49 protein-coding genes are annotated in these 57,671 nt (G+C 37.9%); 24 read left to right on the top strand and 25 right to left on the bottom strand.

Annotated elements, in window-relative coordinates:
- The first annotated feature begins 63 nt into the window (after positions 1-63).
- Positions 64-642 (top strand): gliding motility lipoprotein GldD, encoded by a 579-nt coding sequence (gene gldD / locus IEV57_RS00240; protein ID WP_188438408.1) that lies wholly within the window; start codon positions 64-66, stop codon positions 640-642.
- A gap of 771 nt (positions 643-1,413) precedes the next feature.
- Here the strand turns inward: gldD and IEV57_RS00235 are convergent.
- On the bottom strand, positions 1,414-3,189 hold the full coding sequence (locus IEV57_RS00235; protein ID WP_188438406.1) for a sodium:solute symporter family protein: 1,776 nt from the start codon (positions 3,187-3,189) through the stop codon (positions 1,414-1,416).
- A gap of 446 nt (positions 3,190-3,635) precedes the next feature.
- Between IEV57_RS00235 and IEV57_RS00230 the strand changes: the two genes are divergently transcribed.
- On the top strand, positions 3,636-4,670 hold the full coding sequence (locus IEV57_RS00230; protein ID WP_188438404.1) for a phosphotransferase enzyme family protein: 1,035 nt from the start codon (positions 3,636-3,638) through the stop codon (positions 4,668-4,670).
- 62 nt (positions 4,671-4,732) lie between these two features.
- Here the strand turns inward: IEV57_RS00230 and IEV57_RS00225 are convergent, their stop codons facing one another.
- Positions 4,733-6,409 carry an amidase gene (locus tag IEV57_RS00225; protein WP_188438402.1) on the bottom strand — a complete coding sequence of 559 codons (1,677 nt, stop codon included), beginning with the start codon at positions 6,407-6,409 and terminating at the stop codon, positions 4,733-4,735.
- Positions 6,410-6,481: 72 nt separating this feature from the next.
- Between IEV57_RS00225 and IEV57_RS00220 the strand changes: the two genes are divergently transcribed.
- Together IEV57_RS00220 and IEV57_RS00215 are read left to right on the top strand one after the other, a co-directional pair.
- Positions 6,482-6,922 (top strand): hypothetical protein, encoded by a 441-nt coding sequence (locus IEV57_RS00220; protein WP_188438401.1) that lies wholly within the window; start codon positions 6,482-6,484, stop codon positions 6,920-6,922.
- Between the two features lie 24 nt (positions 6,923-6,946).
- Positions 6,947-8,164 carry an exo-alpha-sialidase gene (locus IEV57_RS00215; RefSeq protein WP_188438400.1) on the top strand — a complete coding sequence of 406 codons (1,218 nt, stop codon included), beginning with the start codon at positions 6,947-6,949 and terminating at the stop codon, positions 8,162-8,164.
- An 83-nt stretch (positions 8,165-8,247) separates the two neighbouring features.
- Here IEV57_RS00215 and IEV57_RS00210 read toward each other — a convergent pair whose 3' ends face one another.
- Positions 8,248-8,424: a hypothetical protein gene (locus tag IEV57_RS00210; RefSeq protein ID WP_188438399.1), complete on the bottom strand. Its 177-nt coding sequence runs from the start codon at positions 8,422-8,424 to the stop codon at positions 8,248-8,250.
- A 228-nt stretch (positions 8,425-8,652) separates the two neighbouring features.
- On the opposite strand from IEV57_RS00210, the gene IEV57_RS19450 reads away from it, so the two are divergent.
- The 3 genes from IEV57_RS19450 to alr all read left to right on the top strand — a co-directional run bounded on the left by IEV57_RS19450 (position 8,653) and on the right by alr (position 11,234).
- A complete protein-coding gene (locus IEV57_RS19450) occupies positions 8,653-8,778 on the top strand; it encodes a hypothetical protein (RefSeq protein WP_262891024.1) in 126 nt (41 codons plus the stop codon).
- Between the two features lie 77 nt (positions 8,779-8,855).
- Positions 8,856-9,989 (top strand): amidohydrolase, encoded by a 1,134-nt coding sequence (locus tag IEV57_RS00205; protein ID WP_188438398.1) that lies wholly within the window; start codon positions 8,856-8,858, stop codon positions 9,987-9,989.
- A 90-nt stretch (positions 9,990-10,079) separates the two neighbouring features.
- Entirely contained in the window at positions 10,080-11,234 is a 1,155-nt protein-coding gene (gene alr, locus IEV57_RS00200) for an alanine racemase (RefSeq protein ID WP_188438396.1), read from the top strand.
- On the opposite strand, the gene IEV57_RS00195 is transcribed toward alr, so the two are convergent.
- From IEV57_RS00195 to IEV57_RS00180, 4 genes are all read right to left on the bottom strand, one after another.
- The gene (locus IEV57_RS00195; protein ID WP_188438394.1) at positions 11,231-12,310 is read right to left on the bottom strand and encodes a fatty acid desaturase family protein; all 1,080 of its coding nucleotides are present in this window, start codon (positions 12,308-12,310) and stop codon (positions 11,231-11,233) included. The two genes, alr and IEV57_RS00195, sit on opposite strands and share 4 nt — an antisense overlap.
- A gap of 178 nt (positions 12,311-12,488) precedes the next feature.
- Entirely contained in the window at positions 12,489-12,953 is a 465-nt protein-coding gene (locus IEV57_RS00190; RefSeq protein WP_188438392.1) for a pyrophosphohydrolase domain-containing protein, read from the bottom strand.
- Between the two features lie 94 nt (positions 12,954-13,047).
- A complete protein-coding gene (locus IEV57_RS00185) occupies positions 13,048-13,593 on the bottom strand; it encodes a hypothetical protein (protein WP_229744182.1) in 546 nt (181 codons plus the stop codon).
- Between the two features lie 512 nt (positions 13,594-14,105).
- A complete protein-coding gene (locus IEV57_RS00180) occupies positions 14,106-14,873 on the bottom strand; it encodes a superoxide dismutase (protein ID WP_308419860.1) in 768 nt (255 codons plus the stop codon).
- A 207-nt stretch (positions 14,874-15,080) separates the two neighbouring features.
- On the opposite strand from IEV57_RS00180, the gene dapF reads away from it, so the two are divergent.
- From dapF to IEV57_RS00155, 5 genes are all read left to right on the top strand, one after another.
- A complete protein-coding gene (dapF, locus tag IEV57_RS00175; RefSeq protein WP_188438390.1) occupies positions 15,081-15,854 on the top strand; it encodes a diaminopimelate epimerase in 774 nt (257 codons plus the stop codon).
- A 148-nt stretch (positions 15,855-16,002) separates the two neighbouring features.
- On the top strand, positions 16,003-19,380 hold the full coding sequence (gene secA / locus IEV57_RS00170; protein WP_188438388.1) for a preprotein translocase subunit SecA: 3,378 nt from the start codon (positions 16,003-16,005) through the stop codon (positions 19,378-19,380).
- 9 nt (positions 19,381-19,389) lie between these two features.
- On the top strand, positions 19,390-19,938 hold the full coding sequence (locus IEV57_RS00165) for a hypothetical protein (protein ID WP_188438386.1): 549 nt from the start codon (positions 19,390-19,392) through the stop codon (positions 19,936-19,938).
- Positions 19,919-21,106, top strand: a complete 1,188-nt coding sequence (locus IEV57_RS00160) for a M20 metallopeptidase family protein (protein ID WP_188438384.1) — start codon at positions 19,919-19,921, stop codon at positions 21,104-21,106. Before IEV57_RS00165 ends, IEV57_RS00160 begins: the two co-directional genes overlap by 20 nt.
- Before the next feature lie 205 nt (positions 21,107-21,311).
- Positions 21,312-22,088 (top strand): S1/P1 nuclease, encoded by a 777-nt coding sequence (locus IEV57_RS00155; protein WP_188438382.1) that lies wholly within the window; start codon positions 21,312-21,314, stop codon positions 22,086-22,088.
- A gap of 61 nt (positions 22,089-22,149) precedes the next feature.
- Here the strand turns inward: IEV57_RS00155 and IEV57_RS00150 are convergent, their stop codons facing one another.
- Genes IEV57_RS00150 through IEV57_RS00135 form a run of 4 tightly spaced genes read right to left on the bottom strand, consistent with a single transcriptional unit; the run spans position 22,150 to position 28,375 of the window.
- Complete coding sequence (locus IEV57_RS00150; RefSeq protein ID WP_188438380.1) at positions 22,150-23,742, bottom strand: hypothetical protein; 1,593 nt, start codon at positions 23,740-23,742, stop codon at positions 22,150-22,152.
- A gap of 12 nt (positions 23,743-23,754) precedes the next feature.
- Positions 23,755-24,918 carry a DUF4249 domain-containing protein gene (locus IEV57_RS00145; RefSeq protein WP_188438378.1) on the bottom strand — a complete coding sequence of 388 codons (1,164 nt, stop codon included), beginning with the start codon at positions 24,916-24,918 and terminating at the stop codon, positions 23,755-23,757.
- Complete coding sequence (locus IEV57_RS00140; protein WP_188438375.1) at positions 24,918-27,659, bottom strand: TonB-dependent receptor; 2,742 nt, start codon at positions 27,657-27,659, stop codon at positions 24,918-24,920. Before IEV57_RS00140 ends, IEV57_RS00145 begins: the two co-directional genes overlap by 1 nt.
- Positions 27,656-28,375, bottom strand: a complete 720-nt coding sequence (locus IEV57_RS00135; RefSeq protein WP_188438373.1) for a hypothetical protein — start codon at positions 28,373-28,375, stop codon at positions 27,656-27,658. The genes IEV57_RS00140 and IEV57_RS00135 overlap by 4 nt, the downstream gene beginning before the upstream one ends.
- Before the next feature lie 236 nt (positions 28,376-28,611).
- Here IEV57_RS00135 and recG point away from each other — a divergent pair, with 236 nt between their 5' ends.
- Complete coding sequence (recG, locus tag IEV57_RS00130; protein WP_188438371.1) at positions 28,612-30,705, top strand: ATP-dependent DNA helicase RecG; 2,094 nt, start codon at positions 28,612-28,614, stop codon at positions 30,703-30,705.
- Between the two features lie 96 nt (positions 30,706-30,801).
- Here recG and IEV57_RS00125 read toward each other — a convergent pair whose 3' ends face one another.
- From IEV57_RS00125 to IEV57_RS00115, 3 genes are all read right to left on the bottom strand, one after another.
- The gene (locus IEV57_RS00125; protein WP_188438369.1) at positions 30,802-31,779 is read right to left on the bottom strand and encodes a BF3164 family lipoprotein; all 978 of its coding nucleotides are present in this window, start codon (positions 31,777-31,779) and stop codon (positions 30,802-30,804) included.
- 81 nt (positions 31,780-31,860) lie between these two features.
- Positions 31,861-32,943 carry a BF3164 family lipoprotein gene (locus IEV57_RS00120; RefSeq protein ID WP_188438367.1) on the bottom strand — a complete coding sequence of 361 codons (1,083 nt, stop codon included), beginning with the start codon at positions 32,941-32,943 and terminating at the stop codon, positions 31,861-31,863.
- Positions 32,944-33,008: 65 nt separating this feature from the next.
- Positions 33,009-33,242 carry a hypothetical protein gene (locus tag IEV57_RS00115; RefSeq protein ID WP_188438365.1) on the bottom strand — a complete coding sequence of 78 codons (234 nt, stop codon included), beginning with the start codon at positions 33,240-33,242 and terminating at the stop codon, positions 33,009-33,011.
- Between the two features lie 540 nt (positions 33,243-33,782).
- Between IEV57_RS00115 and IEV57_RS00110 the strand changes: the two genes are divergently transcribed.
- The 8 genes from IEV57_RS00110 (at position 33,783) to IEV57_RS00075 (ending at position 44,708) form a co-directional block, all read left to right on the top strand.
- Positions 33,783-34,571 carry a hypothetical protein gene (locus tag IEV57_RS00110; RefSeq protein WP_188438363.1) on the top strand — a complete coding sequence of 263 codons (789 nt, stop codon included), beginning with the start codon at positions 33,783-33,785 and terminating at the stop codon, positions 34,569-34,571.
- A gap of 115 nt (positions 34,572-34,686) precedes the next feature.
- Positions 34,687-35,274, top strand: a complete 588-nt coding sequence (locus tag IEV57_RS00105; protein ID WP_188438361.1) for a pseudouridine synthase — start codon at positions 34,687-34,689, stop codon at positions 35,272-35,274.
- 290 nt (positions 35,275-35,564) lie between these two features.
- Positions 35,565-36,536 (top strand): AAA family ATPase, encoded by a 972-nt coding sequence (locus IEV57_RS00100; protein ID WP_188438358.1) that lies wholly within the window; start codon positions 35,565-35,567, stop codon positions 36,534-36,536.
- A 187-nt stretch (positions 36,537-36,723) separates the two neighbouring features.
- Positions 36,724-38,229, top strand: coding sequence for a beta-helix domain-containing protein (locus IEV57_RS00095; protein ID WP_188438356.1), 1,506 nt, complete (start codon positions 36,724-36,726; stop codon positions 38,227-38,229).
- Positions 38,230-38,339: 110 nt separating this feature from the next.
- On the top strand, positions 38,340-41,222 hold the full coding sequence (locus tag IEV57_RS00090) for a TonB-dependent receptor (protein ID WP_188438354.1): 2,883 nt from the start codon (positions 38,340-38,342) through the stop codon (positions 41,220-41,222).
- A gap of 105 nt (positions 41,223-41,327) precedes the next feature.
- Positions 41,328-42,089 (top strand): hypothetical protein, encoded by a 762-nt coding sequence (locus tag IEV57_RS00085; RefSeq protein ID WP_188438346.1) that lies wholly within the window; start codon positions 41,328-41,330, stop codon positions 42,087-42,089.
- Between the two features lie 33 nt (positions 42,090-42,122).
- Complete coding sequence (locus tag IEV57_RS00080) at positions 42,123-42,428, top strand: hypothetical protein (protein ID WP_188438344.1); 306 nt, start codon at positions 42,123-42,125, stop codon at positions 42,426-42,428.
- Positions 42,429-42,527: 99 nt separating this feature from the next.
- A complete protein-coding gene (locus IEV57_RS00075; protein WP_188438342.1) occupies positions 42,528-44,708 on the top strand; it encodes a TonB-dependent receptor in 2,181 nt (726 codons plus the stop codon).
- A 270-nt stretch (positions 44,709-44,978) separates the two neighbouring features.
- On the opposite strand, the gene IEV57_RS00070 is transcribed toward IEV57_RS00075, so the two are convergent.
- The 4 genes from IEV57_RS00070 to IEV57_RS00055 all read right to left on the bottom strand — a co-directional run bounded on the left by IEV57_RS00070 (position 44,979) and on the right by IEV57_RS00055 (position 49,842).
- Positions 44,979-45,731: a LytR/AlgR family response regulator transcription factor gene (locus IEV57_RS00070; RefSeq protein ID WP_188438340.1), complete on the bottom strand. Its 753-nt coding sequence runs from the start codon at positions 45,729-45,731 to the stop codon at positions 44,979-44,981.
- Complete coding sequence (locus tag IEV57_RS00065) at positions 45,731-46,792, bottom strand: sensor histidine kinase (protein ID WP_188438338.1); 1,062 nt, start codon at positions 46,790-46,792, stop codon at positions 45,731-45,733. Before IEV57_RS00065 ends, IEV57_RS00070 begins: the two co-directional genes overlap by 1 nt.
- A 237-nt stretch (positions 46,793-47,029) precedes the next feature.
- Positions 47,030-47,680, bottom strand: coding sequence for a hypothetical protein (locus IEV57_RS00060; RefSeq protein ID WP_188438336.1), 651 nt, complete (start codon positions 47,678-47,680; stop codon positions 47,030-47,032).
- A gap of 11 nt (positions 47,681-47,691) precedes the next feature.
- On the bottom strand, positions 47,692-49,842 hold the full coding sequence (locus tag IEV57_RS00055; protein WP_188438334.1) for a TonB-dependent receptor: 2,151 nt from the start codon (positions 49,840-49,842) through the stop codon (positions 47,692-47,694).
- Positions 49,843-50,007: 165 nt separating this feature from the next.
- Between IEV57_RS00055 and IEV57_RS00050 the strand changes: the two genes are divergently transcribed.
- Positions 50,008-50,346, top strand: coding sequence for a DUF4249 family protein (locus tag IEV57_RS00050; RefSeq protein ID WP_229744181.1), 339 nt, complete (start codon positions 50,008-50,010; stop codon positions 50,344-50,346).
- 155 nt (positions 50,347-50,501) lie between these two features.
- Here IEV57_RS00050 and IEV57_RS00045 read toward each other — a convergent pair whose 3' ends face one another.
- The 7 genes from IEV57_RS00045 to IEV57_RS00015 all read right to left on the bottom strand — a co-directional run bounded on the left by IEV57_RS00045 (position 50,502) and on the right by IEV57_RS00015 (position 56,189).
- Positions 50,502-51,083, bottom strand: a complete 582-nt coding sequence (locus IEV57_RS00045) for a hypothetical protein (RefSeq protein ID WP_188438330.1) — start codon at positions 51,081-51,083, stop codon at positions 50,502-50,504.
- Between the two features lie 229 nt (positions 51,084-51,312).
- A complete protein-coding gene (locus IEV57_RS00040) occupies positions 51,313-51,708 on the bottom strand; it encodes a DUF2846 domain-containing protein (RefSeq protein WP_188438328.1) in 396 nt (131 codons plus the stop codon).
- Between the two features lie 469 nt (positions 51,709-52,177).
- Positions 52,178-53,206, bottom strand: coding sequence for an ACR3 family arsenite efflux transporter (gene arsB / locus IEV57_RS00035; RefSeq protein ID WP_188438326.1), 1,029 nt, complete (start codon positions 53,204-53,206; stop codon positions 52,178-52,180).
- Positions 53,207-53,379: 173 nt separating this feature from the next.
- Positions 53,380-53,991, bottom strand: coding sequence for a low molecular weight phosphatase family protein (locus tag IEV57_RS00030; RefSeq protein ID WP_188438324.1), 612 nt, complete (start codon positions 53,989-53,991; stop codon positions 53,380-53,382).
- A gap of 89 nt (positions 53,992-54,080) precedes the next feature.
- Positions 54,081-54,623 (bottom strand): DUF6428 family protein, encoded by a 543-nt coding sequence (locus IEV57_RS00025; protein ID WP_188438322.1) that lies wholly within the window; start codon positions 54,621-54,623, stop codon positions 54,081-54,083.
- A gap of 88 nt (positions 54,624-54,711) precedes the next feature.
- Positions 54,712-55,041, bottom strand: coding sequence for an ArsR/SmtB family transcription factor (locus IEV57_RS00020; RefSeq protein WP_188438320.1), 330 nt, complete (start codon positions 55,039-55,041; stop codon positions 54,712-54,714).
- Positions 55,042-55,421: 380 nt separating this feature from the next.
- On the bottom strand, positions 55,422-56,189 hold the full coding sequence (locus IEV57_RS00015; RefSeq protein WP_188438318.1) for a hypothetical protein: 768 nt from the start codon (positions 56,187-56,189) through the stop codon (positions 55,422-55,424).
- Between the two features lie 119 nt (positions 56,190-56,308).
- Between IEV57_RS00015 and IEV57_RS00010 the strand changes: the two genes are divergently transcribed.
- Together IEV57_RS00010 and IEV57_RS00005 are read left to right on the top strand one after the other, a co-directional pair.
- Entirely contained in the window at positions 56,309-56,746 is a 438-nt protein-coding gene (locus tag IEV57_RS00010; protein ID WP_188438315.1) for a DinB family protein, read from the top strand.
- Positions 56,747-56,838: 92 nt separating this feature from the next.
- Positions 56,839-57,528: a carbonic anhydrase gene (locus IEV57_RS00005; RefSeq protein ID WP_188438313.1), complete on the top strand. Its 690-nt coding sequence runs from the start codon at positions 56,839-56,841 to the stop codon at positions 57,526-57,528.
- The last annotated feature ends 143 nt before the right edge of the window (positions 57,529-57,671 follow it).

Here is a 57,671-nt window from a genome sequence, read left to right as displayed (position 1 = left end):
CAATTTTCTTATAAATATCGACATTACAAAGTTGAAATCAATCCAAATTGATAACTTTGAGGCATGTCAAATAAGAATTTCATCTGGCTTTTTATTTTAGCGTTTTTGAGTAGCTGCGGAGGAGATTATCTGCCAAGACCTTTGGGCTATAATCGTATTGATCTTCCTGAAAGAGCTTTTGAGACATTAAGTGGGAGTTATCCTTATCTTTTTGAAGTGTCGCAAGCTGCGTCGGTAGAGCAAGATTCTTTTAATATCGATCAAGCAGCCTGGATCAACCTCAATTATAGAGAATTGGGAGCCAAGGTCCATTTGACCTATTTGCCATTGGGCACAAAAGGGGGTGATGTAAAAATGGTACTCAATGACGCCATCAACCTCACTGCTAAGCACCAAATCAAAGCTTACGGAATCGAAGAATCCATTCTCCTCACCCCAAAAGGCTATACCGCTGTAGTGGCAGAGTTGAGTGGTGAAGTGCCAACACAATTTCAATTTTTCATAACGGACTCCACAAATCATTTTCTTAGAGGGGCTTTATATTTCAATACAGCCATGAAAAACGATTCACTCGCACCTGTAATTGAACATATCAAAATTGACATGACCCATTTGATTAATACTTTGCAGTTTAAGAAGTAGGGTTTTCGTAAGATATAAGATTCAAGACGCAAGATGTAAGACTTGAGCAACGCTTGTCCCGTTATCAGTAAAATCAGGTATTTGCACACTTAGAAAAAGAATTACTGTCCCTGATCTGATCCCGAAGGGATCACATGTTTATAGAAAATGAAGAAATTCCCATCTTACCGACGCAGAATGGGTCGTGTTTTTTAGCAGAATCACAGCAGTACCCTTTATTCTAAACCCATCAATTCATAAAAATTATTTTTCTTAGGTGCCTTTATCAAATTCAACTCCTTAGGAGTTGTTGGTGGTTAGGTTGTTTGTTTTTTCATACCTCCGGATTTCATCACGGGGTTAATCAAATTTGTTCCCGTTCGGGAACGCCAGGTAGGTATAGAGGTATTTTGAGTTAGTAATAAATGTTCTAATGTATTTTAGGGATGAGAGAATCATCTTAGGAAATGATTTGCTGTCCGTGATCGCTAAGTGATTATATATTTTCAGGAAGAGGAACTGTTTTTCCTCGATCCCGAAGGGATCACATGGTTATAGGAAAATGAAGAAAATTCCATCTTCCCGACCCAGAATGGGTCGGATATGGGAGTAGTATCAAAGTGTTATCTTTTAATTTGAACCTATCAATTGGTATAAGTCTCTAAAAAAAATAAACACAACTTCACAAATTTAGCTAAAATACTGAAGTAGCCCTTGCTCGCCAAGAGCTTTTAACCTTCCTAAATCATAAATAAAAATGTGTTCACCTGTGTTCACCAGTGGTAAAATTCCTTACCTCATCCCTTTCCAACTCTTGAAAATAATTAAAGCCCCGATGATCGCGGTGATTGTGGATAAGGTAGCTGCCATGATATTTCCATATATCCAGAAACCTACCGCGAAAAGTACGGCATATACCATCACTGACCCAACCAACATCAGTCCAATTTCTTTCGGAAGCTGTCCTTGCTCTTGTTCTTCTTGTGGATAGCGATCCAAGACCTTTTTCCAGCCAAAAGCAGCAGGTTTTACTTTACGATAAAAAGAAAGCAAGACCTGATCTTTTTCAGGTTTCGTAAAAAATGTTACTGTTAACCAACCTATGGTAGTGATGCCAACACCATACAGCAATTTCAAATATTCCTGACCCTCTGGGATAGAAATTAAATCAATCTTTGGATTAATGACTTCAAAGAAAATGGCCACGACAAAAGAAATAATCATAGCAGCAATTTCTGTCATGGCATTGATGCGCCACCAAAACCAGCGTAGAATAAATATGGCACCTGTTCCAGCCCCAATTTGCAATAAGATATTAAAAGCCTCTAAGGCATTGGACAAGGCCAAAGCTAAAATCGCAGCAAGCAGCATCAGCACCACTGTGGATAACCTTCCTACCAACACCAATTCTTTGTCAGATGCTTCTGGCTTAAGAAAGCGCAGGTAAAAGTCATTCACTACGTAGGAAGACCCCCAGTTGAGGTGTGTGGATAAAGTGGACATCACCGCCGCTATAAGCGAAGCGAGCACCAATCCAATCAATCCTGCGGGTAGGAAAGTAAGCATAGCAGAGTAGGCAAGGTCATGCCCCATCTTGTCAACAGGAATATGTGGGAAAGCCTCCTGCATGTCCGATACATTTGGGAAAATAATCAAGGAAGCCAAAGCAATTATGATCCAAGGCCAAGGGCGCATGCCATAATGTGCAATATTGAAAAACAAGGTGGCGCCAATGGCATTTTTTTCATCTTTTGCCGAAAGCATTCTTTGGGCAATATAGCCACCACCTCCAGGCTCAGCACCAGGATACCAAGTGGCCCACCACTGTATCGCTAAGGGCATAATTAGTAGCGGGATCACCATATTCCAATCATTGAAGTCAGGAAGAAAATCTAACTTATCCACAACATTCGGATGCGTGAGGAGACCGTCTAGCGAACCGATTTCTGGCATATCCAAAACATAAACTGCCGCCCCAATAGCACCTGCCATCGCAATGAAAAACTGGAAAAAATCTGTTAACAACACTCCTCTCAATCCACCAAGGGAACTATAAATCACTGTTACAATCGATGCTATTAGCAAAGTTTCAATTGGGCTTAATCCCAACATGACCCCTCCGATTTTGATTGCTGCTAGGGAGACTGTCGCCATGATGACGACATTGAAGAAGACGCCGAGGTAAATCGCTCGAAATGCTCTGAGGAATGCTGCCGACTTTCCTCCATATCTCAACTCATAGAACTCCAAATCTGTGGTCACTTCAGACCTTCTCCACAATTTCGCATAGACAAAGACAGTCAGCATGCCTGTCAACAAGAAAGCCCACCAAACCCAGTTTCCCGATACGCCATTGGTTCTTACGATGTCTGTAACAAGGTTTGGCGTATCTGCCGAAAAAGTCGTCGCCACCATCGAAACGCCCAACAACCACCAAGGCATATTTCTGCCTGACAGGAAAAACTCCTTTGCGGAAGCTCCGGCTTTTTTCGAAGTATAAACTCCAATCAGCATAGAAATCACAAAAAATGCTGCGATAATGCTCCAATCGAGGATAGAAATGGTCATTAGGAAGAATTTGGATGGTGGATGAAAGTTTTATGTTTGATTATCCGCAATTTCGTTAGCATGTATATTTATCAATTATAATCATGCGGATAATTGTCAATTGTCGACAGTCAACAGCAGCTCCAAATATAGTATTTACACTATTTAAGTGGCTATTGTAAAGGAGCTGTACATACAATTTTCATGAAAGTAAGGATTTATTTTGGAAGCATGCAATACCTTTTGGAGGAATGACATAAGTAAGTGAATTCGTGAAAAAGCATCTTATTATGGAGATTATTTTTTACCAAGTAGCTACTTAAAATAATCTCAATATGATATTTGAGGTGCTGAGGACCGTTGATGGTTGTCTGTTGGCGATTTATCCGCATAATTTTAAGTATAATAACAGGATTTATGTCTCATTACTGATAATCATCCATATTTTTGATCCAAACTTAAGCCCCATGCCTCACTACTCTTTTTTATCCACAATCAACCAAGCTTATGGAAAGCATTGGACTGAAGATCAAATTCATGTTTTTGGAAATGGTCATATCCATCAGACTTTTTTGATAACAGAGGATCAAGAAAAATACGTCTTGCAAGCATTCAACAAAAATGTCTTCAAGAATCCAGAAACGATTGTGGATAACCATCAAATTCTCCTAGATCATTTCCCTTTCGAGTCACTCCGCTATCAATTGCCTTTGCCTTTGAAGAACCTTTCAGGGGGCTTGATGACCGTATTCGGTGAACAAGTTTTTAGAATTCAGCCATACGTCAATGGGATTTGCTTGGAAGATATAAATAACCCCGAACAAGCATTTCTTGCTGCTGAAGCTTTCGCACAATTCTCCCTTGCGGCCAAAAATCTAGAATTATCCGATTTCAAAGTTGTTATTCCAAGATTTCTAGATTTGGAATGGAGATATCAACAATTTACAGAAGCCCTCGACCAAAAAGAGGGAAAGCTCGGCGACGATTTAAAAGAGCTCGTTGATTTTTATATCAAGCGCAAGGATCTCGTGGAGGAATATCGCTTTTGGGTAGAAAAACTCCCCATCCGGGTAACTCACAATGACTGTAAGATCAACAACCTGATTTTTTCAGAAGATCAAAAAAAGGTAGTAGCTGTGATCGACTTGGATACCATTATGCCGGGATATGTATTTTATGATTTTGGTGATTTGGTGCGAACAGTAGCTTGCACGGAGGGAGAAAATTCAACCCAGTGGAGCCAAATTAATGTGGATAAGTCAAAATACGAGGCGCTTTACCAAGGGTACACTTCAGCAGGAGAAGGTTTCCTCAAACAGGAAGAGCTCAATTCCCTACACTACGGAGGAAAGATGATGACCTATATCTCAGGACTGAGATTTTTAACTGACTACCTTAAAGGCAATGTGTACTTCCATGTGCAATACCCAGAGCAAAACCTTGACAGAGCAAGAAATCAGATGATGCTTTTGAAAGCTTTGAATACAATTTATGCGCAATAAAAAAAGCAACCTGAATTTCAGATTGCTTTTTGATAATTTTTACCTTTAAACTTATCCACACCCTATTGATTAAACAGTGGAGGTCTTTTCTTTTGCCAATCGGTATTATCTTGATAGGCTCTGCCGAGCATGATTAACTTTTCTTCATCAAATAAATTGGCTAAGAAAGTGATGGAAACAGGACTTCCGTTTTGTAAAAATCCGTTTGGCATACAGAGGGCTGGATGACCGGTGAGGTTGGTGATTTGGAGTTGACTTCCTCCATAAGATGGAGTCACGATCACATCATATTCTTGAAATAAGGCATGCATTTCTTCGATTAAAATGGCACGTAATCTACTTGCTTGAATGTATTCCACCGCAGGGATAAATCTCGCAGAACGGAATAGATTTGGCCAAGCATTTCTTCTTTGCCCGACTAGCAAATCATCTTGATCTAATCTTGTCATATCATCGAATGCCGCAGCGCCCTCAGCGTAGAGCATGATCAGGATACTGCTTACATCCACACTTGTTTCTAGCTTGACAGGATGAAGGGTAAGGCCTAGTCCTCTCAGGTTCTCTAAAACCTGTCTGTCCATTTCATTAGTTGCACGAGTGCCCTCAAAGAAATCTTCGAAATAACCGATCTTGAGATCCTTGATGGATTTGGTGGCATTGTAGTTTAAGGCTGCAGGAATCGTGCTTTTGTCTAACTTATCCACACCATTGATGACAGATAACACAATACCATTGTCCAGTGCAGATCTTGAGATCGGGCCGATTTTATCCATACTCCAGCTCAAAGCCATGGCGCGGTGCTTACTGACTCTGCCGTAAGTGGGACGCAATCCAGTCACGCCATTTCTAGTAGAAGGAGAGACAATGCTTCCCAAAGTCTCTGTTCCCAGAGCGTAAGGAACCAAACCTGCACTGACAGAAGATGCCGAACCTGCGGAAGAACCACTTGCACCTTGATTCAGATTCCAAGGGTTTTTGGTCACGCCACCATACCATACATCTCCCATCGCCAATGCACCGAGGGTGAATTTGGCCAGAAGAACTCCGCCAGCATCATTCAGTTTGTGGACAACTGTTGCAGTTTCATCGATGACTTGATCTTTGTAAGGCATCGCACCCCAAGTGGTTTTGGTGCCTTTCACTGCAAAAAGATCTTTGATGCCATAAGGAATCCCATGAAGAGGACCTCTGTATTTTCCAGCTTGGATTTCTGCATCCATTGCTTTCGCTTGGGCTAAAGCTTCAGTTTCCAGCACTGTAATTACTGATTCTAGCGTATCTCCATAGGTTTTGATTCTGTTGAGGTAGATGTTTGTCAATCTTTCTGAGGTGATCTTCCTTGTTCTGATCAGTGTGGATAACTCCGCTACTGATAAAAAGGCGATATCGTGATCATTGTCAGGCAATGCAACATTGCTCGGAAGTCCCCAGTTATTTTCTTGTTGATTTTGATTTGGGAAAAAACCATGTGGCAAGGGATTGAAGGGCAGTGATGGGCTGACGGAATTGTCAATTTTCGTTTTCCGCATGTTTTCATAGCCATTGCGGTAATTGACGAGATTGCCCACCATGCTGTCTTTTTCAGCAGGAGTAAAGTTTATTCCGATCAGGCTTTCGGCTCCTTCGATGGCTTGTGGATTGATTTCTCCGATTTTCTTGCCAGCAATAAAGCCGACTAACAATAATGCAGGAACGAGAATAATAATCCCCAATCTTCGCGTGTTTGTAAAATCCTTCATGTAGTTTTGTATAGGGTGATCAGCTCCAAAGAGTTGTGACGTTAAATTTTCGGAATATAATTAAATAAACCTATGGATAAAAATAGTCTTACACCGATGTTTCCTATGCCAATGCGAGGATTGCTTTTGCTTACAGGAATGTACACTTTCGCTTGGTCGGCATTTTTCAGATACTTCGGAGCAGATTTGTTGAGGTGGTTGGCGATGAATCCTGCAGAGCCCACTACATTGAGTGCCACAGCCTTAGGGAGTTTTGGGATGCTTGTAGGATTTCTCGTGTTTTTGAGTGCTTTTTATCCGATTTCATGGCATTATTTGATTGTTGTTGGAATTGTAGGAAAAATTGTCCTTGCCACTTGGTTTACCTTAGGCTTCATACCCGAGTTGGGGTGGAATAAAAGATCCATATTTCACTTGGTATTTACTGAATTGTTTTGGTTGGTTCCATTGATCACTATTTATTTGCGTGCAATCAAAGTAAAGGCTTATATTAAGACCTTGCCAGAAGAATAAATAAATTCTCCCAAAAAATTTTCTATGAAGCATTTGATATTCCTTTTCCTTTTTGCATTCGTTCTTTGTTGTACCACGAAGCCTAAAGAGCAAATTGAAGCATTTAGCATTGAAGAGATTTATACATTTGCAGAGCCGGGTGTCAAATTTGGTGAGCCCTATCTCTTTACTTCTCCACAGGGGGAAGTGTATCTTTCATGGATTGAGCAGCAGGAGGGCATTAATAATTTCAAATATTCCCAACTCCTAGATGGACAGTGGTCCCCGCCTATTTTGATTGCATCCGGTTCAGATTGGTTTGTCAATTGGGCAGATTATCCACAGTTGGCAGCTTTCGAAGATGGGTCATTGATGGCCTTTTTTCTGCAAAAGAGCGGAGCGGGTACTTTTTCTTATGACATCAAAACTACCTTTTCAAAAAATGGTATTGACTGGTCAGCTCCAAAGACGCTTCATGATGATGGAACACAAACGGAACACGGCTTTGGTTCGATGATTCCATGTGAAAACAATATGTTGATAACTTGGCTAGATGGAAGAAATACCCAAGGAGGCAGCCACGATCATGCAAACCACGATGGACATGGAGGTCAGATGAATCTTCGTGGGGCAGTGTTGACAAGTGATGGAGAGAAGTTGGAGGATTGGTTGCTCGATGATCGCGTATGTGATTGTTGTCAAACTTCGGCAACACTTTTTGAAAATGCTCCGATGGTTTTCTTTAGAGATCGCTCCCAGGAGGAATTTAGAGATATGGGAATGGTTCGATTTGTGGATAACTCGTGGCAAGAGACCCAGCCCGTTTACAATGATTTTTGGCAAGTTCAAGGCTGTCCGGTCAATGGGCCAAGGGCAGCGAGTTTTGGAAATACATCAGCAATTGCTTGGTACACGGGAGCGAATGCTAGACCAGAGGTGAAAGTTTCGTTTATTCAGACTGGCGCTTCTACTTTTGAGCAACCGATCAAAATTGATTTGGGAAGCACCATTGGTAGAGTTGACTTGGCTCTTTTGGATGAGGAGACGGCGGTGGTGTCTTGGATGGAAGATGCCAATATCTATGTAAGGGCAATCAACAAAGATGGACAATTAGAAAATCCTATTCTTGTGGCTTCCTCTTCTGCAAAAAGATCAAGTGGTTTTCCACAGTTGACTACCCAAGGGGAAAATATCATTTTGGCTTGGTCTGATGATAGTGTTGATGATCCCGTTATCAAAACAGTTCAGATAAAGTTGAGGTAGTCGAATTTTAATATTTCAAATGAAAAACCCTTAAAGAAGTATATCCTTAAGGGTTCAATATTTTTTGTAAATGATAAAAGAACTTAGCTTCCGCAACCTATACAATCGATATGACTGTCCATAGGTTTGACTCCTTTGATTTGCATTTCTAAGTTGTGAATCTGATCTCTGATGTCCATATCTTGGAACATGTCACCAGTCAGGCTAGACTTTAAGTCTTCAATTCTTTGTTCGAGTGATGCTGTCTGTTCTGTAGTCATGATTTATTTGGTTTAAGTGGTTAGCAACTTCTAATATAAAAAAGTTCTCCAAAATTTTTAGCCTTCTAAGGCTGAGAGTTTTATTTTTTATTTACATCTGCTTTCATTCCCGTTGGGAATGTGACAGGTCTAGAAGATCAATAGCTGATTATCAAAATATATTAGTTATAAAATGAAACGTTCCCGAAGGGTAACAAATTTGAGTAACCCCGGATGAAATCCGGTGGGATGGATGAAACAAATAAACCAAATACTACCAACTCCAAAGGAGTTGAATTTGCGAAAGCACTTTTAAGAGATGGTTTAACTCATTCTGTGGGGATATATTATCCACATATTGATCAAATCCACTAATTGAGGAACAATCCCAGCATTAATTTTGTCAGTCTAAGAGGAATCTTATTTGATTTAAAAACTAGAATACCCTATACATGAATAAAGCGACTTTTGACAAGCTGAAAGATTTTCGAAGAATACTCCATCAATATCCAGAATTGTCAGGCGAAGAAAATGAAACCGCAGCCCGCGTACTTGAATTTTTTGAAGAAACCCATGCGGATCAAGTTTTAGAGAATCTTGGAGGAAATGGATTGGCATTTGTCTTTGAGGGTCAAGAAAAGGGACCTACTTCATTGTACCGATGTGAACTCGATGGATTGCCGATAAGGGAAGACAATACCATCAAATATAAAAGCAAGATTGCTGGAAAAGCACATTTGTGTGGGCATGATGGTCACATGGCCATCATTGCAGGGTTGGGGCTCTATCTGAAAGACAATCGACCAAAAAAAGGGCGTGTGATTTTACTTTTTCAACCTGCAGAAGAAACGGGTCAGGGAGCAGCGCTTGTAGTGAAGGATAAAAACTTCCAAAAAATGATCCCTGATTTTGCTTTTGCGCTTCACAACCTGCCGGGATATCAAAAAAATCAAATTATCATCAAAAAAGGGGCTTTTGCGGCTGCCTCAACCGGAATGATTATCAAGATCAAGGGCAAGAACTCGCATGCATCACATCCTGAAGATGGAAATAGTCCCGCGGAGGCCATGTCTAAGATGATCGTGGCACTTCAAAAACTTCCGGAGGCTATGAAGAAATTCACCTTGATCACAGTGATTCATGCCAAGCTCGGCGAGGTAGCCTTTGGAACGACTCCAGGAGATGCGACTGTGATGGCCACGGTCAGGGCTTATGAAAATGAAACAAGAGAGCTTCTTCTCCATTATTCTGAAAAACTTTGTGAGCGGATCGCTAAAGACTATGGATTGGAAGTTTCCTTTGAATATGTCGAAGCATTTGCAGCAACGCACAATGACGAGGCCGCTTGGGAGTATGGCAATCAAGCGGCAAAAAACCTTGATTTGAAGGTCAAGCATATCCGAATTCCCTTTCGATGGTCTGAGGATTTCGGACATTTTTCTATCCACACCAAAACTCTCCTCTTTGGATTAGGGGCAGGGAAATCTCAACCTCAACTGCATGAAAACAACTATGATTTCCCCGATGAGATTATCCCAACAGGTGTTGGTATGTTTCAGCAAATTATAGAACAACTTCATCATTAAAATTCCCTAAACTTTTCTTGAAGACATTCAGGAAATTCAAACAAGTTCAATTCATTCTCCTTTTATTAAGTACTACCGACCGAAAATTCCATGAATCATACTTCCTATATTGAAATCAGTAAATCTGCCTATAAGAAAAATATCCAATTTATAAGGTCAGAAGTGGGGGAGAAAACGACGATCTCGGCAGTTATCAAAGGCAATGCCTATGGTCATGGAATTGAAAATATCGTCTCGATAGCCGAAGGGGCAGGCATTCGTCATTTTAGTGCTTTCAGTGCAGACGAAGCGATCAGGGTGTATCGTGCAAGTAAGAGAAATTCCCAAATCATGATTATGGGAATGCTTGAAAATGAAGACTTAGAAGAGTTGATCAAAAAAGGGATTAGTTTTTTTGTTTTTGAATTTGACCGATTGGAAGAGACGATTAAAGCTGCTCAAAAGCTTCAAATTAAAGCCAAAATTCATGTTGAAGTAGAAACTGGATTTCACCGTACAGGATTTGAATGGGAAGACCGGGAAGCACTACTGAAAATGTTAGAGGATCATCAAGATGTGTTGGTTTTGGCAGGTCTTTGTACACATTATGCTGGAGCAGAGAGTATTACCAATTATGTAAGGGTAAGGGGGCAGATCGAGAAATATCACGCATACAAAGATTGGCTGATAGAAAAAGGGTTGAGTTTCGAAAGATTTCACACCGCTTGTTCCGCTGCGACTTTCAGCTATCCAGAGACGATCATGGACATGGTTAGGATTGGCATTGCCTCTTATGGTTTTTGGCCGACGCAGGAAACTTATATGTACAAATTCAAGTCCTTACCTGAAAACAATAAAAATCCACTTAAGCGTTTGATCAGTTGGAAGAGTAGCATCATGAGTTTGAAAAAGGTGAAAATGGGAGATTTTATAGGCTATGGTTCAAGCTATATGGCTCCAAGGGATATGCTTATTGCATTGGTTCCTATTGGCTATTCCCATGGATTTAGCAGACTTCTTAGCAATCAGGGAAAAGTGTTGATCTCAGGAAAAATTGTATCTGTAGTCGGAACGGTTACGATGAACAGCATCGCTGTGGACATCACGGATCTAAAAGGAGTGGAAAAAGGAGATGAAGTAGTCTTAATCGGCAAGCAGAAGAAAAATGAGATTACTGTGGCTTCCTTTGGAGAGTCCATTCAGCAGGTGAATTACGAATTACTCACCCGCTTACCTTTGGACATCCCAAGAAAGATTATTGTTTAAGCAGCTTGAGCCGCTTTTTTCAAGAATTGATAATGAGACTTCAATGCTGAATAGAAGGTTTCATTGTCATGATAAGGTAAATCAAACTCGTGTGCAGTTTCTTTCACAATCTCAGAAATAGCTGGATAATGAATGTGACAGATTCTTGGGAAAAGATGATGCTCCACTTGGAAATTCAATCCACCACAAACGAAAGCTGCCAACTTACTTTTCCTCGCAAAATTTGCAGTAGTTCTCATTTGATGTGCAGCCCAAGACTCTTCGATGTTTTCATCTTCTTTTGGATGCGGAATGTGTGTTTCTTCCACCAAATGCGCCAATTGGAATACCAAACCAAGTACTAGACCCATAGTAAAGTTCATCGACAAATACCCAATTAGGAACTGCCACCAAGTTATGTCCATCACCACCAAAGGGATGATAATATACATGCTATAATATACTAGTTTGTAGAAAAAGAGATTGAAATATTCAATTTTTGGGTGATTATTGACATGAGCACCAATTCTTTTTTGGAAGAACTTGACATAATCTTTTCTAAAAAACCAAGATATAGAGGCTAGAGAATACAGGAAGAAAGCATAAATATGTTGAAATTTGTGAATGGACTTTTTCTCTTCGTCTTTTGAAACTCTGATCAAACCAGGCGCTACGTCCAAGTCACCATCATGACCCATGATATTGGTGTAAGTGTGATGAACTTTGTTGTGGGTGATTTTCCAGATATAGACATTTGCCCCGATCAAATTAAAAATATAACCCAAGGAATCATTTACCCATTGTTTTTTGGAATATGATCCATGCAGCGCATCGTGGCAGATGTTGAAACCAATAAAAGACATCGTTGCTCCTAACCCAATAGCGAGCAAGAGACTTCCCCAAGGAGAAAAGACCTCAAATAGAATAAGGAAATAGAATGACACAAAAAGTGTCATATACAGAACGGTTTTAAAAACCATCAGCCCATTGGCCGTTTTGGAAATGTTGTTGCTTTGGAAATAATGATCAACTCGCGATTTGATGGTTGCAAAAAACTGAGAATTGTTCGTATCCACGAACTTAATAGATTGATTCATACTTGTAATTTGAATAATTTAATTTATGATGGCTGGGTGTAGGCCTTTTCGTAAGTCTTGCTTCTTTATATTCATTCATCTGCAGGATTACTTCACAGAATTAAGATATTCTTGGCCTGAACTAGGCTTTTGTTTAAATAGTAATGTGAACTGATTGAAAGTTAAGGATAAATTTTTCTTAACCCAAAATTCTTTTTAAATCTGCTGGCTGATAATTGATTGACTTTAGAGTTTTTCTATCTCCCTCTCTGTAAACTAAATATAATTCCCCTTTTTGCTCATAAAAACAAGAGACACCTTGCTGCTGATAGTGTGCAACAGTGGCTTCAGCTTCTTGCATGTCTTTACAAGCCTTACTCATGTTTGAACGCTGTACTTCTTCGAATAATTCCTTGAATTTGTCCGCCATCCCAAACTCGAGGATTGCCCCTGACAAAACGTATTGAATATCACAAAGCGCATCGGCTATTTCTACCAGGTTATTATCGGCAATTGCTTCTTCAAGTTCCTTGACTTCCTCGGTCAATAAAGAGACACGCAGCGCACAACGCTTAGCATCAGGAATTTGAGGTTCGGGAAGTATAGGGTGTTTGAAAGTGCTATGAAACTCAGCTACTGAGGTGAGGGATTTAGGATCTTGCATGCTACTTGGTTTTATGAAATTTCTTAACCTCAAATAAACAAAAAAAGACCGGAATTTTCCGGCCTCTTTTTAAGAAATCGATATTATATCAATATTATTTTTTCTTTAAAACAACTGCTGATTCTAAGTTGCTTTCTATTTGGGCTAAGATTGCAGCATTTCCATCAGCACTATTAGGGCCGATATCAATTTTGCCATCCGCATTTGCATCAACAGCAGTGCTGAAATTTACATTTGCAAATAGTTTATCCATGTCAAAAGCCAAAACCATATCCGTTTGACCATCTACTTCAATTCCGGCGGCATTTTGAGATCTAGCTTTCAAGACTTTTTCAGTCGTCAACCAAATCGTAGAGATTTTTCCATCAATTTCACCTGCTATCCACAATGATTTTTCGAACATTGGGTCATTGCTGTTTCCATCCGTTTTCCTGAATAATTTGAAATCAACTTCAGTATAATTTCCATCCGGGCTTCTTCCTTCAGCTAAAGCAGCAACTTGAACAGTGCCATTGTTAACAAGAATTACGTTTTTAGACTTTGAAGATTCAGTATGTAAAGCAGTGTTCACATTTGATTTCAATGTGATGTTTCCAATACTTATTCCAGCCAAAAGGTCTGCTTTGGCAGCATATTTCATTTCAATGTCTTTCGTACCAACAGCAAATTGACTTGTGGCAAACCCATTGACAATAACCCTGTCATTGATTCGTCCATTGGCTGAAGTACTCTCCGCTGTAGCGCTTAATGCTACATTACTTTAAGGCTCGTTCATGTTGGCATCGCCATCATCTGTACAAGAGAATGTCAATGCGCCAATAGCTAATACAAAAGCTAATTTCCCGAAATTCTTAATTGTTTTTTTCATCTTCATAAATAGTTGGTTTTGGAGACTACTTAGGCAATCGCTATGCCAACAGTCCTAGTAAAAAATGACAAAAAATTGAGGTTTTTAACCATTTTCTATGTTCTTTTCCCCTTTAGGTAAGTTTCATTTGTTATACTTATAAGGCAGTTTGTTTACAATATTGAGTTTTACATTTAATTAATCGTTTTTGGATCACTTGATGATTCAGGATTTTCAAAACCAAAAAAATGGGGTTGAGCAAATGAATGCTCAACCCCAATATTGAAGATTATTATTTTTCGAAATTAGGTCAATGCAGCAAATCTTTCTGATACCGCATTCCAGTTGATGACATTCCACCAATTGCCAATATATCCACCACGATCATTCATGTACTTGAGATAGTAAGCGTGTTCCCATACATCAATTCCCATCAAAGGAACACCTTGGAAATCGGAAACATCCATCAAAGGGTTGTCTTGATTTGGTGTGGATCCTACTGCTAGCTTTTGATTTTTATCTAATACTAACCAAGCCCAACCTGAGCCAAATCTTGTTTTTCCAGCGTTTTCAAATTCTGTAACAAAGTCCTCAAAACTTCCGAAGGAAGCATTGATGGCTTCTGCTAATTCACCTTCAGGTTTTCCGCCACCGTCAGGAGACATGGTTTTCCAAAACAACTCGTGATTGTAATGTCCACCAGCATTGTTTCTCATTTTGGTAGAATACTTGGAGATATTCATCAATACATCTTCTAATGGCTTGCTGACATCCACTCCTTCTTCGCCAGCAGCTTCTGCAAGATTCTTAGCGTATCCCGCAGCGTGCTTGGTATGGTGAATTTCCATTGTCATCGCATCGATATGCGGCTCCAAAGCTGTATAATCATAGCCCAATGGATTTTGATTAAATCCTGTACTGAGCATCACTTTCTCTTCTTCTCCACTTCCGCCACCACAAGCAGCAAGGAATGCAGACCCAAATACACTTGATCCTATTCCTAATGCTAAAGTAGCTTTTGAACTTTGACTGAGAAATGTCCTTCTCGAAAGATTTAAGGTTGGTTTTTTCATTTTATATTGGTTTTTCAATGAAATGATTGCAATGTTTTAAAGAATATAGTTTTATCAATTTTGCCTAAGTTAAATATTTCAACCTTAATATAAAACCATATTTCGGACAATAAGTCTGATTTTATGACAAGATGCTTATGTTTGCAGAACCAAAAACCCTTGGTTTGGTTTTTGAAATAGCTGTATATCTGAATAGAAAATTTAAGCATGAATTTATCTTTTTATAAATACCAAGGTACAGGGAATGATTTTGTCATGATCGATGATAGAAGTGAGGTTTTCCCTGATACAAATTTAAATCTCGTTCAGCAGCTATGCGACCGCAAGTTTGGAATCGGTGCTGATGGATTAATCTTAATTAGAAACAAGGAAGATTTTGACTTTGAGATGATCTATTTCAATGCAGATGGTTCACAAAGCATGTGTGGAAATGGTGCAAGATGTGCTGTAGCTTTCTCAAAATTTCTAGGGATAATCGAAGAAAAGACTTCTTTTTTGGCTATTGATGGCCCGCACACTGCTGAAATTTCCGACGGCTTGGTTTCATTAGGAATGGGCAATGTCAGTAGTATTGACAATGCTGGTCAAGATTTCTTTGTAAATACAGGCTCTCCGCATCATGTGAGATTTGTGGAAAATGTCGATGAATATCCTGTGGTGACCACGGGTGCAGATATCAGGTACAGCAAAACTTACGAGCCAAAAGGTACAAATGTGAATTTTGTGACTCCAATCGCTGCAGATCAAATTCATGTAAGAACGTATGAGAGAGGTGTGGAAAACGAAACGCTCTCTTGTGGCACAGGAGTCACAGCCTGCGCTTTGGTCTATGGCGATCAAAACAACCAAAATGAAGTAAAAATCAAGACCCCTGGAGGAAATCTGAAGGTTCAATTTGAGTCAGAAGTAGATGGATCTTTCAAAAACATTATCCTAATTGGACCTGCGGAACAGGTTTTTCAGGGAATCTGGAAAAATTAAATAGTGTTTTCCCTGTTTAAGAAGATATAAACTAGAATTAAAAAGGAAATACCAAGAATAGCGTTTTTATCTACACGCAAAGCCCTTTCTTATTTCCGATTGTAATAAAAACGAAGTAATTTTAAGCCCCAATTATATAAAGTATCATATGTTAGAATTTATAGCAAAAGGTCTGGCGAAAGTTTTTGGAACTAAGTCAGATAGAGATATAAAAGAGTTAAGTCCTAAAGTAGCATTAATCAATCAAGAGTTTGAAAAGCTTAAAAACTTGTCTGATGATCAGCTGAGAGGTAAAACTGCGGAGATCAAATCAACTATCAATGAAGATTTGAAGTCATTTGATGAGAAGATCAAAGGGTTCAGAGATCAGATCGAGGCTATGGCACCTGATAAGGTTCATGAAAAAGACGCGCTCTATAACGAGATTGACAAGACTGAGAAAGAAAGAGATGAAGCCTTAGAGGTAATTTTGGAAAAAGTTATGCCATTGGCTTTTGCCGTGGTCAAAGAAACTGCCAGAAGGTTCAAGGAAGTTGGAAGCTTGAAAGTTACTGCGAATGCTTATGATAAAGAATTAGCAACAAAGAAATCCAACGTAGAGATCGTAGGTGAAGAAGCCATTTGGCACAACAAATGGATGGCCGCAGGTACTGAAGTTGTGTGGGACATGGTTCACTACGATGTTCAGCTGATTGGTGGTATGGTTTTGCACAAGGGGAATATCGCCGAAATGGCAACAGGGGAAGGTAAAACGTTGGTTTCTACGCTTCCATCCTATCTCAATGCTTTGGCAGGTAGAGGTGTTCACTTGGTGACAGTCAACGATTATTTGGCCAAACGAGATTCCGAATGGAATGCGCCACTTTTTGAATTCCATGGACTTTCTGTGGATTGTATTGATAAATATCAACCAAATTCTGAAGGCAGAAAGAAAGCTTATAAAGCAGACATCGTCTATGGTACAAACAATGAATTTGGTTTTGATTACCTAAGAGATAACATGGCTCGTGATGCAGGGGATTTGGTGCAAGGAAAGCATCATTTTGCTATGATTGATGAGGTCGATTCCGTATTGATTGATGATGCAAGGACGCCTTTGATCATTTCTGGACCAGTGCCGAGAGGTGATGAACATGAGTTTATGGATATGAAGCCGAGGGTTTCTACCTTGGTAGATGAGCAGCGTAAACTGGTTCAAGGATACTTAACTGATGCAAAAAAGCTTATCGCTGAGAAAAATGAAAAAGATGGTGGATTAGCTTTATTCAGAGCATACAGAGGAATGCCAAAGTATAAGCCATTGATCAAGTACCTTTCTGAACCAGGTATCAGGGTTATTCTTCAAAAAACGGAGAACTACTATCTTCAAGACAACAAGCGTAATATGCCTGAGGCAGATGAGCCGCTTTTGTTTACGATAGAAGAAAAAACCAATGGTGTCGAGTTGACTGATAATGGGATTGAGGTCATCACCAAGAAGAACGAAAATCCAGAATTTTTCATTCTTCCAGATATCGGTGTAGAAATAGCCGAAATGGAGAAGAATCCTGATTTGGACGATAAAGAGAAATTAATCCGAAAAGAAGAAATCATCAAAGACTATGGTGTCAAAGCTCAGCGTATCCACACGGTGAACCAGCTTTTGAAGGCATATTGTATGTTTGAAAAAGATACGGAATATATCTTGGTGGATGGCAAAGTGAAAATTGTCGATGAGCAGACAGGTCGTGTGATGGAGGGAAGAAGATATTCTGATGGCCTTCACCAAGCGATAGAGGCGAAGGAAAATGTGAAAGTGGAGGATGCAACACAAACTTACGCAACCATTACTTTGCAGAATTATTTCAGAATGTACCACAAGCTTTCTGGTATGACCGGTACTGCAGAGACAGAAGCAGGTGAATTCTGGGAAATCTACAAATTGGATGTCGTGGTAATTCCTACCAATCGACCAATCGTAAGACAAGATAGAGACGATAAAGTATATAAGACTGTCCGTGAGAAGTTTAATGCTGTAGCAGATGAAATCGTAGAGTTAACGAATGCGGGCAGACCAGTTTTGGTGGGTACGACTTCGGTGGAGATTTCTGAATTACTCAGCAGGATGTTGACGATCAAAAAGATTCAACATCAGGTATTGAATGCCAAGCAGCACGCTAGAGAAGCAGATGTGGTAGCTGAAGCTGGAAAACCAGGAACAGTCACCATCGCAACCAACATGGCGGGTAGAGGTACAGATATCAAATTGACTGCAGAATCTAGAGCTGCGGGAGGTTTGGCGATTATTGGTACAGAAAGACACGAATCTAGAAGAGTCGATAGACAGCTTAGAGGTCGTTCCGGCCGTCAAGGAGATGTGGGTTCATCCCAATTCTTCGTGTCACTGGAAGATAACCTAATGCGACTTTTTGGTTCTGAAAGAATCGCCAAATTGATGGATAGAATGGGTCTAGAAGAAGGAGAAGTGATCCAACATTCTATGATTTCAAAATCCATCGAAAGAGCTCAGAAAAAAGTCGAGGAAAATAACTTCGGTACGAGAAAGAGACTTCTTGAGTATGATGATGTCATGAATTCTCAAAGGGAGGTAGTCTATAAAAGAAGACGCAATGCCTTGATGGGTGAGCGATTGGAGCTCGATATTTTGAATATCATGTTTGATGTATGTTCAGATATCATTCAGATGGCGAAGTCTACTGAAGATTTGGATAATTTGAGAATGAATATTTATAGTTCGCTGGGAATTGATCATCAATTTACCGCGGAGGATATTCAAAACAAAGATGCTTACAGATTGACGAAGGAGCTCTTCGATGCATCATATAAAGCTTATATTTCCAAGAATGACAGAATTCTTGAAAAGGCATTGCCAATTTTGAAAGATGTCTATGCACAGCGTGGAGCTACAGTAAAGGAAATTATGGTTCCTATCACTGATGGCTTGAAGCAAATTGGCGTAGTTGTTGGTTTGGAATCAACGGTGAATCATGAAGGTAGAGATCTGATCAGAGCCATTGAAAAAAATGTGACTTTGGCCATCATCGATCAAAACTGGAAAGAGCATCTGAGAGATATGGATGACCTGAAACAGTCAGTTCAAAATGCAGTTTATGAACAAAAAGATCCGCTATTGATTTATAAGTTTGAGGCATTTGAGATGTTCAAGCGTTTTGTGGGTAGGTTGAATGAAGATGTGATTTCTTTCTTGGCCAAAGCAGAACTGCCTACGCAAGATCCAAGTCAAGTGAAAGCTGCTCAAGCTCCAAGTAGACAAGAAAATGTGCAAGCGTCCAAAGCGGAAGTAGGCAGTAGTTTGAATCCAGGATCTAATAGGCAAGCTGCCGCAGCAGTAGCTAATAGAAGTGCAGAACAGCAAGTGGTAGCACCGAGAAAATCGGAAAAAGTCTATGGTAGAAATGATAGAGTAACTGCTCAATATGCAGATGGTTCTGTCAAGAAAGATGTCAAATATAAGAGTGTAGAACTCGATGTGGCAGCTGGAAAGTGTGTGATTATTGAAGGTTAAAAAAGCATCATGTTGAAGTCATTATTGAGTGGATTAGTCTTATTGATTCTGTTGGGTTCTTGTAAAACCATCAAGAAATCAGGCAGTGATGCTGATAGCTATGCATCTTACCAAGAAGACTTATCAGAATCCAGAATTAGTTTTCCTGCATTGGACGACCAAGTTGAGGAAGAAAGTTCTCAGGCTATTTTCACGGGTAGCTTGGCTATAAATGACGACTTGGATTTTGCGATGAAGAGATTTGTTGAAAAAAATCGTTCAGAGCGATACTATTCAGGTTACACAGTCTTAGTATATAGTGGAGTTGATAGAGATGCGGCATTCAAAACCAGAAATGATCTTTACAGAGATTTTCCAGATATCAAATCAGAAATGCAGTATCAAGAGCCAAGGTATTTGGTCAAGGTAGGAAAATATATTAATAGGATAGAAGCTCAAGCTAATTATAATAAATTGAAGGATTCTTTTCCGATGACTCGTATCATTCAAGATAGATTTGTGAGAGAAGGATATGAGAATCCAAATGAAAAAGTAGACAATGATCAAAGACAGAATTAAATCATTAGCAAGTAATTATAAATCTGAAATCATTGCAAATAGGAGACATCTGCATGCAAATCCAGAGCTTTCTTTTCACGAATATGAAACCCTCTCTTTTGTCAAAGCTCAGCTAACCCAGATGGGTGTTACAGATTTTGAAGTCAAAGCAAATACAGGACTTGTTGCATTGATCAAAGGGAAAAATCCAGATTCAAAAATAATCGCACTTCGAGGTGATATGGATGCTTTGCCTATCATTGAACAAAATGAAGTTTCCTATAAATCCACCAAACCTGGAGTGATGCATGCTTGTGGACATGATGTGCATACAGCTTCCTTGCTTGGTGCTGCAAAAATTTTGAACGAAGTCAAAGATGATTTTGATGGAACAATCAAGTTGGTCTTTCAACCAGGAGAGGAGTTGATTCCCGGTGGTGCCTCTTTGATGATCAAGGATAAAGCACTCGAAAACCCAAGACCTTCTGGGATTATTGGTCAACATGTGATGCCTTTGATCCCTGTGGGAAAAGTAGGTTTCAGAAAGGGAATGTATATGGCAAGTGCGGATGAGCTTTATATCACCGTCAAGGGGAAAGGTGGTCATGGGGCTATGCCTGAGACCTTGGTAGATCCAGTGTTGATTGCTTCACACATGATTGTTGCCCTGCAACAGGTTATTAGTAGAAATGCTTCTCCAAAAATTCCTTCCGTTCTTTCTTTTGGAAGAGTAGAGGCACTTGGTGCGACGAATATCATCCCAAATGAAGTAAAGATCCAAGGAACATTCCGAACATTGAATGAAGAATGGAGATCGAAGGCACATGGCCATATGATCAGCATTGCGAAAGGAATCGTAGAAGGAATGGGTGGAGAAGTGGATTTCGAAGTGCGAAGAGGCTATCCATTCTTGAAAAATGCCGAAGAGCTTACTGATCGCGCTCAAAATGCCGCAGTAGAGTATTTAGGTCAAGAAAATGTAATTGATTTGGACATTTGGATGGCAGCAGAAGACTTTTCTTACTACACCCAAGAAATTGATGGCTGTTTTTATCGTCTTGGAACAAGAAACGAAGCCAAGGGTATCACCTCAGGTGTTCATACTCCAACATTTGACATAGACGAAGATGCGCTAGAGATTGGCGCAGGGTTGATGGCTTATTTGGCAGTGAAAGAATTGGAAGCTTAAATTTACCCATAGAAATAACATTGAAATTAGCCTTGTGAAATAGGTAGAAATATTGAGTTTCTGATCACCATTTGAACCGGTTCTAATTATTTTACCAAAGGCGTATTTCCATTTCTTTCTACCTTATTTCAAATAAATTAGGGCCAAATTATAATTTCCAAAGGCTCTATTTCTAACTAATTTCTACTTTATTTCAATTTGAATTATGAAACAAATTAAATCAATTGCACTAGCACTCGTTTTAGTGTTGGGCATGCAAACTCAGTCTTTCGCTTGGGGCGGAATTGGTCATTATGTGATCGGAAAGCTTGCAGAATGGCAGATGAAATCAGCTACAGTCGAGCGGGTTGAAACTATATTAAAGCAAGAGTCTATCTCTGGCGTGGGCGTTTGGATGGACAATATCCGTTCGGACAAAAATTATAACTACACGAATACTTGGCATTGGGTCACCACGGTAGACGGAGAATACGATCCGACAATTCAAGAAGAAGCGGGAGATGCTTATGAAGCATTTTTGAGGCTGAAAGAAAACTTGAAAAGTGGAAAATTAACTCCAGAAGAGGAAAGAGATCAATTAAGAATGTTGATCCACATTGTTGGAGATTTGCATCAACCCTTTCACGTGGGCAAGCCAGGTGATCGTGGAGGAAACGATGTGAAAGTGAGTTTTTTCAACAAAGAAACAAACATCCATGCCATCTGGGATACTGATTTGATTGCTGGTAAAAATATGAGCTATACTGAAATCGCCACTGAATTACAGAAAAGAATCAATCCGAGTTTGATTGATCGCTACACGCAAACCACTCCTGCTGATTGGTTGAGAGAGGCTGCTGCCATCAGACCGGATATGTATGATATTCCAGAAAATGGCAGAATCGGTTACGAATATATCTACAAGCATTACCACCATACAGAAGAACGACTCATTGCTGCGGGCATCCGACTAGCCCAAGCATTGGAAGAGATTTATGGGTAAAAACAAAAAGGCAGATTTATCAAAGTCTGCCTTTTTGTTTTTAATGATTATTAGGTGGTTTTTAATTTACAACTTCAACTTTATCTACTTGAGTTTTCCAATTTTTCCCATCATAGAAGCTATGCTTGATAATATAGGTTCCTGAAAGCTCAGAAGGAAAAATCACATCTTTGCCACTTTCTGCTTGATCATTCCAATATAGGAGGTTACGGAAGTCAGGGAATCTCTCCTCTTCTCTATTTGGATTGATATGAAAGTCTTTCAAAATTTGATTTGGAGCAAATTTGTAGTAGTCTAGATAAAGGGCATCTTTGGGAAGTTCGAACCCGCCAAAATCCCCTAGTTTCGAGGTAAGACTGATTACTCCTTCAAAAATCTGATTGTTGTAATAAAAAGTTCTTGAAATCAGATCAATTTTTTCTATCCCCTTTGGATCAAAAGCTGCAAATGCATCTGCATCTAAAATCGGCATATTGTCAATAAGTAAAAGTGGATTCTGCTGGAAGACGACTCCTGTTTGGGAATTCATTACTTTGAAAAGCGTACTTTTATTGTTTTTTCTGACATATACTTCAGGAACATATTCTTTGAGCGTTGTTTCTATACTTTCAAAACGATTGTAGTCATCAAGTGAATAAGTTTTATCCGGACTTATTTCTGTATTGACCAATTCTCTTTCCAGAAGTTCAGCTTTGTAATAGTATTCCTCTACTTGTCCTGCTAGAATCAAATTCGTCAAAAATGTTTTATCCTCTTCTCGGAGTTTGAGTTCGGGGATTTGAAAACCTTCTATAAATTCTAAGGGATGAAATGGTGATATCAATTCAAAATCCATTGCTGATCCCTCGTTTTCTTTTTGTGCCAATAGGTAATTGAATTCCTGAAAAGCAGCTAACTCAAAATATATATCTCCGTCTGAATTGGGAGCTGCGATGTTGAAATAATTTTGTCTCCCATGGGCAGAGAGATAGTAGGACTGGTTGCTGTTTACATTTTTTACTTTTGCGTGTACAACATGACCATAAGGTTCAGGAATAATATTATTCACCTTCAATGCTTGATAGATATTATTTTTTAGTTTTCCTTGGTAGCTTTGTTCTAAGAAAGGATTGTCAAGAGAAACGGAAATAATTCCATCTTGAGGAATATTTAGAGTGAGTTGATCCTTTTTCGAGATGTTCTTTTTATCTGTCAAAGAGGCTGTCATATTCTCTTGATAGGTAAATGTCTTTAAATCAACCAAAGATGTTGTTTTGGGGGCGGGTTTTTCAGGGTTGATGATTGTTATGAACTGACTGTATATCCCATCTTTTCCAGTGTATGCACTGCTTCTAGTATAGCTTCTTAGAAGATAATTATCCGAATTAATATTGGTAGGGAGTTTTAAGTTGGCGCTTCCCTGACCGTCTTTCAGTGGTACTAGAAGTTGCGAAACTGATTGCCCATATCTATTGATCACTTCCACATATGCAATACTGGGCAAAAATGTTTTTTCAGAAGATTTTACATGAATGGATATCCAAACTGGCTCACCAGCTAAAGCAATGTTTTTAGAAAGATGCACATGTATAGATTCTTCCCAAGCAGTCTGCTGTCCGAAAAGAAGCAGTGGAAGTATTAGAGAAAAGGCAAGGCTCAAAATAATCTTATTCATAATTTGGCTGATTTAATTTTCCCAAAAACTAGGCTCCGCTTTCGTTCCTCTCAATGTGCAATCCACACAAAACGCAGGAGCTGATCTGAAAGCTACAGGAAGTATGTTGACATCATTGAAGATTGGGTTCACTGGCATCAAGTTACCTTGGCCAAATACTTCCGCATATCTGTTAGGTCTAATAGTATCAAGTCTAGCAGTACATCCCTCATATTCAGGAATGAAAACTTGCCACGGAGAAACATCTTGATTATTGATGTACATTCTGCTTTCAGAGATTACTCCCATGCTCACGTAACCAATGGCTTTTTCATTTTCAGAGCCTACTTTTGAGATGTTTCCTCCGATCAAAGAAGGTAAGGGACTGAATATACCGCCAATATCTTCAGAATTTTTTCTCATTATTTCCCAAAAGTCAAAGGCTTCTCTACCAATAGCCACTTGTTTTACAAGAATGCTATATCGAACAGCGAGCTTTTCTGAGAGGTTTGGAATGAGGGTAATCTCTTTATCGGAAATATTGAAATTATTGAATCTACCAGAGTTTTCAATAGAAATTCGCTGAACTTTATTGTTAGCAAAACATCTTGATATGGTTGTTTCAGGAGTTGTTTCTTCAATTTCTCCAGTCGCTCGGTTGTAAATATAATTTGTTCCAATCGCGGATCGAAATATCCAATCCTCTTCATACTGCCATAAAAAAAAGGTTGCCTCCTCGTTCCCTTGAAGATCCACCTGGACACTGACTCCCGAATCATTCTTAACATATTTGAGTTTACTGATTTCTGGACTAACAATTGGCTGCATCAAATCAGAAATATAGCCCTCGTTATTTCTGAGTTGTATAGAGAGTCTGTAAGCCTGATTCATGGGTAAATCGGCTGTTAAGGTATACTGCCCAGGGATTTCCTCTATAAAATTCCATGTACCTGAATTTTCTCCATTCAAAATAACAATTGCACCTGTTTCCACTGGGAGAAAAGACTCAACAAGAGAACTTGTTCTACTCAAATTGATGGTTGATTTTTGGCTATTTGTAGAAATGTAGCCTTCGACCACCAAAAGGTTTGTGTCTGTGGGGGCGATATTTGGATTGAACTCTTCGCGACAGCCTACTAGAAGTGTTAGCGCAACTATCAGACTAAAGAATTTATATTTTTCTAATTTTCGTATCATCAGATTTTGAAATTATAGGTAATAAATGGAATCGGTCTAGCAAATATTGAAAGCTGATATCCCTGTAATGTCCCATTTACTGGGGTGAAGAAAACAGAGTATGGGTTTTGCCTACCTAATAAATTGTATACGCCAAGTGACCAAGATGAATGAGCTAGTTTTTTCACTTTATGATTTCCTTCTATATTGAAGGAAATATCCATTCTGAAATAATCAGGGATTCTGTAAGCATTCCTATCAGAGAAGAAAATCCTTTCTGAACCACTGTATTCAAATTTTGCGACTGGAAGTGTTATTGGTCTTCCTGTGCTATAGTTGAAGTTCACCGAGGTGCTTAGTCTCTTTGTGATTTCGTAATTCCCGATAAGGGTAGCATTGTGAGGTTGATCAAAATTGTTTCTGTACCAATTTCCACCATTTATTTTCTCTGCAGTTTCATTTTCTGAAGTTCTTAGTAAGGATCTAGCATAGAAATAACTAATCCACCCATTGAGTCTACCTGTATTTTTTTTCATCATCAACTCTATCCCATAAGACCTTCCATCGGAATTAAGAATGTCCTGTTCTACCTCTGAGTTGAGAATAAGTGTAGCACCCGATCTGTAATCCAATAGATTTCTCATAGTTCTATGATAGACTTCGGCAGAGAACTCGTAAGTATCAGCTTTCAGATTCTTGTAGAAGCCTAATGAAAGCTGATCTCCCCACTGTGGTTTGATGTTATTATCACTGAGTTTCCAAGTATCTGTAGGAGCTATAGCAGCATTGTTTGTTAGCAAATGGATAAACTGTCTATTTGTGTTATAACCTACTTTGATGGAAGATGTATTGTTGAGTAGATATCTTGCGCCAACTCTGAATTCTGCTCCATGATGCGTTTGGATCACTTCTCCTTCAGAGAAAGTTTCTTCTCTTAGCAGGGTGTTTTCTGATGGTGAAACTCCTTCCTGGTAATATCGAGCTGTATTTGAACCAAGATAATTGTAAAGCACATACCGTCCACCTAAGTTAAAAGTGAATTTATCATTCAATTCGATCTCGTCCGAAAAGTAAATTGCAGACTCCAAAGCCGTTTCTGGATTAACTGATTCTGGAATTACCATTGATTCATTCCCACTCGGATCCAATTTGCCTGCTTGAAGATTATATTTCATACTACTTAGTCCAAATGACAAGCTTTGCTTTTCATCTAAAGCATATTTGAAGTCAAGTTTTACAAATTGCTGCTTAATACGATACCCTAAATCATAAGCATTTGATGGATTGTCTCGTCCTTCGATCCCGAAAGTATATTGATCTTGACCTACAATCAGATCTGCTTCGAATTTGTCTGAAAAATAACGTGTCCATGAAGCATTGTAATTGAGGTTTTCATAGTTGAATAAGGTGTCTTGGTCAAACCTGAAACTGTCATTACTTAAATAGGTATTGAATTTAAAAGTGTTTTTCTCGTTGAGTTTGTGAGCGATGTTGAAATTGAAGTCATAGAAGTTTGCACGTCCATCGCTGAATTCTGTATTATCCTCCAAAAAATTTAATAGCCAATCCGAATAAGTTGATCTTAGGCCCGTAGCAAAAGTGGTTTTTTCGCCAATCGGTCCATCGACACTGATTCTTCCCGTAAGCAAGCCTATTCCTCCGTTGACTTTTATTTTGTCTGTATTGCCATAAGATCCGTTTACATTTAAAACTGAAGAGAGTCTGCCTCCATATTGGGCAGGAACACCAGCTTTATATAAATCTACAGAACTAATCAAATCTGGATTGAATGCTGAAAATAATCCGAATAAATGTGATGGATTGTAAATAGTGGAGTTATTGTATAAAATTAAATTTTGATCTGCAGCACCACCTCTTACATTGAATCCAACACTCGCTTCCCCTACAGTCTGAACCCCCGGTAATGAAAGCACGCCACGAATTACATCTACTTCACCCAGAATGGCAGGGATCTTTTTGATGGTAGAAATATCTAGCTTTTGAAGTCCCATTTCTGGTCTGGAAATGTTCAGATTTCGTTCAGAATTCAACACGAATTCATCCAAGCTGATGATATTTTCTTCGATAAATAAATCTAAACTTCCCGAGCCATTCAATTGAATTTGTCTTTGTTCGACAAAACCACCCAAATTTTGAATAAAAATAGTATATCGGCCTTTAGGAAGTGTAATATTATATTCTCCCGACACATTGGTCACCGCACTGACTATCTTATTTTGTTCGTAGATCACAGCTCCAGGAACTGGATTTCCTGTATCATATCCCACTACCTTGCCCGATAGCGTCGCTGTATTTCCTTGTTCCTCAGGATTGCCGATGACGTAGAGTTTATTCCTAGAGAAAGTTCTATCTCCATCGGAAAGGGAAAGTCCCTGCTCCTCCGAATTCTGACTTGACTCAAGGAAGTATGTAGGACTAAGTCTTAAATTTAGTGCTTTACCAACTGTAATGAAGACCCTATTTTGATCATCAATGGTAAACTTTAATTCAGTCCCTTCAAATAGAGTGTAGAGGACCTCCCGTAAAGCACTTTTATCTAATGAAAGATTGACTTTAATTTGATTGAGTTCATCAGTAGAAAAATAAAATTTATAGGGAGTATCACGTTCCACAATTTCCGCAAATTCATCAAAGCTTTTCCCAATGAAGTTACCAGAAATTAGATTTTCTTGACTAGTACCCTGAGCGAAACTGAGCTGGATAAGAAAAAAACTGTAAATTATGAGTAGCGTTTTTTTCATAGTTGAGTATTGTTAAAAGTTAGCACCACATCCGAAAAATAAATTTTAGGATCAACTTTATATTTAACCCCTTTTAGTTTCAAACTTTCTTTAGCCCGCTTTTTATCAATTGGCAAAATTTTAAAAATACTGTTTTTCCCTTTTAAAGGGAAAAGTTCATTGTTGTGCTTAATCAGGTAGTTTTCTGATTTTTCGAAAGTCATTGTTCTATCGAGGTCTTCCACCCGTTTTTTTATTCTTTTTTCATGTAGACAGTACAGACTCACATCTCCATCGATTATCTCTTCTAAAAATTTTTCGCTGTATGCAGCATCTTTCGAGATCAAATCACCTCTTACGAAACTGAAATTTCCTAAATCTGAATAAAAAGTAAATTGGCTGACACGATTCGTTTGTATAGAAACTTTGGCCGCATGAATAGGGTTAAAAGTAACCAATTTATGACTTACAAGGTCATAGAGCAGTGGGATTTCTGAGTAAATAAGCCCATTATAAACTATATCAGCATACAGGAAAGCCTTAGTCTGAAAGAAAGAATGCCCTTCAAAGTAACTTGGGAATTCTATGTATTCCCCTCCATTGAATACTTCAAGGGAATTTTGGATGTTTTCGGCGTAGAGTTCTTTTGGTTTTTTACCTTCCGTTTGAGAATTGCTCACTAAAGGGGTCATTCCAAGCCAAATGATAAGGCTCAAAATAAAAATAATTTTCTTCATCTTAATGGACATTAATAATTCCTTAAAAACTGTCTTAAGGTAATTTCGAGGCAAGCTACAAAAGAATTTTTTTTCTTTTTTATGAATAATCAATAATAAACTTGGAATTTTACTATTGGTTGAAATTGATTATAATATCATATTTTTAGTCAATTAATCGGTTGTATTTGATGGCGATTTAGCTTTTTAAAATCATATGATTTAATTTGTAACTTTTAACCAAAAGCTATTTACCATTGTCTGGATTCTTTGATACCAAAATTGAATTTCTGAAGGGAATGGGGCCGCAGAAAGCTGCCCTTTTCAATAAGGAATTGAATATTTTCACTTTTGGTGAGCTGATACAGCATTACCCTTTTCGCTATGAAGACCGGACTAAATTTTTCAAAATCAAAGACCTCCATGAAGATCTTGATCATGTCCAAGTTATCGCGAGAATTCGTAGCGTAGAGACTATTGGTGATGGTAGGAAAAAAAGACTGGTAGCCCATATTTTTGATGAGACGGGTGAGATGGAACTCACTTGGTTCAAAGGGATTCAGTGGGTAGTCAAAAAGCTAGTTATTGGTGCTGTCTTTGTGTTTTTCGGCAAACCAGCAAAATATGGCCGAAAATTCAGCATTGCTCATCCCGAAATGGATGTGCTCACCACGGCTCAGGAAGAGCGCAATTTCTTTCAGCCTGTCTATCCAACTACCGAAAAGCTCCGTGCTAGATTTCTTGATTCCAAAGGTATCTCTAGAATCATGGAAGGACTTGTTGCCACTGCCTATCCACAGATTCAGGAAACGATGCCCGAGAATGTTTTGCAGCGTTTCAATCTGATTCCTAAAAAGGAAGCGCTTAAGCAAATCCATTTTCCGGAAAACCCTGAAATTCTCAAAAGAGCCAGATATAGATTGAAATTCGAAGAGTTTTTCTTTGTGCAGTTGAGGTTGCTCAAATTGAAGCTCACTCGTACCGAAAAATCTCAAGGACAAATCCTCAATCAAACAGAGTTGCTCACCAAATTTTACAAAGAGCACCTGCCTTTTGAGCTCACTGAGGCGCAAAAGCGGGTAGTGAGGGAATCCTTTGCAGATATGAAATCTGGTAAGCAAATGAACCGACTTATTCAAGGAGATGTAGGAAGTGGCAAGACCATGGTGGCTTTTATCTGTATATTAATTGCAATCAGTTCGGGCGCGCAAGCTTGCTTGATGGCACCGACGGAGATTTTGGCCAATCAGCATTATGAAGGGCTGAAAGAATATGCCGATTTGATGGGCTTGAATATTGCCTTGCTGACGGGATCTGTTAAGAAATCTGCCCGAAAAGTAATCCACGAAACGTTGCTTTCAGGAGACCTACATATCCTCATCGGAACCCATGCCTTATTAGAAGATATCGTCCAATTCAAAAACCTAGGATTGGCCATAGTTGATGAGCAGCATCGCTTTGGAGTTGCGCAGCGGGCGAAACTTTGGGCTAAGAATGAAAGGTTTCTGCCCCATGTTTTGGTAATGACAGCTACGCCGATTCCGCGGACTTTAGCGATGACTTTATATGGAGACTTGGATATCTCAGTGATCGATGAAATGCCCTTGGGGAGAAAGCCAATCCAAACAGTGCACAGGTATGACAAGGATAGGCTGAAAGTTTTTGGTTTTATGCGAAAGCAGATCGAATTGGGAAGACAGGTTTATCTGGTCTATCCTTTGATTGAGGAATCTGAAACATTGGATCTAAAGAATCTGATGGATGGCTATGAAAGTATCTGTCGGGCATTTCCTGAGTATCCGATCAGCATCGTGCATGGTAATATGAAAGCCGCTGACAAAGACTTCGAAATGCAGCGCTTTGTCAAAGGAGAAACCAAAATCATGGTTGCCACCACTGTGATCGAAGTAGGTGTGAATGTGCCCAATGCTTCCGTGATGGTCGTAGAAAATGCGGAACGATTCGGGCTTTCGCAGCTGCATCAGTTGAGAGGTAGAGTTGGTAGAGGTGCAGATCAGTCTTATTGTATTCTGATGAGTAAATACGAACTCTCCAAAGATAGCCGAGTTCGCCTTGATACAATGGTCAGGACAAACAATGGCTTCGAGATCGCCGATGTGGACTTAAAGCTTAGAGGCCCGGGTGATTTGATGGGCACACAGCAAAGTGGTGTCGCTGATTTATTGATCGCTGACTTGAGTAAGGATGCACCGATATTGACCTTGGCCAGAGATGCCGCCCAAGAACTCCTCCAATCCGACCCTGATCTTTCCCAACCTGAAAATGCGTTAGTCCTAAGACAAATCCGTGCTCAAAAGAAGCACGAGATCAATTGGAGTAGGATCAGTTAGGGTTGGATTTTACCACAGATGGACGCAGATGGACACAGATTTAGACCACTCTCGATTCAATAAATTTTGAGATTGGTAAAAAAAGATAAACTTTTTTTATTCCAATTTCAGCTTGTAGATCGGGTTATCTTCATTCATAGGATTAAGCCCATAAAGAATCTTATTTTTCTGATCCACAGTGATGAAATTCAAGGGATGATCTAATGCTATGTTTTCTTTTAACTTTCCCTTCCAATCAAAAACCAACAAGTTACATTGACTAGGATTTTCTAATTCCGTGACATTTTTCCCATAATAAATGGCATAGATGTTTTGATTAGTACTGGCAATTGCCGTAAAAGCTATATTAGTCTGGTTGGAATCATATAACAAATTGCCAAAAAGCGTTTCATGATATTTGATTTCTTTTCCATCTGTTATGAGCAATTCATCATAATAGTTAAAGGCCGAGGCATACAACTCTTCATTTGGCTTCTTTGTCAAATAATTTGAGGAGAAAGTTAGTTTTTTAGTATTGTCTTGACTTTGGAAGTGTGAATTTTTGATCGATAGGGGAAAAGATACTTTTGAACCACTAGTTTCTCTTGATATTTTAGTAAATAGGTTTTGAGGATCTCCAAGCTGGAATACATAATCTGTATTTGATATGGAAATTATCTCTTCGACAATATCTCTTTCAGGGACTAGAAATTTCTCTTGAATTAAGGCTCCAGAATTTATATCTAAACTGTATAGTTTGTTTTTGAAGCCGTCAAATACATAGACTTGCCCATCATCGCTGGTTGACAAAGAGGGATAGTTTGAGAATTCATCAGGACCTTCCCCAAGTTTACCCACGCTATGAAGCACTTTCCAGTCCTGATCCAAGACTTTGATAAACCCATTGATCCCAAATTCATCTATAATTATAATTTTGCCATCACTTGAAGCTTTCATTTGGCTCGGGTTTCTAAGGAAGTCCTCAGTAAAAATATTTTCTAAGCTTAGTTCAACGTTATTGATTTCTTTCTTAGACTCACCACATCCCAGGATTATTAATATTAAAGCAATTATAAATAAATTAATTTGACGCATAGGATGATAGTTTAAAGTGGAACGTCGAGTAACCATCTTATTTTTAAGATAACTATGGATTCAACAAAGTCTGTTTAAACATTAATATACCTCTTTTGGAATGTCAAAAATTGCAATTCCAGGGTTTAAGTCTGTTGTAATTCCATAGATTTTTTTCTGAATATTATCAATTGCTATACCTTTAATAGAACGATCTAGTTTTAAGATAAACTCAGGATTTCCTTGTAAATCAAACACATAAATTTTTCTTGCAAGTTCTCCAGATTCGCGATACTGTGATTCAGAAATACCTCCATATAGGGCAAATATTTTTTTGTCGATAATGGCAACGTCTCTGTACCGATATGGGTTAGAAATTGGAACATCTAAACTTCGGTTTCCAACAGGACCTCTAACTTGAAAAGGTGGTAATTCTAAATCTGGACCTAAAACACTAATAAAGCTTTGATCATTGTAATTAAATATTTCAAGCTTATCTCTTTTGATTGAAGCTTTGACAAAAACATCCTTTGAATCATTAGTTTTAAACCATCCTGAATTTAATTCAAAGAGATTAAAATTACTTAACTCTGAGTGTCCTGTAACAGGCTCCCAATTTCCGTATCCTGATATACGTTCTCCGGATGTATTGAATTCTATTAATTTATTTTCATCATTTACAGATATTCCAATAAACCTATCCTCTGCTAATAGATAAAGATTTACAACTGAGAAAAAATTATCTGGTTGTTTGATTTGACGAATAGCTAGAAGACTTGTATCATTTAACGAGAATTCTGACAAAGCTTTATCCCTGCTGCTATATGTAAAAAAAGTAGAATCACTAAATCCTGGTTCAAAAAAAGATGCTGAACTAATTTCCATCGGCCCAAATCCAACCTTTCCTTTACTTTTGAAATAGGACCAATTTCTTGTTTCAATGATATGTATAAAAGGTGCCTCAACATTAGTTCTTATATTTTCTAAAATAAAAAGCTTAGAACCTTTTAAAGCTATTTTTTCAGGATTTATAATTTTTTCAAATTCAATTTTTTTTGAATTCAAATTTATACTTTGAACTTGATTTTCTTTAAATATTATTTGTGTTTTAAGGCTTTTCTCCTGATTATTGGAATAAGATGAACAGCCCATTATGAACAAAATAAGAACAATATATATTCGCATAACTTTTATTTTTTTAAAAATATAAAAGCTAGATTCAATATTGAATCTAGCTTTTTTTACTTTATTTATCCTACTGAAACTTCATCACCGTCACAATTACAAATTGTGCATGTTTTAGTATAAGATCTGTAATCAGATTCCCAATGATTTCCCATTATATCATAACAACCATCACTTTGAGCTTGACAACAAACCCACTCTCCGTCTCCATTTTGTGCAACAGAAAACTGAGGATTAAACATTCCAATGGAGCCGATAATAAAAAGACCACATATCGCAACTTTCTTTAATCTTAACATAACTTAATAATTTTGTTTTTGAAATAATTTAACTTTTGGCTAAAGGGCAGTGACAAAATCTTAAAAATTCCTGCGCAATTATTTTTAGTTTTTGACTCCTTAATTTTAAGCATAAAACATAAAACATAAAACATAAATTATTTTTATAGTGAATTTTTAATTAATTGATTATCAAGGAGAAAAAATATTATAGATACCGTTTTGGTAACAGTATATTTAGTTTAACCTATCGATTTCTTATAAGACTAATATCAAAATTCTTTAAAGTTCCGTTTGTGAGCAATTGCCTTTTGTGTTTTGCTTTTCACAAATGGGAATTCAATTAGGGTCTTACTAATTTTTCTAAAAATTTAAACCCATGCAACGATTAACCTATCTAATCACCGCATTTTTTGCGTCGATTATCAACAGCATTTGAATAAAATTTTGAAAGTATTTCTTGAGCAAATGATATAGGGTTCGAAAAGAGTGATTTATGACAGTGACAATTAGTTATGAAAGATATATTGTTTATTTTTAAGTGTAAATGATATTAAAAATATGAAACACCTACTTTTAATTGCTTTTGTCTTTTTCTCTTACGGAGTTTTTGGCTGTGACTGTAACTTTCCAAATCTAACAGAAAAGTATACTTCATCAGAATTTGTTGCAGCAATTACAATAACCAATATATATTTAAATGAAAAGGATGAACATTGGTATAAGGCTGACATTGAAGTCAATGAATTATTCAAAGGTGAAAAACTTGAATCTATATTAGTTTATGGCAGAAGTGACGGAGGCTTTGGATCATCTTGTGATATATTCATCCCTTCTGGAGCGAAATTAATAGCCTACTCCAAGAAAAATCAAAACGGTGAAGTCTATATTGATATGTGTTCAGGATTTCTGTACCTCGATTATAATTTCCATTTGCGAAACCCTACAAAAAAATCTAAAAAGCAAATTGAGAAACAAGAAATTGAAGTTGAAATTCTTCAATTATTGAGGAAAAAAAATATCTCTTATACATCTGATATACTTTATCAACCAGATATTCATTTTAGTAAAAGGCTAGAGCAGTTTAAAGGTGTTCCACTCGATAAAAGATATGCATTATTCGAAATTATTTTTGCACAAGACTTAAGCGTAAAAGAAATTATTGAGATTAGTGGGTTCGATCATCCAATTGACGAAGAGCTTAAGGAAATATTTAAGAATACAATGTGGACAAAAAGAAGGATTGATGAAGATAAAACCTTACAAAATGGGAGTAGGTTTTTGATAGGCATATATTACTATAAGCAGGAAAAAGATGAATCTAGTTTTTTAAGCCATTTTTATTTTTGATGTAATCATTATCTATGAAGAAATTCAATTCAGATAATTTATCATAGTGATTCATTTACAAAAATGAGATAAAGAAATTTATCCTAACTTTACTTTGTAAGCTAATCATCAATCCATGCCACAAAACAGATACTTTATCATCTACAAACCCTTTGGGATTTTGAGCCAATTCAGTGGGGAAGCGAATACTTTGAAGGAAGTAGGAGATTTTCCATCGGATGTTTATCCGGTCGGGCGCTTAGACAAGGATAGTGAGGGTTTGCTATTGATTACCAATGACAAAGCACTGAATCATCAACTGCTTAATCCAAGTTTTGCACATCAGCGCACTTACTTGGCACAGGTGGAAGGGATACCCACTGTAGAGGCGATTGGCCAACTTGAAAAAGGTGTAGATATCAATGTGGATGGCAAAATGTACCATACCAAAAAAGCAAAAGCACAACTATTAGCAATAGAGCCAACACTCCCAGAAAGAAATCCGCCGATACGCTACCGCAAAAGTGTTCCAGATTCTTGGATTGAATTAAACTTAATCGAAGGTAAAAATCGTCAAGTAAGGAAAATGACAGCTGCAGTAGGATTTCCTACATTGAGGTTAGTCCGGTATGCGATGGAAAATCTAAGTATCGAAGGTTTTGAAGTTGGGGAGGTCAGAGAAATGGATAGAACAACCCTCCTCAGTTTGTTAAAAATTGTTTAAAATCGCCAACCAACAAATTCATTTTGGCTTAAAACATAATTTGTTCTAATTTAGCCTACGTTTGATAAAAGGATCAAGAAAAAACCTCACCAAGATAAGATTGAAGAAGCTTTCTCGTTTTGGTAGGTGAAGTGAGTTTTGGAAATCTGTCTTTTTAATGCCTGTTCTTATTTGCCAGAGGCTTTGCTGTTGACCGTCGAAGGTTGACAGCTGACTAATTACAGGGATTGGAATCTGCCAACAAAAACAATTTATAATAAGCACATCAAGTATATATAATTTAACATCTCATGCATCAGGAGAAGATTCAGCAAGTCATAGAAGAAGTAAAGAAAATTGTAGTAGGTCAAGACCGCATGGTCAATAGACTATTGATTGGCTTGTTTACCAATGGACATATTTTACTGGAAGGTGTTCCAGGATTGGCCAAAACACTAACCGTAAATACCCTCGCGAGAGTACTTCATTTAGATTTTAAGAGAATTCAGTTTACCCCAGATTTGTTGCCTTCTGATTTGGTAGGTACTATGATATACAATCAGCAGGAGTCCAATTTTGAAGTAAAGAAAGGGCCGATTTTTTCTAATATCGTCCTTGCTGATGAAGTGAACCGATCTCCAGCCAAGGTGCAGTCCGCACTTTTGGAAGCCATGCAGGAAAAGCAGGTGACGATTGGTGAGACGACTTATCAGTTGGATAGACCATTCCTAGTATTGGCTACACAAAACCCCGTTGATCAGGAAGGAACTTATCCGCTTCCAGAAGCGCAGGTGGATAGATTTATGATGAAAGTGCATATCGACTATCCATCCAAAAGCGATGAACTTGAAGTTATGCGTAGAATGGCCAATATGTCTTTCAACTCAGAGGTAAATGCGATTCTTTCCAAAGAAGATATTTTTGAGATAAGGAATAAAATCAATGAAGTGAAAATCGCAGAGCCTTTAGAGCATTATATCATTGAGTTGGTGTTCGCGACTAGGTTCCCAGAAAAGTATGGCTTGAAAGAGGAGGCGAAATACATTCAGTTTGGTGTATCTCCTCGTGCGAGTATCAATTTGAACTTGGCGGCGAGGGCTGTGGCATTTATGGATGGCAGAGATTATGTTTTGCCCGAGGATATCAAAGAGATCGCCGAAGATGTCTTAAATCATAGGATCATTGTAAATTATGAGGCGGAAGCAGACAATATTAACACGCGTGATTTGATCAGAATTATCCTTGATAAAATTCCCATTAACAAAAGCGTAACATTGAAATAAGGCCTATTTGCTGAAAAACAGAATCCTCCGCCAAAACGGAGGATTTTTTTGCTGCCGAGTTTAATAGAATATTAAATTCTGTCTGGTTTTTTAAAAAAAGCATAATTCCAATTTTTCTTTCCTCTCACATTTTTGAGTCAGTTTTGTAGCGGTTAAAATAAAAACACCAATACTAAACTTTCAAAAAATGAAAAAAATTACTTCAACTCTCTTTTTGTTCGTCGCTGCCTTCTTGGTATTGACAAGCTGTAAAGAAGAAGAAACTCCAGATTCTCCAGTGAGTATTTCTGGAATCCCTGCTACTGCAACAATTGATGCTGGAGCGACTTTAGGTCCAGTAACTGCTCAAATTACTGCTCCAGATGGTTTAAGAACTTTGACAGTTAGAAAAGATGGTGCTACACTCGCAACTGAGACATTCACAGGTGCAACTACAGCCTCATATGATTTCTCTTACACAGCAGTTCCAGCAGATGCAGGAAATAACATTGTGTTCGAATTTGAAGCTGTAGATACAGATGGTTCTAGAGCTACTGCAACTCACGTGTTGACTGTAAGAGAAGCAGTTACTACTGTAAGAGTTACTTCTAACATTTCTGGTGAAGTAACTTGGACTGCTGATAAGACATATATCCTAGGCGGAAGAATTTTTGTTGTTGATGGTGGTAAATTAACCATAGAAGCAGGTACGATCATCAAAGGTGAGGCTGGTTCTGGACCGAATGCAACTGCTTTGGTAGTAGCTAGAGGAGGTCAAATCTTCGCAAATGGTACAGCACAAGCACCTATTATCTTTACTTCAGTAGCAGACGAAATCAAAGCTGGTGAGATTGCTAGTCCAAATCTTGATCCAGATATCGATGGGTTATGGGGTGGTTTGATTGTTTTAGGAAGAGCTACTAGTTCTTTTGCAGGTGATGTTTCAGAAATTCAAATAGAAGGTATACCAGCTTCTGATACCAATGGTTTATATGGTGGAAGTATCGCCAATGACAACTCAGGTGTCATTAGATACATCTCTATCAGACATGGTGGTGCTAATATTGGTGAAGGAAACGAAATCAATGGTTTGACACTTGGTGGCGTAGGTTCTGGAACAATAATCGAAAATGTAGAAGTTGTTGCAAACCAAGATGATGGAATTGAATGGTTCGGTGGTACTGTCAATGTAACAAATGCGGTTGTTTGGAATTCAGGTGATGATGCCTTAGACACTGACCAAGCATGGTCTGGAACAATGGACAACTTCATCATTGTATGTGGAGCAACTACTGACCACGCTTTAGAAATTGATGGCCCTGAGGGTTCTTTCAATGCAGCTCATACTTTAAGAAATGGTTCGATCATTGGCCATCCTGCTGCTGAGATGGGTGATTTCAGAGATGGAGCAAGAGGTACTTTTGAAAATCTATATTTCATTGGTTTCCCAGATCCAGCAACAACTAGTGGAAGAGGTGATCTATCTATCAGTGGTGATAAGAGTTTAGCTAACCTAGCTAGTGGTGTTCTTGTTTTCAATAACATTGAAGCTACACTTGCCACAGGCGTTCCTTTGAATGTAGCATTCAGAAATGGTGTTGATTCAAAAGCAAGTATTGTAGCAGCTAATCAAAACACTGTAGGTGCAAACAAAGCAGTATTTGCTGGTTGGTCTTGGACTGCTGAAGCAGGAAAGCTTAGTGATTTGAAATAATATCCTATTAAATACCAAAAGAAGAGATTGTATGCACAATCTCTTCTTTTCACTTTTTTATTCTCAATACTTATTCGTTTAAAAAGCTGTAAAAAAATCAAAATTGAAATATGAAAAAGTCATTATTTCTATCCTTAATTGCCATAATATTTACAATCTCTCCGATCTATTCATTTGCTCAAAAAGGCACGATTAGGGGGACTATTTATGATGAATCTACTGGAGAGCCTCTATATGGCGTATCAGTACTCGTAGTCGGAACTCAAATTGGTGCAGTAACTGACTTTGATGGAGATTTCGAAATCCAAATTGAAGCAGGAGTTCACACTTTAAAGCTTTCTTACATTTCTTACAATACCATAGATATCCCAGGTGTTGCGGTAGAAGCAGGGAAAGTATTCCTTCTTGATAATTTGAAAATGTCAGAATTTACCTCAGACCTTGAAACGGTGACGATTTCTGCTGAGGCGATCAGAACTACAGAAGCAGCACTAATGTCTGTCAAAAGAAATGCATCTAATCTTATGGATGGGATCTCGAGCTCTACTTTTAGACAAGTTGGTGATGGAGATGCTGCATCAGCAATCAAAAGAGTAACGGGTGTGTCTGTAGAAGGGGGTAAATATGTTTACATTCGTGGATTGGGAGATAGATATACCAAAACTGTTTTGAATGGCGTTGACGTTCCTGGCCTAGATCCAGATAGAAATACAATCCAAATGGATATTTTTCCAACCAATGTTATTGATAATATTGTAGTTTCCAAATCCTTTACTGCGGAGCTTCCTGCAGATTTTACTGGTGGAGTTGTAAACATTGAAACCAAAGATTTTCCTGAAGAAAAAACTATGGCTTTGAATATCTCAGGAGGATACAATCCAAATATGCACTTTAATCCTAATGCTCTAGGAGTACAAGGGGGAAAAACTGATTGGTTGGGTTATGATGATGGGAGTAGAGCTATTCCAACTGCGGGAGTGTCCGAGGTTCCACAGTTTGCGGAAGTGATAGGAAGTCCAAATTCTGAAAAAGGGCAGCTCTTTCAGTCTATTTTAGGAAAATTTAATCCAACCTTAGGTGGTTCAAGACAAACTAGCCCAATGGATTTTGGTATCGGCTATTCTATTGGGGATCAGTTGAACGTAAAAAACAAAAAAATAGGTTACAACTTCGCCTTAACTTACAGAAACGAGTCAGAGTACTACAATGATGCTGAGTTTAACCTTTTTGGAAAGCCAAGAAATTCCAACGAATTTACTTTGGAGCCTTTAGAAAGATCAAGGGGTGACTATTCTACAAACAACGTATTGCTTGGAGGAATCGCTGGATTGGCTTATAAATCTGATTTCACAAAGATCAAATTGAATTTGCTGAGACTTCAGAGCGGTGAGTCTAAGGTTGCTCAATTTAATTTTATTAACACCAACCTAGGTGCAGAATTTGAAGCTGATCAATACAATGTTGAATACAGCGAGCGTACATTAACTAACCTTTTACTTAGTGCAAGTCATTACTTGAACAATGGGAAATGGCAATTGAATTGGAAAGTCTCTCCAACTTTGAGTACAATCAATGATCCTGATGTTAGAATTACTAGGTTTAGAGTTCCAACAAATACAATAGGTACAGAAGTAGGATTGCCTACTAGGATTTGGAGAAGTTTGGATGAACAAAGTTTATTTGGAAATGTAGACTTGACAGATAACTACATGTTCAAAGGAAATGCGGCGAAGTTGAAGTTTGGGGGTGCTTATGTATATAAAAACAGAGATTTCTTAATCGAGAGTTTCCAGTTCAACACAGGCAACACACAATTTGATGGAGATCCGAATCGTGTTTTGTTACCAGAAAATCTTTTCTCAGCTGACAATAGAAATGGAATCAGATACGATCCTACATTTATTCCAATCAACCCAAATCAATACAATTCAAACTTGGCCAATGTGGGTGCCTATGTATCCAATGAGTTCAACCCTTTACCAAATTTGAAAGCTATAGTTGGCTTGAGAGTAGAGCAGTATACACAATTTTATACAGGTACGAATCAGACTAATACCATTATTTTTGATAATGAAAAAGTTCTTGATGACTTGGATTTCTTCCCTACTTTAAATTTGGTTCAGTCGATTGGAAAAGATCAAAATATCAGATTAGCAGCAACGAGAACAATAGCAAGACCATCATTCAAAGAATTGTCTTTTGCAGAAATTCTAGACCCGATAACAGGTAGATCATTTATTGGAGCCTTATTCCCAGAAACTTCTGAAGGCGGAACAGAAGTACTTTGGGATGGAAATCTTCAAGCTACGAGAATCAACAACTTTGACGTGCGTTGGGAAAAATTCACAGGAAGAAATGAAATCATTTCTGCTAGTGTTTTCTACAAAATGTTTGATAGACCTATAGAAATGGTTCAATTCCTTTCAGATCCTGGAGCATTTCAACCAAGAAACGTTGGTAATGGTACTGTTTTAGGTTTGGAAGTGGAATTGAGAAAATCTCTTGGTTTCATCACTCCAAAAATGGAAAACTTCTTCTTCAATGCGAATTTGACTTTTGTAGAATCTCAAATTGATATGTCTGAATCAGAATTTAGATCAAGACAGTTGACATCAAGAGAAGGTGAAACTGTAGCAAGAACGAGACAAATGGCTGGTCAAGCTCCCTATATTATCAATACGGGTATTTCATACAACAACATGATCTCTGGAATTGAAGCAGGATTGTTTTACAATGTGCAGGGATCAACATTGAATTTTGTAGGTTTTGGAAACAGAACAGATACTTATACGGTACCTTTCCATGCACTCAACTTTAACATCAATAAAACTTGGGGCAAAGAAGATAGATTACAAACTTCAATGAACGTTGTCAATCTTTTGGATGATAGAAAAGAAGAAGTATTCAGAATGTTTAATGCAAATGATCAAATTTTCTCAAGCCTAAGACCGGGCAGAAGAGTTTCACTTAGTGTGAGATACGCTATTTGGTAATATTTTAAACTTATTTTATAAGCCCTTGCCAAACATGGCGAGGGCTTTTTTGTTTTAATGTTAATATATTGTTAAATTCACTTAACAATTCCATAACATTAGAACATGAAACGCTTATTATTCTTCATTTTGGCTATTTTTATTTCCTTTCAGGGAATTGCTATGCCTCCAAATGAAGGAAAAGAAGCAGATTTTTCTCTAGAAAACTTCATCAAGCACTGGGAGTCACAAAATTCAAATTTCCAAAAGCTCAATAGCAAATTGAAAACTGATTTTTCAAAATATGGGAAAAGTCAAAAATTCCTCAAAATGCTATTTTATAGAAGCCAAAAATATCTTTTAGGTACTTATAGTCAGTTTTCTGGAATTGATGATTTGATGCAAGAAGGAAGGTTTGATTGTGTCAGTGGATCATTGCTGCTTTCAGTATTCTTAGAAAGTTATGGGTTTGAATTTGATGTCATTGAGACTTCCTATCATGTTTTTGTCAGGGTTGTTTTAGATGGTGACTATGTGATCTTAGAATCAACGGATAATTATGAAGGATTTATCTACAAACCGGCAGATGTGGCAGCTTATCTTGCTGAATTTGAAGAGGTAAAGCCTTCGAGAGATACTTTTTACCTTGAGCCTACTCATCAGTTGGTTTCAGAAATATTAAACCCTGTTGTATTTAAAGTCATTGAAGTTCGTGAGCTAAAAGGGCTCGAGTATTTTAATAAGGCTATTTTTCACAACAATAAAGGAGAAATAGACTTGGCTTATAATTATATCAATCAAGCGGAATCTTATTATGGGTCAAAAAGAATCAAAACCATGAAAAATCTGATTCAATCTCAGCTTGTTCTTGCTCAAGCTGGGCAATAGAATATTTTTGATTTTTTTTCCTATTTTTATATTATGAAAAAAGCGTTTTCATTTGCTTTGCTCTTTTATCTGATCATGATGATGCTGTCTCCTCTTCATGCTCAAGATCAATGCGATCATGGGCCTGATCACACTGAGCAACATGAATCTGATCATGCTAATAATCAATGCTGTCCTCCTTTTTCAATTTGTAAGTTGTGTTCTCTTTTTGTCTATGAAATGGTATGGCAATTTGAAGGCCTCGAATTTGAGCCTTTGCAAATCACAAATGCTATTTTGATCCAATCAGAATATCCTACATCAAGTATACAAATATGGCAGCCCCCAAGGCTATCTTAAATTTTTATGAGTAGCCATTATTTTGGCATTTCCTTTTTAGTCTTTATAGACTACAAAGGGTTTATATTTTAATTTTTCCCAACATCACATTATAATTTTATGAAAAATTTATATGTATTTGGCCTTCTATGGCTAAGTATAGCGTCTTCTTTATGGGCACAGGATCTTCAGGTAATTGTCAAGGATGAACATGAAAACACTCCTTTGATGGGAGTTGCCATGCTTATTTTAGAAAATAAACAAGGGGCTGTCTCTGATGAAAATGGCTTGATTATTTTCTCAAATCCTCCAATAGGAAAAATCACCTTGCGATTTCAATTGGTTGGATTTGAAAGCAAACAAATGACCATCAATTGGCCTGATGATGCTCAAAATATGCCTTTGGAAATTCTCTTGCATGAGTCACATGATGAGATGGAAACGGTGACCATTTCATCAACAAGGAGTTCCCGCTCTATTGAAGATATTCCTACTCGGGTGGAGTTCATTGCCGGAGAGGAATTGGACGAAAAAGTCAACATGAAGCCAGGAGATATCCGAGTGCTCTTGAGTGAAAGTACAGGGATCCAAGTGCAGGTTACTTCTCCGACATCAGCCAATGCAGGTATCAGAATCCAAGGTTTGGATGGGCGCTACACGCAGATTTTGAAAGATGGCCTTCCACTTTATTCTGGCGCAGCAAGTGGTCTTGGTTTATTACAGATTCCGCCTTTGGACCTGCAGCAAGTGGAGCTAATCAAAGGTTCTGCTTCTACGCTCTATGGTGGAGGAGCTATCGCAGGTTTGGTCAATTTGATTTCAAAAAGACCTACTGAGGAAGGCGAGTTGAGTTTTGTTCTGAATGGTACAAATGCTGGAGGTTTGGATGCGTCAGGGTTTTATGGAAAGCGAAATGATAAGATCGGTACCACAATCTTTGCTGCTTACAACACAAATGCTCCATTTGATCCTGCCGACATCGGCTTGAGTGCTATCCCTAAGTTCGATCGCTTTACTTTCAACCCAAAAGTATTTCTCTACCCTACTTCAAGAACTGATGTCGAATTTGGTTTGAATTTATCGCTTGAAGATCGGGTAGGAGGAAATATGGAATATCTCAAAGGAGATCGAGAAAATCAACAAGCTTTTTTCGAGAGGAATTTAAGTGAGCGAATTAGCAGTCAGTTTGTTCTGAATCACGAAATGGGAGAAGGGCGCAAGCTTCAAGTCAAAAATAGTTACAATCACTTTGATCGTAAACTTGGGACTCGAAATTATGATTTCAATGCGGTGCAGCAATCTACATTTACTGAGGTCAATTATAGACTAGATCGCGAGAAAACAGATTGGGTGATTGGCGGAAACCTCTGGACAGAAGCATTCAAAGAAGAGCAGACCAACAGCTTTCCGGTAAGGGATTATAACCTCAATACTTTTGGTGCTTTTGTACAGAATAATACCAATTTGAGTCAAAAGTGGGTATTAGAATCTGGTTTGAGGACGGATTATGTGCTGGATTATGGGCTGGCAGTACTGCCGAGGATAGCCTTGATGTACAAGGCAAATCTGAATTTCAGTTCTAGGTTTGGTGGAGGCTTGGGATACAAGGCACCGACGATTTTCACCGAAGAAAGTGAAAGGTTGCAGTATCAGAATATTCAGCCAATCGATGCTGATTTCAATACTTTGGAGAAAAGTTATGGACTCAATTGGGATTTGAATTACAAGGCTTCCTTATTCAATGACCAACTGTTTTTCAGCGTCAACCATTTGTTTTTCTACACATATCTGAGCAATCCATTGTTCTTGGAGCAAATTGGTAGTTCTGAATTTAGATTCGTCAACATTGACGGGTACAGTGACACTAAGGGCACGGAGACCAATGTGAAATGGACATTTCGGGATTTCAAATGGTTTATGGGATATACCTATACCCACGCCAAGATCAATTCGAATGGAGTTGTTAGAGACAATCCTCTGACCCCGAAACACAGGATCAATTCCGTACTTTTCTATGAAGTCCATGACAAGTGGAAAATTGGCTGGGAGTCCTACTATTTCAGTCAGCAACGCTTGAGTGATGGTTCGGTCGGGCAGTCTTATTGGATCATGGGCTTTATGGCGGAGAAGATTTGGGAGAAATTTTCGGTATTTATCAATTTCGAAAATTTCCTAGATGCCCGTCAAACGCGTTTTGATACCATTTTCACAGGAAGTATAGATAATCCTAGTTTCCGAGAAATCTACGCACCACTCGACGGATTTGTCATCAACGGAGGAGTGAAGCTGAGGTTAAAATAATAGATTTCACCTAATATTTCGATTATAATCTAAAAAATACGCCTAATTTTTCGATTACGTTCGTAAAAATTAGGCGTGTTCACTGAGGATTTAACTTTTCAAAAGTTCACGGTGGCAATTCCCCTAAATGACACTTTTTTCCTTCCTAGTCCCCTTTGTAGAAATCTTAGTGTTCCTTGTGGTTAAAATTGAAGTCAAAGAAAGGTGTGGTTTTTACAAAAACCAAATATTGAAAGGATTAGAAACTTAGCCCTTAAACTTGTTTTTTATTTACCCATCTAACCAATCTTTAAACGCTCCCACTTTTTCGCGACTAACTAAAATATCATTGTCCAAACAGTCTTTTAGAATGATTTTTAAGCGGCTGTTTGAGTAAGTGTGAATCTCGGATATGGAAGAAAATGAGGTAATGTATTTTCTATTGAGTCGGAAGAATTGTTTGGGTTCAAGCATGTTTTCAAGTTGGTCTAAGGTATAGTCTAAAATGAATTTTTTGTTTTCGTAAGTTTTCAAAAAAGTAATCCGCTCTTCACTGTAAAAATATGCGGCATCTGAAGTTGTAATAGATTGAATTTTTTCACCGATTTTGACTAAGAATCTGCTTTTATAAGTCTTGTTTTCAGCTTGAATTATCTCTTTAATTTTATTGAAATCCAAAGTTGGAGTTTGAGTTTGCTGTTGAAATTTCTCTATGGCATGCTTCAATTCTTTGGGGTCGATTGGCTTGAGGAGGTAATCAATAGAATTGAGTTTAAACGCCTTGATGGCATATTGATCAAAGGCAGTGGTAAAAATAATAGGTGAATTGACTTCGATATTTTCAAAAATCGAAAAACTCAAACCGTCAGCTAATTGGATATCACAGAAAATCAAATCCGGTGCAGGATTCGAACTTAGCCAGTCAATTGATGACTCGATACTATCTAAATTTCCGTATAAAAATGCTTCAGGGAGGACTTCCTTGATTAGCTGCATCAGTCTTTTCGCGGCCGGATTTTCGTCTTCTATGATGAGTATATTCATTATTTAGAAACTTTCAGTAGAGGTAATTTGACGATAAATTCTTTTTCAGTTTGAGTTATTTCTGGTGAAGTTTCACTCAAAAGATTGTAGCGTTTTGTGATGTTATTAAGACCGATTCCGGAATTTGCTTCTTTATTCAATTTGGGTTGAATGTTATTTTTCACCACCAACTTTTGATCTTCTATGCCAATCCAAATTTTCAATGGCTTAGTTTCACTGGTTACATTATGCTTGATGGCATTTTCCAACAGCAGTTGAAGTGATAATGGCGGGATCGACCAGTTTTTTGATTCGAAGACATCGATGTGGAATTCCAAGCTTTGCTCAAACCGGATTTTTTGAAGACTCAAATAATTGAGCGCAAAATCAATTTCCATTTCCAAGCTTATCAATTCTTCATCCTGAACATCTAACACATAGCGATAGATGCGTGACAATTGCTGTATAAATTCAGCCGATTTATCAGCACTTTCATAAACCAAGTTACTGAGCACATTTAATGAATTAAATAAAAAATGTGGATTGAGTTGATCTTTTAAAGATTGATATTGACTAGCAAGATTTTCAGACTTGAGTTTTTCTGCTTCGATAGCAGCAATCTTCCATTCGAATAGCCAAGATCTGGCAATGAATATGGTAATGATTATCACTGCTATGCCAGTGGGCAAAATCGCATTTTTCATCACTCTCACCCAGCTTATGTTGCTCAATGTTACTTCAGGATTTGAATAAGTGATGTAAATGGTCAATAAAATAATACTGATAGTAAAGGAATAAACTAAGTAAGTGATTGCAGTAAGTAAAAGGCGCTTCACTGGAGCTTCTATCCAAGAGATTCTTTCATTATAATAACCCTCAATCCATGACCCACCAAAACTTAAAAAGCTCGATATGCAAAATGAAAAAATAAAGTCGGGAAGCAGAGATATTATTCCATCTAGAGAAAAAAAGCATGAGGGACAGAAGATGAACATTAGGCCAAATGCAAGCCCAGCATTCAGGAGGATGAAATGCTTGAAAGAAGATGTGACTGTTGAATATTTGAGATAATTCTTATTCATTCGATTTTGACTTCAAGTAAATTTCAATTTAAGTAGTGCTTCTTGACCAAATAAAGATAGTTAAAAATGCTTTTCTTACTTATCTCTTTTCAATCTGGCCAGAATTTCAATGCTAATTATTTCTTTCGAAAGATTTAAATGCCTGTCAGCTCCTTAGATTCAAGAAAGTATAAATTTCTTTTTTTGATTCAGATGACCTGACAGGCTTTATTTTTGGCGAGAGTTGATATAAATGGCTTAGTTACAATTAGTCTTTATTTGTTCTGCCATTTCTTTGCCCCAACTAGGTAAGATTTCATTTGGGTTTTTGGATTCAGCCTCTTTTTCGAATAATTCTAAGCTTGCAGTGATCAGACCACATCCTTTGGCAGGACCTGTTCCAAAAAACTCAGCCATACCTAATTCCATTTGTCCCAACATCATGATGGCTCTTGGATTTTTTCTATTTAAATCTACAGCTTTTCCGAATTTTTGCATGGCTAAAGGAGAGAGATACTGTCCTCGAGAGGCTGGGTCAATAGCTAATTCGGCCATAGTGATATAGCCATCTAAAGCGACTATTTCAGAATTGTTTGAGGAAATTGCGGCTGCTTTCGCAACATGCTTCTTTGCTTCTTCCAATAAAACATCTTTTTCAGCAGCTCCTTCCTGGCTTCTAAATGATGCGTTTGCTAAGGCCAGTCCAGCATAATAATGCGGTAGCCATTCTTCAGGATTCATTTGGGCTATTCGAGCGAATGAATTTGCCGATTTCTGTAAATCCGAAGCTGGTCCAGCTTGATTCATAACTTGAATTTCCTTGAGCATAGCTGCTTGGTATTCTTCATTTGCAAAAGAAATGCTGATGCTTAGGAATAGAATTGCGATAATTGAATTGATCTTTTTCATAATTTTTGTTTTTATAAGTTGTTTAATTGATTTGCTGTTTTGTCTTTTGAAAGAGTGATAAATATTCCAAGAAATAGGAATCTAGGAGCTTGCATACCGATTGGCCTGCCTTCATAAATTCCATTATCATTTGCCTGCTCACTGAATTGATATCCAAATACATTTTCTCTTCCCAGTATATTTGAGCAAGCTAAATGAATGATCAAATTTGGTTTGGGTAAATAGCTCCAACTCACACTCATGTCTTGGAATGACCTAGTTTTGGAATTCATCTGTCCTGGCAAATTTGGATTATGGTAGGTGTAGCCATCATTGATGCTGAATGAGGTTCCAAACTGAGATTTGAGTTTGCCCACAAAATGTTTGACTACAACTGAAGCATTTTGGCGAGGAGCAAAGGAAGGTTGCACCATTTCAGTAAATCTGGCAAACTGTCTTTTGCTATCTACAAAGCTGTATGTGATCCAAAAATCAGTGTTTTTGATTGATTTTTGGTCTCTGTAAAAGATATCAAAGCCTTGGGCAAATCCTTCTCCAGTTTGTTCTATTTTTTGATAATTGAATCGCTGCCCTTCAAAGGTTATCAGGTTATTGTACCCTTTGTAGAATGCTTCTGCACGAATAGTTCTTCCATTTTTGTTGATGAAATAATTCAAAATCAGGTGTTCTGCTTTTGTGTTCTGAAGTGTTGGATTGATGATTCTGAGTTCTTCAAGTGGCATTTGGTTGAATGTACCCGCAGCCAAGGAAACCTGTCCTTCGTTTTCGAATTTGTATGCCAATGAAAACCTGGGATCAAGCCAAGTTTGGTTTGCCAAGGAGCTATGTCCTGAACGCAAACCTCCTCGAAATACTAGCTTGTTGCTCAAATAATAGTCGGCTTCTGTAAAAAGGTTATATTGATTATCTACAATCTCTCTTTTCAAATCCTGCGAAATTAATTGTTCAGAATATCGGATGAAGTAGGATTCCAATCCTGTTTTTATAGAGAATTTATCAGAAAAGCTTTTTACTGCTGCCATTTTCCCATGAAATAGTTTGTTTTGGTTTCTGATTTCATCTGCTGCGATTTTGAAATCATCAATGTTGTTGGAGTAAGAAAAACCCCCATAATAGCTCCAATCATTTTTTCCTATTTGCTTAAATGAGCTTTGAGCAAAAGTGTATTTGTTGTTAATATCTACTAGCTGACCTCTGCCTTCTGAATCAGGTTGTTTAGTCCAAATTTTCATACCACTAGACTCTGTATGAACGTAGGCTTTGATCATGCCACTTTTTCCCCATTTTTGTTTGGCTGCTATTTCAGCATCCCATCCGAAAGGTGCTCTTTCCCAATCGAAGTTTTGACGGATTAGACCTTGATATGGTGATAGATCGAAATAATTGGCCGAAGCAGTAATGCTATTTTTTTCACTTGTGAGAGTTTGCGCAAAACCTCCTCCCACAGACATGATACTTAAATCACCTTGATTTCTCAAAGGAATATCCACAGTATTGAGAGCCAATGCTGATGACAAAGTCTGTCCATATTCTGCAGAATACCCTCCCGTGCTGAAAAATGATCCTTTGAAGAGGTTAGGGTTAAACCTTGTACGTGTGGGGACATTCGATGCCGTTGTGCCAAAAGCATTGGCCACCTTCATACCATCAATGAAAATAGCTGTCTCAGAAGCATCTCCACCGCGGACAAATAGTCGCCCATCATTGCCAACATTTGCAGTGCCCGGCAAAGTCTGAAATGCGCCAATGATATCGCCCATAGCTGAAGGGACTGTTACAATATCAATAGGCTTGAGTACAACAGCCTTTTTTTCATCTGATGCCTCCATTGCTCCAGCGCTGATGGTGACAGCGGTCATTTCATTGATTGCTTCTCGAAGTGTCACTTCTAAAACGAGAGATTCTCCTTGTAGTGAAATTTCCTTTTCCAAGGAATTATAACCCATCGCTTGGAAGACAAGGATATACTCTCCTGTTAAAGTGGTTTCAAGCTTGTAGCTTCCGTCGATTTCCGAAGAAACTCCCTCATAAGTTCCTTTGAGAAAAATGTTTACGCCAGGGATCGTTTCTCCACTTTGACCCTTTACAACACCTTGGATATTGGTTTGGGCTAAAAGCAGCTGAGATTGAATGAATAAAAAGAAGATGGCGAGTATTTTCATGGCTTTGAACTTTGATTCAAAACTCAGTGAAAACGTGTTCAGAAAAAATTAAAGGTTACTGAAGTGTAGAATTTGGTGATTGAAGTGTAAAAATATAAGATGTATGTACCATTAAATAAAGGTGACCTAAAAACAATTGCCCAATACACCTAGAATAACGAAGGATTGTTAAATGTTGATAACAATGGAGTGGCCTTCGAAGGAGGACTAAATTCAGGGATTATGTATAATCCCAACGTCTTTGGATCAAAAAGCAACAAGCGAATCATCGTGTTGGAATATTTATCGGTTATTTTCTTCCCCGAGATTCAATATGAATTAAGTGCAGAAATGCGGACCATCAGCAAAAGCTACTATGACTATTATGTGGCTGTAATCCAGCAAAGATATTATGGTGACTACCCGTTTGTTACCTCAATTAGGATTCCTAACAATGTGCAAGGTGGCTTGGGTAACTTTTCTGCCTTCACATCCCGAAAATCAGGATGGGTGGAATTGAAATAGGTAAGATCATTGATCAAAACACACTATTCACACAAACCTAGAACCTGAAATTCCCCAATTTTGGTTATGGTGTAGACGTTAATCAGAATCATAACAGTGGTTGGTTAAAGGTTCGGTGAATAGTGTATATTTAAGGAAGAATATATTCCTTTGAGTTATCTCCTGTTAGGTAGTGTACCCGAAAAAGAAATACCGATTGAATTTCCAGAGAACACTTCTCCATCCTGATCCGTGTATTTCATGGGTGTATAAGTCAAGGCAGCCCATTTGTATCCAAATTCAAAGCGTGGATTTGTATTACTTGTATAAGACACATCAGGAAAAAAACCATCACCTCTCAATTTAGGATTCAAATGGGTAGTAATACCAACTCCAAACCTAAAGTCATCATTTATTTTCCAAAACGGAGTCAAGTGGACAGGGAACCTCAAAAACATAATGTTTGCATCATCTGCTGCTGTGGGAGTCCACTTTAAACTTACTGCAGAGCGAATCATAAACTGTTTTAAGTTGGCAAATTGAAGTTCCCCCCCTAGGCCAAGGTTGATACCCTGCCCAGCCCGCATCGTTTGATCACCACCATTGGAAAAGAATACTTGTAATATTTCATCACCACCAAACTCGAAGCCCGCTTCGAAAAGCAATTTGGCGCTAACCGCTTTCTCAGCCTCTTGGGAGAAAACAAGCGTATTAGTAAAAAAAAGACAGAAGCTCAAAGCAAGAATTATTTTTTTCATATGGTTTTTTTAAGGTTATCAAAATTTGAAGAGTTCACTTGATTTTAGGAAATAGGGTGTGTTGATTTTTTATGGCAGGAAGTTTTTTTGGTGAATAAGCAAAAAGTGCTGTTGCTTTGCTATTTGTGGCAATAAATTAAGAGGTTCTATTTGAGGACTATAATGTTTTAGTGATCAGGCAAAAGGATTTATTTGATCTATTTAGGTAGACCTTTTTTATAGATATTCTTTATTTTCCAGAAGACCCTATCAATTCTTTCGCTTCTTTTTCGGATACTTGAATACAATAAAACTTCCCTTTTCCAAAGGCTTTTGTTTTTGTCGTGAGGGTAATGTAATAAGTTTGGCCAGCTTCAAGGTTTAATGAAAGAACTGTTTCAGGGTCTGACTTAATTTTTCCTCTGTATTGGGTATGGATTTCGTAGAATCCTGGATCGATTTGATGAGTAGAATACTTTCCTTCGCCCAACTTGCTTATTAATTTTTGATTGAAATAGGTGTAATAAGGAACAAAATCATCAAGTCCATCAGGTCTTAACAAATAAACCGTGGCTTTTTCACTTTGAGCCTGAATTTGAAATTGGATTGCAAAAAGAAGTGCAAATAGGCAAAGGGTTTTTTTCATATAGGAAGAATAATCTCTCGAAAATTAGATAGAAATCAAATCATTGTCAATAGCCATTTTGTAAATTTATTTCTAAAGAAAAAATATTTTAATCAATTCTAAATCAACAGCTTTGATCTTGATTTTTTGAGAGAAATAGAAAAGTAAAAGTTTTAATATTTAAGAATATGATTATCCGCAATGACGCCAGTATGTGATTTTGTCACAAATAATCTTGCGGATAATTGTCAACTGTCAACAGCTAACACTCCACAGCGCTTTAAATTTAGGATTTAGACTATATTAAGAGCCTACTGGTGTAAAAGCGGATATAGTTATTTAAGAATAAACCGAGCCAGAATTGAAGGAAAAAGTAAAAAATTAAAAAGTGAAATTTCTTTAATTTTAAACCTTATGATTTCAGTTAAAGCTTAGATCATATTGTACCTATTACCATCAATCTAGTTCTATTATTTTAAAAAATTCTCTCTTAATACCTCCACCTATTCGCCAAAGCCACTAAGCTAAGCATAATCGGGACCTCCACCAATACACCCACTACAGTTACCAAAGCAGCTGGACTTTGCAATCCGAATAAGGCAATCGCCACGGCTACGGCCAACTCAAAGAAATTGCTTGCTCCAATCATCGCAGCTGGAGAACAAATCGCATGGGGAAGTTTGAGCTTGCGACCACCAAACCAAGCGAGAAAGAAAATAAAGTAAGTTTGGATAATTAGCGGAATGGCAATCAAGACAATGATCAAGGGATTGTTCAAGATATTTGGTCCCTGAAAAGCAAATAATAGCACCAAAGTAAGTAATAAGGCGAAGATGCTTACAGGTTTGAACTTGGGTAGAAATTCAGTTTTAAACCAGGCTTCACCCTTGCTTCGGATCATGATTTTGCTTGTCAGTACGCCAGCAACCAAAGGAACTACAACAAAAATCAACACCGAAGCGACCAATGTTCCATACGGAATTGTGATATCAGTAATGCCTAATAAAAGACCCACTAAAGGGACAAAAGCCACTAAGATGATCAAGTCATTCACAGAAACCTGCACTAAAGTATAGTTAGGATCGCCATCCGTAAGGTAAGACCATACAAAAACCATCGCTGTACACGGTGCCACACCCAAAAGGATAGCTCCAGCGATATATTCTCCAGCAAGCTCAGGATCAATATAAGCTGAGTATAACTTGTCAAAGAATATCCAAGCAAAGAATGCCATGGTAAATGGTTTGATCAGCCAATTGATTACCAAAGTTAAGATCAGTCCTTTTGGTGCTTTTCCTACTCCCTTGATACTACTAAAATCAATCTGCAACATCATCGGATAGATCATCAACCAGATCAATATCGCTATTGGAATATTGACATTATAGATCTCCATATCCGACAAAAAGGTGATATCTTCTCCCGCTAAATGACCGATCAGGATTCCTACACCTATACACAAGGCGACCCAGACTGTTAGGTATTTTTCGAAAAAGGCGATTTTTTTGGTTTCAGACATTTTTAGTTCAATTGATATTTGTGAAATACAATAGAAATACGGTAGATATAAAGTTGAAATATTATAGAAGTAATGTAGAAATAAGGTTGAAATAAATTGGAAATAGGGTTTTCACTATAATTCAATTTTATTTCGCCGAAGGCATATTTCTATTTTATTTCATAAGATTTATTTCATTTTTTAATTTTTGAAAACACAAATAACATCTCCGAAGCAATCTGAAGTGATCTTTCATCGTATTTTTCAGCTTCTTGATCTGTGTCGTCAAATGCTTTTGGGTCTTTGTACCTGACTGGGATCCGGGCTTCTGCACCTGGGATAAATGGACAGTTTTCATCTGCGTGAGAACAGGTCATTATTGCAGCAAAACCAGTAGGAGTATTGGCAGCATCATCATAGACTTTGCTGAATGCCACAATTGGGTCTTCATCATCTGAGTATAAGACAAAATATTTCGGATTGCCTTCTCCTTCCTTGCTGACTTTGAAACCAAATCTTTTGATAGATTCTACTGCGCGTTCATTGAATGCAGTGACTTCTACTCCTCCTGAAAAAGAGTTCATATCAATTCCATGATATGCAGCTGCGACTTTTCCCCAAATTTGAGAAAATTGGCTTCTTCGAGAGTTGTGGGTACAGATGTAGTTCAAGTTGATATCTTGATCTTGATCAAATTTCTTTTGGATGTAATCGATCAATACTTGAATAATAGCGCCCCGTTCTTCGGAAATTGGAAGCGCTTGAGCCTTTTCAATGTGCGCTTGGAGTGTTGGGTAGAGGTTCATATGAAGTTTTTGATGTACAATGTACGAAGTACAAAGTACCAAGACTGCACCTTACTTGGTACATGGTACTTTGTACTTTGTACAATGAATTAACAGCATCCCGAGCCGGGTTCACAGCTATTGGCAGATTGAAGGGAAGCTAGGGAAACTCTTACTTTAGGTTTTTCGGATACTGGACCGCAGCAAGCATCAGCTTTTTCCTCAGGAGTAGTCGCTCGGTCTTTGGCTTTGCAAGTTGTTTGATCTGGTGTGAGTTGCACGATCAAAGCAATGCCAGTGTCCTTGATATTGTGAACTGGAAGTACCGCTGTTGGGAAAAGGGAGTTACCATACTCGAATTTGATTTCAGTGTCTGGATAGGTTTCACGCACTTTATTGACCACATCAAAGATTTTTAGAGCTTTGTCACTATCTACTGCATGATTTGGTTCAGGGATTTCATTTTCCCAAAGCTGAATATGTACTTCAGACCATTGATTGCGGATACCACCGCAGTCTACGGTATCATAATTGACGTTTTTGATCTCGGTGATGTGGTAATCAGTTCTCACATATTGACCACTTTGATATTCGAAGAAAAGTGCCTTTTCAGGGTTTTCTTGTAGGATTTTGGTAAATTCTTTAGTTTTCATAGTTTATATTTTTTGTACCAGGTATTAAGCACCAAGTACCAAGACTGCACCATACTTGGTACTTGGTACATTGTACTTCGTACAATTCCTAGCAGCATCCAGATATTTTCGGAAAGCCATCAAATAGTCCTTGAAATAAATTTTGAACTTCGGCCCAGCGCATAGCATCGATACAATAATTCACAGATACTCCTTCAATACTTCCCTTGATCAATCCGATTTCTTTGAGTTCGCGCAAGTGTTGAGAAATTGTCGCCTGCGCCAAACCCAGTTCCTGAACCAAGTCTCCATTGATGCAAGTGTTAGACTGAATCAAATATTCTAGGATAGCAATTCGAGCCGGGTGAGCAAATACCTTGGCTACTTTGGCCAATTCGTTTTGCTTTTCTGTGAAGAGATCTGTTTTGGTGATACCCATTTTATAAAGGAGGAATTATGAAGGTTGAAGGATGAATTTTAGAAATAAGATAGATGATTGAAATACAATAGCAATAAAGTTGAAATAGAAATGGTTACGCATTGCTTTTTTAGAATTTAGTCAAGGTTTAATTCTAGCATTTTTCAATTGTATAACAACTATATTTTGCTGAAAGCTATTTCAAATTTATTTCACTTTTTATAACATTGCAATATTACGATAGATAGTTGAATGATCAAAAATTGTTCGATTTAATTTTAGATTAGAAAATTCAGTTCAGGACAAATTTTATGGGAATAGATATTTTTGCATGATGCCCTGATCAAGCTTTGCTTCTGATTTAGAGAAAGGAATGATTGATTTTCATATTTTTCTAATGCCTAAATAGCACCTCTAAAAATTAAAGTTATATAAAACCATGATGTTATTGGATTGCCATCAAAATCTAAGGCCGGCATGAATTTCCCATTGTATTTTGTTATAATTCTCTCCACCTCTTTTGAGATTGAGGGATGTATCAAATTTTTATTCATAACTGCATTTTCGATCATTTCTCCTGATTCATCAATTTTGAAACCTATCCAAATTTTAAACATAGACCCTGGTTGTTTGGCCACTTCAGGAAATCTTAAATGTTTGTTTAGCAGTTTAGACCATGTCTTTACAGTAGGAAAACCAGATTCAAAAACATCTCTATCACATTCTACCATTTGTTGATCATCAGTAATATAAAACCCTTTGCAGTCGAAAGATTTACATTTTAGGTCAAGAATCAAGTTTCCATTTCGGATAATTTTTGTATAGTTTCCATCTTCATTTTTATATTTGATGCGTGTGAATTCTAAATCTCCATCTAAATTGAAGTGCTGTTCTTGTTCCCATAAAGGCATTTTCTCTGGAGTATCCTCTAAAACAGATTTTTTAATTGAGATCAATTTGTTTTCCAAGCTGTAGGTCTTCTCTATCATTTCTCCCTCTTCGGAAAAGCTCACTACATTATTGAAGACGTATTCTCCACCTCCAGCTTCAATAGCAAAAAAGTGCTCGTTCAATGGAATAATTCTCCTTTCCTGCGCATGGGAAGTAAAGTGTAACCCAAAGACTAAAATAAAAAGAAGCAGTTGTGTTTTTGTAAAAACTTTTATCATGAAACTAACATATTAGATTTTTTATAAATTTCCAAAATCTTGGTGATCATGATTTTTGTTTTATAATGATAGTAATCATATTTCAAGTGAATTTGATTTTTTACCTTGTTGAAAAAAATATGAAAACTCAAATCGAACTCTGGAAAGAAGGCCGTACAAGGCTGACCAATCAATTGATAAATATTAAATCAGAAGACCTTCCCAAGAAGCTTGGTGAAAGTCCAAACTCTGCTGGATTTCTTATTAGACATATCGCAGAGGTGGAATTACTCTTTGCAAAAAATGTTTTTGGAAATATGGAAGCTAAAGTAGATGCCCAAACGGTAAAGGCAGGTAAGGATACTGGGCAATGGACAGATCTGGAGTCATTAAAAACCATCATTGAGGAAGCGGGAATTCAACTGGAAAAAGCTATCGAAAGTCAGCAAAACTGGGAAGGCGTCGTTGAAACCAAGGAATTTGGGAAGAAAACCAAAGCAGAGGCTTTGGGAAGAATTACTACACACACCGCTTATCATGCGGGTCAATTGGCAATAGTGCTGAAGTATGGAAAATAGTACTAGGCTATTTTAGAAAAGATTACTGAGTGATTAATATCACCTTATTAACCATTTGCCTTAGTGAAATTTGTATTTCTTAAGCAATGGTTATGCGTCGATATTTATACATCACTCTATTTTCTTTATTATCAGTAGCTTGTAGGCCTACGCCTGTAGAGCAACATCTTGAAGAGATTCCCAAAGAGAATCTTTTAGAAGTGTTGCTTCAAGGAAATGAAAGGTTTTCCGAGGATCATCCACTGCATCCAGATCAGACTCTTGACAGGTTGAGAGACCTTTCGCAGGGGCAGCATCCTGTAGCAGCCATAGTCAGCTGCTCGGATTCAAGGGTGCCACCGGAATTGATTTTTGATCAGGGCTTAGGAGATTTGTTCGTGATCCGAAATGCAGGAAATATTGTAGCGGATTATGAAATTGGTAGTGTCGAGTATGCCATTGAGCATTTAGAAGTTCCGCTAGTGATTATTCTTGGACATACCAAATGCGGGGCTATTGGTGCTTTTGTAGAACATGAACACGAGCATTCACATCATTACTCAGAATATATCCAAAAGATTATCGACTTCATCGATGCTGAGGAGGAAGAACAAGTTCTTCAAAGAGGTACCATTGATTTTTATGAAAAAGCCATAGAAGCGAATGTCTTGCATGGTATTCATGAATTGAAAAACAAAGTCCCTTTAGTTAGCGAGCTGATTGCTGCAAAAAAACTTCGTGTCGTAGGGGCAATTTACGACGTAGAGACCGGTAGGGTTAGGGTGCTGGAAAATTTAGATTGATGAGTGAGTTTTTTTTCTTAAAAACAAAAAACCCCGTAATTCTACGAGGTTTATGTACCAGGAGCGGGAATCGAATCTACCTGGCGGTAGACAGGCCCGCACGGCCGTGAAGCCACAAGATTACAATAAGCTGCGCAAAAATC

It is taken from the genome of Belliella aquatica (assembly GCF_014637795.1).
GTDB classification, from domain to species: domain Bacteria; phylum Bacteroidota; class Bacteroidia; order Cytophagales; family Cyclobacteriaceae; genus Belliella; species Belliella aquatica.
This window is presented reverse-complemented; position numbering and strand designations above follow the sequence as displayed.

Bases quoted from the DNA above. Each gene is read 5' to 3' on its own strand.
- gldD (WP_188438408.1), top strand. From the start codon at position 64: ATGTCAAATAAGAATTTCATCTGGCTTTTTATTTTAGCGTTTTTGAGT.
- IEV57_RS00235 (WP_188438406.1), bottom strand. From the start codon at position 3,189: ATGACCATTTCTATCCTCGATTGGAGCATTATCGCAGCATTTTTTGTG.
- IEV57_RS00230 (WP_188438404.1), top strand. From the start codon at position 3,636: ATGCCTCACTACTCTTTTTTATCCACAATCAACCAAGCTTATGGAAAG.
- IEV57_RS00225 (WP_188438402.1), bottom strand. From the start codon at position 6,409: ATGAAGGATTTTACAAACACGCGAAGATTGGGGATTATTATTCTCGTT.
- IEV57_RS00220 (WP_188438401.1), top strand. From the start codon at position 6,482: ATGGATAAAAATAGTCTTACACCGATGTTTCCTATGCCAATGCGAGGA.
- IEV57_RS00215 (WP_188438400.1), top strand. From the start codon at position 6,947: ATGAAGCATTTGATATTCCTTTTCCTTTTTGCATTCGTTCTTTGTTGT.
- IEV57_RS00210 (WP_188438399.1), bottom strand. From the start codon at position 8,424: ATGACTACAGAACAGACAGCATCACTCGAACAAAGAATTGAAGACTTA.
- IEV57_RS19450 (WP_262891024.1), top strand. From the start codon at position 8,653: ATGGATGAAACAAATAAACCAAATACTACCAACTCCAAAGGAGTTGAA.
- IEV57_RS00205 (WP_188438398.1), top strand. From the start codon at position 8,856: ATGAATAAAGCGACTTTTGACAAGCTGAAAGATTTTCGAAGAATACTC.
- alr (WP_188438396.1), top strand. From the start codon at position 10,080: ATGAATCATACTTCCTATATTGAAATCAGTAAATCTGCCTATAAGAAA.
- IEV57_RS00195 (WP_188438394.1), bottom strand. From the start codon at position 12,310: ATGAATCAATCTATTAAGTTCGTGGATACGAACAATTCTCAGTTTTTT.
- IEV57_RS00190 (WP_188438392.1), bottom strand. From the start codon at position 12,953: ATGCAAGATCCTAAATCCCTCACCTCAGTAGCTGAGTTTCATAGCACT.
- IEV57_RS00185 (WP_229744182.1), bottom strand. From the start codon at position 13,593: ATGAAATATGCTGCCAAAGCAGACCTTTTGGCTGGAATAAGTATTGGA.
- IEV57_RS00180 (WP_308419860.1), bottom strand. From the start codon at position 14,873: ATGAAAAAACCAACCTTAAATCTTTCGAGAAGGACATTTCTCAGTCAA.
- dapF (WP_188438390.1), top strand. From the start codon at position 15,081: ATGAATTTATCTTTTTATAAATACCAAGGTACAGGGAATGATTTTGTC.
- secA (WP_188438388.1), top strand. From the start codon at position 16,003: ATGTTAGAATTTATAGCAAAAGGTCTGGCGAAAGTTTTTGGAACTAAG.
- IEV57_RS00165 (WP_188438386.1), top strand. From the start codon at position 19,390: ATGTTGAAGTCATTATTGAGTGGATTAGTCTTATTGATTCTGTTGGGT.
- IEV57_RS00160 (WP_188438384.1), top strand. From the start codon at position 19,919: ATGATCAAAGACAGAATTAAATCATTAGCAAGTAATTATAAATCTGAA.
- IEV57_RS00155 (WP_188438382.1), top strand. From the start codon at position 21,312: ATGAAACAAATTAAATCAATTGCACTAGCACTCGTTTTAGTGTTGGGC.
- IEV57_RS00150 (WP_188438380.1), bottom strand. From the start codon at position 23,742: ATGAATAAGATTATTTTGAGCCTTGCCTTTTCTCTAATACTTCCACTG.
- IEV57_RS00145 (WP_188438378.1), bottom strand. From the start codon at position 24,918: ATGATACGAAAATTAGAAAAATATAAATTCTTTAGTCTGATAGTTGCG.
- IEV57_RS00140 (WP_188438375.1), bottom strand. From the start codon at position 27,659: ATGAAAAAAACGCTACTCATAATTTACAGTTTTTTTCTTATCCAGCTC.
- IEV57_RS00135 (WP_188438373.1), bottom strand. From the start codon at position 28,375: ATGAAGAAAATTATTTTTATTTTGAGCCTTATCATTTGGCTTGGAATG.
- IEV57_RS00125 (WP_188438369.1), bottom strand. From the start codon at position 31,779: ATGCGTCAAATTAATTTATTTATAATTGCTTTAATATTAATAATCCTG.
- IEV57_RS00120 (WP_188438367.1), bottom strand. From the start codon at position 32,943: ATGCGAATATATATTGTTCTTATTTTGTTCATAATGGGCTGTTCATCT.
- IEV57_RS00115 (WP_188438365.1), bottom strand. From the start codon at position 33,242: ATGTTAAGATTAAAGAAAGTTGCGATATGTGGTCTTTTTATTATCGGC.
- IEV57_RS00110 (WP_188438363.1), top strand. From the start codon at position 33,783: ATGAAACACCTACTTTTAATTGCTTTTGTCTTTTTCTCTTACGGAGTT.
- IEV57_RS00105 (WP_188438361.1), top strand. From the start codon at position 34,687: ATGCCACAAAACAGATACTTTATCATCTACAAACCCTTTGGGATTTTG.
- IEV57_RS00100 (WP_188438358.1), top strand. From the start codon at position 35,565: ATGCATCAGGAGAAGATTCAGCAAGTCATAGAAGAAGTAAAGAAAATT.
- IEV57_RS00095 (WP_188438356.1), top strand. From the start codon at position 36,724: ATGAAAAAAATTACTTCAACTCTCTTTTTGTTCGTCGCTGCCTTCTTG.
- IEV57_RS00090 (WP_188438354.1), top strand. From the start codon at position 38,340: ATGAAAAAGTCATTATTTCTATCCTTAATTGCCATAATATTTACAATC.
- IEV57_RS00085 (WP_188438346.1), top strand. From the start codon at position 41,328: ATGAAACGCTTATTATTCTTCATTTTGGCTATTTTTATTTCCTTTCAG.
- IEV57_RS00080 (WP_188438344.1), top strand. From the start codon at position 42,123: ATGAAAAAAGCGTTTTCATTTGCTTTGCTCTTTTATCTGATCATGATG.
- IEV57_RS00075 (WP_188438342.1), top strand. From the start codon at position 42,528: ATGAAAAATTTATATGTATTTGGCCTTCTATGGCTAAGTATAGCGTCT.
- IEV57_RS00070 (WP_188438340.1), bottom strand. From the start codon at position 45,731: ATGAATATACTCATCATAGAAGACGAAAATCCGGCCGCGAAAAGACTG.
- IEV57_RS00065 (WP_188438338.1), bottom strand. From the start codon at position 46,792: ATGAATAAGAATTATCTCAAATATTCAACAGTCACATCTTCTTTCAAG.
- IEV57_RS00060 (WP_188438336.1), bottom strand. From the start codon at position 47,680: ATGAAAAAGATCAATTCAATTATCGCAATTCTATTCCTAAGCATCAGC.
- IEV57_RS00055 (WP_188438334.1), bottom strand. From the start codon at position 49,842: ATGAAAATACTCGCCATCTTCTTTTTATTCATTCAATCTCAGCTGCTT.
- IEV57_RS00045 (WP_188438330.1), bottom strand. From the start codon at position 51,083: ATGAAAAAAATAATTCTTGCTTTGAGCTTCTGTCTTTTTTTTACTAAT.
- IEV57_RS00040 (WP_188438328.1), bottom strand. From the start codon at position 51,708: ATGAAAAAAACCCTTTGCCTATTTGCACTTCTTTTTGCAATCCAATTT.
- arsB (WP_188438326.1), bottom strand. From the start codon at position 53,206: ATGTCTGAAACCAAAAAAATCGCCTTTTTCGAAAAATACCTAACAGTC.
- IEV57_RS00030 (WP_188438324.1), bottom strand. From the start codon at position 53,991: ATGAACCTCTACCCAACACTCCAAGCGCACATTGAAAAGGCTCAAGCG.
- IEV57_RS00025 (WP_188438322.1), bottom strand. From the start codon at position 54,623: ATGAAAACTAAAGAATTTACCAAAATCCTACAAGAAAACCCTGAAAAG.
- IEV57_RS00020 (WP_188438320.1), bottom strand. From the start codon at position 55,041: ATGGGTATCACCAAAACAGATCTCTTCACAGAAAAGCAAAACGAATTG.
- IEV57_RS00015 (WP_188438318.1), bottom strand. From the start codon at position 56,189: ATGATAAAAGTTTTTACAAAAACACAACTGCTTCTTTTTATTTTAGTC.
- IEV57_RS00010 (WP_188438315.1), top strand. From the start codon at position 56,309: ATGAAAACTCAAATCGAACTCTGGAAAGAAGGCCGTACAAGGCTGACC.
- IEV57_RS00005 (WP_188438313.1), top strand. From the start codon at position 56,839: ATGCGTCGATATTTATACATCACTCTATTTTCTTTATTATCAGTAGCT.